Genomic DNA, 44545 nt, shown 5'->3' with positions numbered 1-44545 from the left:
AAAATTAGGGTCAAATTTTTTGAAAAATCCTATCAGAATGATCAAGATCCTTGCCAATGATGGCATCAGCCCAGACGGTCAAACACTACTTGAAGAAGCGGGTTATGAAGTAGACACTACCCGGATTCCACAGGCGGACCTACCTGGCGTTATCGGCCAGTACGATGTACTGATCGTACGCAGTGCAACCAAAGTCACCAAGGAAGTAATTGATGCGGGGACCAACCTCAAAATCGTTGCTCGTGGTGGCGTTGGCTTGGACAACATTGATACAGATTATGCCCGCTCCAAGGGCATCACCGTGTTCAACACTCCGGCAGCTTCCTCACAAGCGGTTGCGGAATTGGCGTTTGCACACATGTTCAGTCTGGCGCGTTTCCTGCATAGCTCCAACCGGGCCATGCCAGTATCGGGCGGCACTGAGTATGACAAACTCAAGAAAAAATTCTCCGAAGGCATTCAGTTGCGCGGCCGTACTCTGGGCATCATTGGCTTTGGCCGGATCGGACAGGAAGCAGCGCGCATCGGGATTGGACTGGGAATGAACGTACTGGCTGCCGACCTTATGATCGACGAAGCCCGCATCGACATCAAACCTTACAACAGTGAATACATCACCATGGCAGTTACTGTGCCTACTGTGGAAATGGAAGAACTGCTTGCTAAATCGGATTTCATTACCCTACACGTTCCTTTCAGTGGCGGCACCCCCATCATTGGCAAGGTTCAGTTCGACAAGATGAAAAAAGGGGTTTGTCTGATCAATACCTCTCGCGGCGGAACGGTAGACGAAGAAGCACTGCTGGAAGCATTGGCCAGCGGCAAGGTAGCAGGTGCTGGTTTGGATGTATTTGACTTCGAACCCACGCCACGGCCGGAAATTCTGACACATCCGAATATTTCGCTTACGCCACACATCGGTGCTTCTACACTGGAAGCTCAGGCCAACATTGGTCTGGAATTGGCCGATCGGATTTTGGCTTTCTTCGGCGACGATAAATAAGCTCACTCCAAGCGGAGCGAATTGAAAGGCCCCATTTGCTGAAAATCGCAAATGGGGCCTTTGTCTTTAATGCTTGTATTTTCAGGGAGAATTGAAACCAAAGTCAAGTAATGACCCGCAATCTGAAACTCCTCTCCGGAGATTCCAAACCTTCGGGGAGGTCGAGCAACCAACCACTATTCCACCTTCAACACTTTCCCCCATGCCTCTTCATTTCCATTGCGCAAACGAACCATGTAAAGCCCTTTGGGCCAATCGTGCGCCGTGATGGTTTCTTGCAGCACCGTATTGCCAGGGATGGCCAAAGTACGGTTGTGAACCATCTGCCCCTGGGCGTTCCATACTTCCAACTGTGCTTTGGGTGCGCTGTTTGGCAATTTGAGACTCACTACAAATTCATCTCCAAAAGGATTGGGAAAAATCTGTAGTTGAGTTGGCGGATTTATCACATTGGTCGAAGTGGAGATCAGATCGATGTTGACGCAATAATCTTCAATTTCCCCGTAATAGTTACTGCTGCCTGAAAAACAAGTACTGGGCTCGCTGTTGTAACGTAGGGCTACCCGCATCCGGGTAGGCCCCGAAGGTATATTCGTTGGGATATTGATCACCCCACTAAACACGGTATCTTTTTTGGCACCTGAACTGTATAGGGCCTCATTGTTCCCAAATACGCCATCTTGATTGAGGTCAATCCAGGCGACCACAAACTCATTGAACAGTTGCCCCTTGTACCCCATGCTTAGTTTGAAATTATAGCTTTGGCCCGAACGCAAATCCAAGCCTTTTAGCCCGGTAAAATCCCCATAACCATTCCGGGCGCTGCGGTTATTGAAGTTACCTACCTGAACGCCAGTGATCCACTCTTGTTCCGCCTGATCAATCAGGATGGTTTCCGCACAATAATCCTTATCCAGGCAAGCACCGCAGTTGCGGGTTTTGAAGGTGAAACTTTTGCTAAACAAAGAGGAGCTGCCATCCAGACACTCGGAACGAATCTGGAATTCATACTCGGTGCAAGCCTGTAAGTTCCGCAAATTGGCAGAGGTGAAAGGAGGACTCAAAGACGACCAGGCAGAAGCCCCAACCGGGCGATAACGGAAGGTATAAGAACTTGCTGCTGTAACCGGCTGCCAACGGATGATGACACTCGAAATGATACCCGTAGGGATTGTCACCTGGGAGGGGGGGGCACAACACCCATCGGTGCGGAAACTGAATAACTCATCAAACTCAAGGCTGGTATTGCGGCAATACGCCTTGAATTGATACTCGTATTCCGTGCAGGTTTTTAAATCGGTAAAATTGTATGGGGGAAGTGCACGTTCGATGGTGGTCCAGGCGGCACTACCCTTGGCCCGGAAACGCAGATCAACCCGCTGGATACTATCATTGCTTGTCCAGGTTAATTTTGCACTGTTGATGGTGATATTGCTTACCGCGACACTAACCAAGGAAGGGCAGGAACCACATTCTTTGGCCAAAGCCAACAGGCTATTGTACACCTGGAGGTGGCCGCCAGTACTGGTTGTGTTTTTTAAGTTAACGTGGGGTTTGACATTGTCCAGAATCAAACGCCGAATCCATAAAGTTGCCGCTTTGGGGTCTCGCCTGGCCAAAGAGGCCAAAGTAGGACAGGGTGCGGCATACAACAAACTTACTGCTCCTGCTACCTGAGGGGCTGCAAATGAAGTGCCAGAGGTGGTTGTAAAACCATTGTTTTTCGCAGTGGAAATGGCCTGGTCGCCAAAAGCAGCTAAATCGACTGTGGTTTTTCCGAAGCCATGGGTTGTAGCACCCGTACGGCTCATGCTGGTTACACTGATAATGTATGGGCTACCACAACTACCAGGCATATCCCCGACAGCATCTACATCTACAGGGTCATTTTCTGTTGCACAAATATTCATGATGCCCTGGTGGCCCAAGCTATCGAAAAACACACACCACACAGCGTAATCTTCTGGTTTAGCACGCGGAATCCCCCAGGATGCATTGGTTGCTACCACAAAGGCTCCTTTTTTTCCGCCGCTTTGATTGTAGAGCTTTCGCTGAATGAAGGGATAATTGTAGGCTTGAATGATGAGATCTTCTGTACTAGAATTGTATCCGCCAACAATCCCCATAATTTTTACTTTCCAGTTGATTCCAGACATGCCATAATTATTGTTGCCCACTGCTCCAATAAATCCTGCAACTTCGGTACCATGCGAAGCATCCTCGCTAATGTCATCATTCTTACGGCGCACGTTCCATCCACGGTAATCGTCGATGTAACCATTTTCATCATCATCAATGTTGTTGTTGGGGATTTCGGCATGGTTGACCCACAGATTGGCTTTTAAATCGCGGTGGGTTGTATCAATCCCGTCGTCAATGACGCAGACCACAATGGTGTCACCTCCCGGCGTGAGCCCTCCTTTGGTGATATCCCAAGCTTGAGGCATACCGAGGTCAAGGCCCAATAAACCACCATCCTGGCCGGTATTCGAAAGGTACCATTGTTTGGTGAATTCGGGGTCGTTGGGTGTTGCTGAACGTAGTTCGATGTAATGATTGAATTGGGCGGCAAGGATGGCTGGATCACGTCGAAGCCGATCCAGAAGCTCATTCTCATCCTGTGTATTGGGGTCGAAACGCAATTTCCAAATGTTCATAGGTTCAGACAGGGGGGCTTCATCCAGAACAAAACCCGACCCAGCAGCACGCAAACTAGCCTCCTGGTTTGCCCAGGCACTCGCTCGTACCGTAGCACGAATTTGAACCAGAATTTCACCAGAAACATGATCATTCTGATTTTGTGCAAAACCTGGGGTTGTAAACCACAAACAATTCAAGGCAAAACAGAAAAAGGCAAAGGTTTGTCTCATGGGTTGAGAATTTTTTACAAAAATATAAACCAGCAGTTAGAAGAACGGAAAATTCACAACATGTGTTGGGGAAAGTACACTTAGTAGGGGGCAAAAATAATTACCTTTACCACTTCACACTAAAACAAACATTAAACGGCAATGAACTACATCAAACCAATTCTGCAAGTATTGAGTGCAACGCTGATTGTGCTTTTTTTTAGCAATGCCACCAATGATGCTGCCCTCAAACGCGAGTACTACGAAATCAAGATTTATACGATCAACGGACCAGAGCAGGAAGCGAAAGTGGATCAGTTTTTGGAAAAAGCTTATCTGCCTGCCCTGCATCGTGCTGGAATTGCCAAAGTAGGGGTGTACAAACCCGTAAAAACGGATACAACCTTCGGAAAGCGCATTTTTGTCTTCATTCCACTCAAAAAATTGGATCAACTCAGCACCCTGGTGGCGGCACTGGACAAAGACGCTGCCTTTCAAAGCGCAGGCTCGGAATACCTGAATGCCCCCTGGGACAAACCCGCGTATGTGCGCATGGAATCCATCGTAATCCAGGCCTTCAAAGACATGCCTTTTCACCAGGTACCTAAACTAGGTGGAAAGACAAGTGATCGGGTGTACGAATTGCGGAGTTATGAAGGAGCAACTGAAAAGTTGTACCAAAAAAAGGTACACATGTTCAACGAAGGCCAGGAAATCAGCATTTTTACCCGCTTGGGTTTCAATGCGGTATTTTATGGTGAAGTGCTGGCTGGCCGCCGCATGCCCAATTTGATGTACATGACTTCTTTTGACAACATCGACAAGCGGAATGAACTGTGGAAAGCATTCGGGGCAGATCCATTTTGGAAAAAAATCTCGGCGCTGCCAGAATATCAGCACACCGTTTCGAAGTCGACTATTTATTTGTTGAATCCTACGGCGTATTCGGAAATTTGAAAAGAGAAAGAGCTGAGGTGAATCTTGGTGCCTAAGGTTTCTTAGGTGGTGAAAGAAAAAACCTGCGGAGCAGGATGCCCTTTCACCACCTAAGAAACCTCAGACACTTAAGGAATCACCTAAGGAATGTTCTACCAACCCGGCATAAAGTTCAACCCAAAACCTCCTTGTGCTCCTTTGATCAAAGGAATTGCGTAATAAGGCTCCAAAATCAAAGCTCCAAACAAGTTGACCCGCACCGAAGCGCCCACTGAAGACAAGGGGCGGATCAGGTTTTTGCCATTGGGCCCTTCAAAATTAAACTGCTCGAAACGGGTCCAGATGATTCCGCTGTCAAAGAAAAAGTTCAAATCAGCAGGAACAATATTGGAGGGGATCAAAGCCAATTGTTTGGGGCCCAGAAGGGGAATCCGTACTTCGGCATTGAATAAGCCCATTTTGGTACCTACCAGGTTGTCGAAGGTGACCAAACCATCACGTTCGAGGTTTTGGGCCACATTGCCCTGAAACCCACGCACCCACCAGGGAGAGCCCAGGAAGAGAGGAGGGAATACATCGGTATTTTCAGAATCGCGACCATAGCGACCAGTATGCATAGCTCGGGCAGCAAAAGTAAAAGGCTTTTTGCGCAGGTATCCCCGGAAGTCAATCGTAGGATTTAAAAACTGGATGTCGCCCAGGTACTGCCGGAAACCTACCCGGAAGCGGTAGCCTTGCAAAGGCGCTGTAAGCCCAAAATTAGACTTGTCTCCTACGATGGCTGCCCCCACCCCTGGCATCGTAAAGCCAGGAAGAGAACCTACTTTTTCTTGATCTTGACCAAGTGGTCGACCCCGGCCATCGAAAAAGAAAGGATCGTATTGGCTATACTCTTTGATTTGGCGCAGCGATTGGCTGATACGGGTAAAATCAAGTTCTGCTTCAGCGCGTAAGGTAGAGGAGAAAGGATATTGGACAAAACCCGTTGCCCCACTTTGGAAAATACGGTAAACACTGTATTGATCTACGACAACCGGACCAATATCTGAATTATCCAAATAAGTGGAATCATAGGCATAGTAAGGATACGGAATGTGCATGAGTGAGCCACCCCACTGGAATTTTCCTTTGCGGTTGATGTAGGTGACCATGCCACCGAAATCCTGAATTTGACCGTTTAGGGCAAGATTGGCTATGATTTGGTTGTTCCCCAATATGTCACTGAACAAAGCTTGTATACCACCGGCCAAGCCAGCATTGGTACCAAACAGGTTATTTCCTACCCCAATGCCACCTCCACCTGAAAGGAAGTCGAGTTTAAACTTTGATTTAAAGGGTACTTCTTGCAAAGGAGCGGTTTCACCAGCGATCACCTGATCGATGGCACTGATTTGTTGGTCAATTATACTTTTTACGGTACGGTTGAGTCGGGGCAGTTGTGCAGCTGCGTAGGTCACATCTTTGGGATCCACTTTTTTGTCCAAAAAGTCCTTTGAAGTAGCCCGATAAATGCTGTACCCTCTCTTGTTGTAAAGGGTATACAAAACCCGGTCGCGTTTGCGGTCTACTGATATCGCCGGAGAATAATGGGAAATGCCGGTAATACCCACCGCTAAATCGGTTAATTGCGTAACTTCTTTGCTATCGGGATCGTAGCGGTACAGGTTGCGGTATCCATCGCGGTTGGACAAAAAGACGATGTTGCCCGCAGTATCCAATTGTGGATTGAGGTTGTCCGCACCCGGAAATACATCATCGTAATGCGTAACAGCGCCACTGACAAGATCCATCGATGCCAGGTTAAAAGTCAGGCGGCCATAAGTCCGGCCATTTTCCCAGGCTTTTTGATCCGTAGAAAAATAAAGGGTTTGGCCATCTTCCGACCAGGTTGCCTGGATTTCGGAATACTTGTCGTCGGTCAATTGTTTCAGGGTGCGGGTACGGATATTGAAGGTATACAAATCGGTGTGGCCTTCTTTCAAGCCTGATACCACAATGGTTTTACCATCGGGAGACCAGCTTGGATTGGAGAAAGCAGGCAAATCCCCAAGATTGAACTCATCCACTGTTTTGCCCGTGAAAGGACTTTTGATCAGTAGGACGTTGCGGCCACGTTTGAATCCCACCAAGGCTACCCGCTTGCTATCTGGCGACCAGGCTCCCGAGGACTCTAGAAAGTCAAAGAAATCCACGTTGCCACCACGCGCCGTACTTGCCACGGTTTTCATGATTTGGCCATTTGTGGCATCCGCCAGGAAAATATCGGTAGAAAAGAGGTTGCGCTCGGAAGTAAACAGTACGTACTTTCCATCGGGGCTGATCGAAGGGGAAATGTTCATTTGTCCACCATCCTTGTCATCCAAAATGGGTTTGCCAAAAACGTTTTTTTCCTTGCCCTCAATCATGGGTTTGAACTGCGCGGTGATGGCGTCCTGCCAAAGTTTGCTGAAGTCCTTCTTGTTCATGCCCAAAACCCCGGTTATGGCATTGTCCACCCCAAAAATGGCCACCGATTTAAAAAATGGCTCGATGATGCGGTCACTTTTTAGTCCAGTCAAAAAGGACCAAAAAGCATGGCCGTAACGGTACGGAAAGTATTTAGGGTTGTTCAATTGATCGATGGTAGGGACATCATCATTGAGTACGGCATCGCGCATCCACAAGGCGGTGTGAGGATCCACACTCCCGGTCGACATGTATTCGGCCATTCCCTCCACCACCCACAGGGGCAGGTTGCCCAGGTTTTGGATACTGGTGGAATCGCCATTCAAAATGCGGTTGAACTGGAAAGCGTGCACCAATTCGTGACCCAACACCTGGTAAGTAGCTTGGTTGGTCAAGGCAATGGGCATGATGACCCGATTTTTAAAGGCCTCGGTTACCCCGCCTGTACCTACGCCCACACCACCACTAATGGTATTGGTTTGTTGAAAATCGGCGTGGTCGTTGTAAAAAATCAGAGGGTTGAGCGTAGAAAAAGTATCCGTCAACAAATTCTGATGGTAGCGGTACCAAAGCTCGGTAAAATCGGCCAGGTCTTTGCGTCGTTCGGCATTTTTGAGATAATAATAAATCTCGAAATTGGGCGTGCGGTACACGTCAAAATTGAAGGACTCATAGCTGGGCTTGTTGCGTCCAAAATACTCCTGGGCCTGCAAAGTGCTTGTTCCGGTAATGGCCAGCAAAAAAGCCGCAAGGGTCCAAAGCTTACTGCGGTGTCTCATTTGGTATGTTTTTCTTTGAAAGGATCTCATGTTGCTCTTTAGATTGTCGAAATTACAAAGTATTAACAATTTGACAGACCACTTTGTAACGCATTGGGCAAGTGGATTTTGGTTAAAAATCTCTTAAACCCAAATTCAAGGTAGTGTAGGTGACAAAAAAAGGTGCGAAATAAAGTCAAACTCTTCTTTTAACTTTATCCAAACTAGGATTGTTCGTTTTTCCTAAAACACCCAATTAACATGTACACCAAACGCAATTACAACTTTTGGATGACCTTCAATTGGTCTCGCCAGCCCTTTATCCTTGGGGCCATTTATGCATTACCAATAACAGCCTTGTCATACTCCGGGCACATCAGTCTATCCCTGCCCTGGCAGCCCATCAGTGTATTGGGGATTGCGGTGGCTTTTTACCTGGGTTTTAAAAACAACAGTTCCTACGATCGAACCTGGGAGGCCCGTAAAATCTGGGGCGGGATCGTCAACAGTAGCCGCACTTTTGGTGCCGCGGTCAACTCTTTTATTCAGGGTGAAGACAAGGAGGAAGTGCAAAAAATCCGTCGCCGTCTGGTTTATCGGCACATTGCCTGGCTCACTGCAATGCGTTACCAACTGCGCCTAAGTAGAGATTGGGAACACAAGGAAGACCGGGTAAAAGGGCTTTACTCCCCCACCGTTTGTGAGGAATATTTCAACAACCTGGATAAGGAGGTAATGAACCTGATCGATGAAGAGGAGTTTGAACGGTACAAAACCAAGACCAATATTGCCACCCAAATTATGGCTACCCAGGCCCGGGAGCTGCAATACCTGCACGACCTGGGGTATTTCGACGACTTCCGCCATATGGAATTTCACCGCCTGATCAGCACTTTTTACGACGATCAAGGACGGAGTGAACGCATCAAAAACTTTCCTTTTCCGCGGCAGTACGCTTCTGTCGCCTTGTGGAACACCCTGGTGTTTACAGCACTATTGCCCTTGGGCTTGCTCAGTGTTTTTGAGGAAATGGAGGGAGAATTGCGCATTTGGCTCACCGTTCCGTTCAATGCACTCATCACCTGGGTTTTTTTCTTGATGGAAAAAATTGGAGACTATTCCGAGAATCCATTTGAAGGGACCTACAACGATGTGCCGATTACATCCATTTCCAGGGCCATCGAGATTGATTTGCGCGAGATGCTGGGAGAAACTGAAGTGCCGAAGCCGATTGCAGCAGTGGATGGATTTTTGATGTAAAATGAGATAAAAACATAAAGCCGCAGAGTCGCCCCTACGGCTTTTTTATGGTAATAAATCAAGCATTGCCAAAGTAAGTCGAATTTAACTGGTGATTAAGCACGTTGGTGGATCAATTCCGTTTCGAATATTTCCTGAGGGTGCAGGGCGTCGAAAGAATAGCCTTCGGCTGCAAAATAGGCCAATACCCGGGGTAAAGCGTACTCCAGGCGCTCTTTCGACTTGATGCTGTCGTGGAAGACTACAATGGAGCCTGGGCCAGCATTTTGGACAACGTTTCTGAGCACCTGGTCAGGTGTGTTGTTGGCGTCAAAGTCACCACTCAGTACGTCCCACATCACGATCCGGTAATGCCGCAGCAAAAACTGGGTTTGTTTGGGCGTTATCCGACCATATGGCGGCCGAAACAGCACGGATTTGGATTGGCTGGCACCCTGGCGGATGTTGTGAAAATAAGAGATGTTTTCAGTGCTCCAACCATTCAGGTGGTTCATAGTGTGATTGCCTACCACATGACCGGAATCGACAACTTGTTTGAACACCTCCGGGTGCTTGTTGATGTTGTCACCTACACAGAAGAAAGTGGCCTTGGCATTGTATTGTTTCAATTGCTCCAATACCCAGGGGGTAACTTCAGGAATGGGGCCGTCATCGAAGGTGAGAAAAAGTTGTTTTTCCTCGGTGGGTATCCTCCATGTGAAATGGGGGAACAGATTTTGAATGAATTGGGGTGTCTTGATCAAATACATAAGCATAATTTTTTGGGTGTGTTGCATCAGTGCGCAGCAACACCATTGTTCACGGGATAAAAACAAGTCATTAACAGCAAGCAATAGCCATTGAAAAGGAATTCCACTGGTATTGCACCTAAGTAGTAGGGCAAATAATTGTTCATTTTTCTTAAGCCAAAGGATTAGATAAGGCACGTGAAATGGACCGTTTACTTATCTAATCCTCTGGCAAAATGAACACTTATTTTTTTTCGCCCCATTGAGCCACTTAAATTTTTACTTTTGTGGATCAAAATTGCGCAAGTGCTGTTTACACTATAACGCAAAAAATTAAAAATGGGCTGCTCTAAGGCACATTTTTTTTCAGAATTTTTTGAAAATAATTCTATCGATCTTTTTTCATGGAAAATATTCGTGTTCGATTTGCCCCAAGCCCTACTGGAGCCCTGCACATTGGCGGCATCCGTACGGCCTTATACAATTACCTTTTGGCCAAAAAATATGGTGGAACCTTTATCCTGCGCATTGAGGATACAGACCAAACCCGCTTTGTTCCTGGTGCAGAAGATTACATCATCGAAGCATTACACTGGGCCGGGATTGTTCCAGGCGAAGGCCAGAGTTTTGGCGGCGAATACGGACCCTATCGGCAATCCGACCGCAAAGCCATCTACCAGGAGTATGCCAAAAAGCTGGTTGAAAACGGGCAGGGCTATTACGCTTTTGACACTGCCGAAGAGTTGGATGCTGCCCGTCAGGCCGACGATACCTTTAAGTACGACTACAAAAGCCGCGTGCGGCTCAACAATAGCCTGAACCTGAGTGCGGCTGAAGTTCAACAAAGGCTGGATTCGGGGATACCTTACGTGATTCGTCTCAAGGTCCCTGAAGGCGAAACTGTCCATATTCAGGATATGGTTCGTGGTGAAGTGAATTTCCAAAGCAATGAGCTCGACGATAAAGTGATGCTCAAAGGCGACGGTATGCCCACTTACCACCTGGCCAATGTGGTGGACGATCGTTTGATGAAAATCACCCATGTTATTCGGGGGGAAGAGTGGCTGCCGAGTACTGCGCACCACGTCTTGCTGTATCGCGCCTTTGGTTGGGAGGCTGAAATGCCTCGTTTTGCTCACTTGCCCCTCATCCTCAAACCGGATGGCAAGGGCAAACTCAGCAAACGCGATGGAACGCGCCTGGGCATTCCGGTATTTCCTTTGTCCTGGAAAGGAGAAACGCCTGAAGATTCTTTTGTGGGTTTCCGCGAAGCTGGTTTTGACCCTAGGGCCATGGTCAATTTTATGGCCTTCATGGGCTGGAATCCCGGTACCGAGCAGGAGATTTTCAGCATGAACGAATTGGCAGAAGCTTTTTCGGTGGAAAAAATTGGAAAATCCGGCGCACGTTTTGACATAGAAAAAGCCAGGTGGTTCAACCAGCAATACATCATGGCCAGTAGTGAAGAGGAACTTGCAAAAACTGTTCGTCCAATCATCGAAGCTCAGGGACATCGGCCAACTGAGGCCTATTTGCGCAGTTTTGTTGGAATGATGAAGGAGCGGGTGGTCCTGTTTTCTGATTTCTGGACAAATGGCGCGTACTTCTTTGAAGATTTTGCCGTTTTTGATGAAGTCACCATTCGCAAAAAATGGAAAGCCAACGACAGCCGAGCAACTTTTATACCTTTACTGGAGCAGCTGGATGCACTGATTGACTATAATTCCAGCGCGGTACAGGCTTGTGTGGAAGGATTTACCAATTCGGCGGGCTTGAAATTTGGCGATGTTTTGCCTATTTTGCGGGTAGGCCTGACGGGCACGATGAAAGGCCCAGCTGTGTTTGACATGATGGCGTTGCTGGGCAAAGCTGAATGTCGGCGAAGAATGGAAAGAGCATTTGATTTGTTCGATCAAGTAAGTTGAGTTGAGGAGTGATGAATGATGAGTGATATAGCTTTTGCCTTTAACTCATCATTCATCACTCCTCAACTATATCAAAATATTTTGCTACTTTAGAGCAGCCTAAAGGGCATTGACCAAAAACCGATCACATCCCATGGACCAATTGTACATTGTCCAACAGTTCGCCATTTGTTCTACCCTGATCCGGAAGGAATCTTACACTTATTCCGATATTGTAGTCACTTTGCTTAAGATGCTAAATGTATCCGTAAAATACAAAACTCCTGTTTTGGTATGAAGCATTTGGTTTATTCCCTCGCAATACTGGCTACTTGCCTGTTTTTTGATACTGCTTTGCTTGGAAAAGCCAAGGAGCCTGGCCATTTTCTTCCTTTTACCCGCCTGGTGGAAGACACGACCATTGTGGCCTGTGAAGACGCAGATACCGCCTACAGCACCTGGTTCAATACTCTACAGCTGCAGGTAATCCTGCCTGCGCAGCAAAGTGGTCATACTGTAACCATCACACCTACCCCTCCAGAGGCTTTTGTTGTTAAAGGTCCTTGTGCTGATACCTTGAGCCTGACTTTTACGGTGACCGACCAGGGGGGGCAGATCGTTTCAAACGACACTTACGTATTTATAGTTAGTGACAATGAAGCGCCAAAAATAGTTTCTTCCATTGCGGATTCCCTGATTTTGGGCTGTAAAGACCCAATTCCAGATAGCTCTACCGTGAAAATTACCGACAACTGTGCCCTAGACAATGTGGTGTACGACCAAAGTGAGATAGGGAGTGCCAATTGTATTTACCGTCGCAAAATTGTACGCACCTGGCGCGCCTTCGATAAATGTGGCAATCGGAGTGATTATCGACAAGTAATCGTCGTAACCGATACCGAGGCACCTTCCTTTGGCCAGTTTCCCCGCGATACCACCGTTGCTTGTAATGTGGCCAAGATTCCAGAAATTTTAGGCATCCCCATCTTAAGAGACAATTGTGATCCCGATCCGATTCTGAGCTTTACGGATGAAATTGTCTATGGTGCTGACCCCAACTGTAAAGGAACCTACGAATTGCGGCGTCTTTGGAAAAGTGAAGATGCTTGTGGCAACAGTGCCGTTCAACGCCAGATCATCACCGTCATTGACAATGTCAATCCCAGTTTCACACCTCCCCGGGATACCATCATCGATTGCCGCTTTGGAGATGATCCCGCCTTCTCAGGTAAACCTAAAAATCTGAGCGACAACTGTAGTGTCCTTACAGAAGCCAATTTGAGTTTTAACGATGTGCTGCAAGGTGGAAGTTGCGACAATAACTACATCGTGTTCCGTACCTGGCGCTTGACGGATAGTTGTGGCAATTTCATCACTCACCAACAACGGATTGAGGTGATTGATCGTACAGCACCAGAGATTACCCGGGCACCCATCAACCTGATTTTGAATTGTGATGCTAATCTGGAAGCTCAAACGCGTTTCAATGCCTGGATCAACAACCTGGGCAACGCGCTGGCAGTAGACAATTGTACGACTCCTGCTTCTGCGTTGCGCTGGATCGTGCAAGACGCCCAAACTGGCGGAGCAGTGACTTTCCCTACATTACGTTGTTCGGAAGGCGATAGTGTTATTCTGGAGCGAAGGGTCCGTTTTATAGTAGAAGACGAATGCGGCAACCGGGATACGGCCCTTGCTGTTTTTCAAGTCATTGATGATCAAGCCCCAGAACTAAGCAATTGCCCCGGTAATGCCGAGATCAATGCAGACCAGGGGCAATGTACGGCCAATTATACCCTGCAAGCGCCAAGCGTAAGCGAAATCTGTACCTTTGCTGCGCCCAATAATGAGGACATCTTGTACAGCTATTGCATCAACAATGGCCCCATCAAAATCATTCCAGGCTTTGTTCCTGTTCAGGTAAGTTTGAACATCGGTGCCAATCGCATCACCTATTATGTACAAGACTGTGCCGGAAATAAGGACTCCTGTAGCTACACCATTACAGTACGCGATGTAGAGCGTCCGGAGATCGTTTGCACACCTGACGTAGAATTGGTTTTGGCTACCGGAGCTTGTACTGCTGCCTTGACTTTGCCACGTCCAAGTGCTACTGACAATTGTAGCCTGGCTGGTAGTTACAGCCGTACTTTACCTTTGGACAGCAGCAGTGCGTTTTTGAAGTACTCTTTTAATGCGGCCTTGAATAGTTACATCGCTGGTGGAAAAGTGCTGAATTTTACCAATGTAGCACCCAATGCGACTGGGAATGCGAGTATCGTGGTCAACTATAAGGGGGATTTTAATTCTCCCAATGCCATTTTGGAAGTTTTTGGTGAAAACGGCCGCTTTTTAGGCAATTCAAACCTCGGTGACGCCACCTGTGATCAGGCTGGTCAGCTGACCCTCAGCATTCCCCGCGATACGTTCAATCGTTGGGCTGCCGACGGAATCATTGGATTGCGGGTAGCACCCCGCCGCATCAGTGTTCCATCAGGGCAACCCGGAGAAGGGGTCAATCCTTGTAATCCTTCCGCGATTGTCAACGACGGAGATACCGATCGAAAAGGCTACATTTTTGCCAACCTGTCCTACCCAAGTGTCCTGCCCTTGTATTTTGCACAGGGCGCAACCCCGATTGCAGTAACCCGTATGCCCGTGCCACCAGATAGTGTGAGGGTACAATTTGCACTGGGCGAAACCCGGGTTTCCTACGTCATTCAGGATGCCAGCGGCAATGCCGATACCTGCACCTTTAAAGTGACGGTTAAGGACAACGAATTACCCATTGCCAAATGCCAGGCTACTACTTTGTTCGTTAATCCTTCCGGTTTGGAAACAGAACAGATCAACGCAACCGAGATCAATGCTGGAAGTTCGGACAACTGCGGCACCCCCAGCCTTAGCCTCAGCCCCAGTTCCTTTACCTGTGCCCAGGCTGGGACAGTACAAAATGTGACGCTGACGGTTACCGACCGCGCCGGGAACATTGCCCGTTGTTCCACCATTGTACGCATTGAAAATGAACGCCCAACTCCTGCCGCCAATTCGGGCTTGTGTGGCAACGACACCTTGTCCTTGTTTGCCAATCCACCCCTGGCCAATGGTGGCACCGTTTTTACTTTCCGCTGGACGGGCCCCAATGGGTTTACCTCGAACTTGCAAAACCCCATCATTCCCAGGGTGAGTTCACGCAATGCGGGCTCTTATTCGGTAGAAATCACCGGAATCACTGGCTGCAAATCGACCGGGGTCGTCGAGGTGTCCATTGAAGACCTGCCCGTGACCCCCACCCTGTTGTTGTCCAAAGAAAACTTTTGCGCTGAAGAAGACATCGTACTGAGTTCTTCCATTGCGCCCTCGGGCGCCAACGTGATATTCCGTTGGTACAAAGGGGAAGCCCCAAATGGCACCGTAATAGGTCAGACTATTGTACCCAGCTTTACCCTTCGGGCACCCCATGCCGAAAGCCAGGACAATTATTACCTGACCATCGAGTCGGGGGGGTGTGAATCCTTGCCCTCGGCACCTAAAGTGATCCGTATTTATCAAAAGCCACAAGCCATCCCCAAAAAAGCCAGTTTTTCGGTTTGTGAGGGAGAATCTATTGTTTTTGGCACCGAAGTAGCTGGCCCGGGCATCACCTATCAGTGGGCTGGCCCCAATGGTTATAACTCTACCAGTCAATCGCCCCCCGCCATCTCTGCCGCTACCATGGCAAATGCGGGAGTATACACTTTGGTGGTTTCTCGCTTTGGTTGTGCTTCAGACCAAACTTTTATCCCGGTGAGTGTATTGACGCGCCCCGCCCAGCCACAACTGACCTCCTCAGGGGCAGCTTGTGAAGGAGGAAAAATCACCCTGCGCACCAATGCGACGGCTTCTTTTTATACCTGGGTAAGTCCGGCTTTGGAAGAATTCCGTACCAGTGTCCCCAGTTTTGATCTCAACAATGTCACCAACGCCCAGGAGGGCTCCTGGCGTTTGTACCTGACCAATCAGGAATGTAGTTCGACCCTCTCGCAAGCACTGGAAGTGGTGGTCAATGACAAGCCCAAGCCCAAAGCTTCGGCCAACTCGTCCACCATTTGTGAAAGCAGCCGCCTGGAACTAAAGGTTACCCCTGCAACACCCAATGCCGCATTCCAATGGACCGGGCCTAATAATTTCAGTTCCGTAGGTAGTAGTGTGTCAATTGAAAACGTTCGCCAGGTCAACTCCGGTCGTTATGTCATAAAGGTCACCAGCGCCGAAGGCTGCATAGGAACGGATTCTGTAGCAGTTGAAGTCATCACCAGCATCCGGGTATTTAGCGTGACCAACAACGCCCCCAAGTGTTTGACTGGACCAACGGACATCATTTTATCCGCCAATTTTTTCCCCGCTGACGATGGCAATTTCCGTTACAGTTGGGCTGGGCCAAATGGGTTTACCGCCAATACCGCTCAGGCGACCATTCCCAATGCCACCCAGGCGAACAATGGCAATTATTCGGTGGTCATCACTACTGCGGGGGGCTGTACTTCTGAAGCAGTGAGCACTTTGATCAACATGAGCGACCCACCTCCGATTCCAAGTATACCCAAACTCTCCGAAACGACCATTCAACCCCTTTGTGTGGGTGGCTCAATTAGCCTCTGTACCAACGCCTACCAGGGAACTACTGTGACCTACAACTGGGTTACGCCCAATAAGGGAGTGTTCCTGACTACCACCCCCTGCTTCAATATTCCTCAATCGGTAGCCGATGATTCGGGCGTCTATTCCGTATTTGTAAGCATCGATGGGTGCAATTCGCGGGAATCAGGGGAAGTCATTTTACAAGTCACGCCCAAACCCGTCCTAACGGCCTCCACAAATGGGCCGGTATGCCAGGGGTTACCCATCGAATTGAAATCTACTTTTGTACCAGGAGCTCAATACAACTGGAGTGGCCCCAATTTCAGCTCTTCCCTCTCCAGTCCAACTATCGCTGAAGCCGATTCAGCACAGCATGCCGGGACTTACGCTGTTTTTGCAACGCTCAATGGGTGTAAGTCGGATATAGTGACAACCAGGGTAGAAGTGTTGGCGGGGGCTCGACGCCCAGCTTTGGTCGGCAATAGCCCTTTGTGCATCAGTGGGGCGGATACCAAATTGCGCTTGTCACTACGACCCGGTACGGCAACCGCTGGCGCAGTATACACCTGGAGTGGCCCCAATGGGGTTTTGGGCACCAGTTCTACCACCGACTTTGGCATCTTGGATCTGAGCAGCTTTGCCGAAGGCATCAACAATTTTACGGTGCAGGCAAAACTAGGGGTTTGTAACTCCAGAATCTCCGAGCCATTCCCTATTTCCTTTAGTAAAATCCCGGCGGGACAGGCCTTTGCAGGTGTGGACTTTTTAGGTTGTGAAAAATCGTCAATCACCCTCAATGCTCAGGCACCTGCAATTGGAACGGGCACTTGGAGCCTGGTAAATGGGGATACAACTGGTGTAGGCATCGTCGATCCAAGCCTGGCAAAAACCCTGGTCAATGGCCTCAAAGGTGGTCAAAACTACACCTTCCGTTGGTCCCTGTCCAGTGGAGCTTGCAACAATTATTCCAGCGATGACGTAGTCATTACGGTCAATAAACCAGATACTGCCTTTGCGGGAACAGATATACTGGCTTGTTTTTCCAGAGAGATCAAACTCAATGCACGGCCTTCCACAAGCGCTCCGGGAAGTTGGAGTCAATCAGAAGTTCAGGCCTTGCTTGGTGTGCTGATCCTCGACCCGGCCAACCCTCAAAGTGGAGTGACGGGTATGCAACCTGGCAACCTTTATGCCTTTACCTGGACACTCAAGGCGGGAGGTTGTGGGAACCTAAACGATGAGGTTTTGGTGCTGATTTCTGACCCTGGGCCTTACGCGGGAGGAGATCAATCTATTTGCAGCAATGAAGCCGTGATCCTGCTAGACGCGGATAAGCCTACGGACGGCAGCCGGGGCCGTTGGACCAGCCTGACCCAGGGCATCAATATTCCCAATCCTGAAGACCCTAAGGCGCAGGTCCGCAATTTGCGGATTGGCGACAATACCTTCGTGTGGGAAGTGGACAACGGCATTTGTGGCAAGGATTCCCGCGACACGGTGGTGATTACCTATAAACGCTCCCCTAAAGCCCTCAATGATGTGGTAAGTGGAAATTTTGGCGTGGACATTCCAATCAATGTGCTGGTCAACGATACGGTGCCCATCAACACCCAGGTAAGCATCATCCGTCAACCGTTTAATGGCACTTTGGCAGCTACCGGGAATGGCGTTTTCACTTATACGCCCCGCACCAATTTTGTGGGCGAGGACAAGTTTTTATACCAGATTTGTAGTGCGGGTTGTGATTGCTCACAAGCGGAGGTGACCATTGAAATTTCTTCAGACGCAGAATGCAAGATCCCTTCGGTGATCACACCCAACAACGACTTGATCAACGACGTCTTTACAATTCCCTGTTTATTGAACGATACCGAGTACCCTGAAAGCCAGGTCATCATCTTCAATCGCTGGGGCGATGAAGTATTCCGATCGGGTAAACCCTACAAAAACACCTGGTCTGGCACCTACAATGGTGAAGATTTACCAGCCGATACCTACTTCTACATCATTGATTTTGGCAAAGGACAAAAGCCTAAAAACGGATTTTTAGTCATCCAGCGATAAACAGCAGCTATGAGAAAAATCTACATCTTATTCATCTTTTTGGGATTGGGCTGCTGGGTGCAAGCTCAACAGGAGAATCAATTTACCCAATTTCAACACTACAAATTGGGTTTTAACCCCGCCTATGCTGGCAACGCCGAAGGCATCTCCATCGCCGCGCTAGTGCGGCAGCAATGGCTAGGCATCAAAGGGGCACCAATGGTGCAACTCCTGTCTTTGAACATGCCGGTACTCAACAATCGGGTGGGCATTGGGGCCAATTTTGCACTGGCTTCCATTGGGGTGACCAAGCAGTATACGGCGGAGCTTGCCTATGCCTACCGCATTCCTGCACCTCGGGGGCACTTGAACCTGGGTTTGATGACTTCGATTCGCAATTTTCAGATGAATTTTTCGGAGTTGGAGGGCTCCCAGCCGACCTCAATCGACGGGGCGATCCCAGCGGGTTTACAAAGCAAATACGTGCCCAACTTTGGGGCGGGCATTTATTACGATGCACAGAATTTTTACATCGGCGTGTCTTCTCCCCGCTTGTTGAATGTCAGCATCGATCTGGCTGATGGCAGTGGGACAATCTCGCGCGAAACGCCGCATTTTTTCCTGATGACTGGGGTGATGATTCCCTTGGGTGAAAAGATCAAATTGCAGCCACAAACCTTGCTCAAATACGTCAAAGGTGCACCTTTTGATGCGGATGCCAACCTCAGCCTGATTTTTAATGAACGCTACACCTTTGGCGCTTCCTACCGTTTGGGTGGCTCCAGTGCATCGGGAGTGGGTGAATCGATTTCGGGCCTTTTTAGTGTACAGATGGGTAAAAACTTGCTCATCGGCATGTCTTACGATGCCACTTTGTCGGAGTTGCGCCGCTACAACAATGGTAGTTTGGAGGTGGTGCTGCGGTACTTCATCAATGGGCGGAATTCGGGGGATGTGATTTATGAGAACCCGCGGTTTTTCTTTTAAAAAAATGAAAGCAGAACAAATCCAAACCCTCCACCCCATTCCAGGCAAAACCAACAAACGTATTGCCCTGGAAAAATATGAGGTGATCAAAACGCAAATTTTAGCTATTTTGAGTCAAAATGAGTTGACCCACACCGAGCTTATGGAGCAATTGTACGCCAATGTAAAGGATACCTTTGAAGGCGGGGTGCAATGGTATGGGGAGACGGTGAAACTGGATTTGGAGGCAAGAAAAATAATTGAACGAACCCAAACCAAACCAGAAAAATACCGCTGCGTCAACAAATCGGGAGAAACCGATTTGGAAACACCATAAAACAATCGAAAATGAAAAAACTGAGTTTGAATCTGCTGCTTGCTTTGGCAGTTTTGAATGGCTGTACAAATGATCCGATTGAAAAAGGAGAGGCCTGTTCGATAAGCATTTCGGGGCTTGAGTTTACCAAATCCCTCAATGATGGGAAGTCTCTGGCAAGCGTTGAAGGCGACAAACTAATGTTCACAAGCAAGGCCAAATCCGACTATTTTAATGAACCCGATGGCACGATGTCGTATAGTACTGCCCCCGTTTTACTGACAAAAATAGACAACAGCAAGCCCTTTACCTTTATGGCGAAGGTCACGCCCACGTTCACAGACACCTACGATGCCGGGGCCATGTATGTTTTTTTGAACAAAAACTGGTGGTTTAAATTCGCTTTCGAACAAGATGAACTCAAACGTACTCGCGCCGTAACGGTCCGCACCAGGGAAACATCTGACGACAACAACCACGATGTGATTGACAGCACCAGTACGTACATGAAAATCTCTTCCGACACCAAGACGATTGGCTTCTATTATTCGCTGGATAAAAAAGCCTGGCAGTTGGTGCGCTTGTTTCGCAACGACTACCCCCTCGAGACCTGGATAGGGGTGAGCACCCAATCGCCGATTGGCAAGGGGAACAGTACAATTTTTGAAGAATTTTCCCTGAGCCAAAAAAGCATCAAGGATTTTAGGATGGGGATATAGTTGGGTTTAGTTCATAATTTCGCGTCAAGTGGCTGAAAAAAATCACACCAAGCCTAGTCTTTGCTAATCATGATTCATAAATTTTCCACGATTGTCCTGGGTTTGTTTTTAGCAGTTCCTATTTACGCCCAGCTACCCAATTCAGACCTTGTTAAACGGGTTTTAATAGCTCCGGAAAGTGTTTTTAAGCTATTTCGGGAAGCCGAAATGAACCCCGTAAACCATGAATTAACAGCAGTTGAACGGGCAAAAGTTGAAAAAGCCTTTGCCATTTTGCCGCCCCTTTATCAAAAAATTCTGAAAGGGCATTTGCACAGCATCAGCTTTATGGACAACATGCCCAATACGGCCCTGACCTCGCCGGTAGAAAGCTCGGATTCCATACAACTATTCAACATTACTTTTCGAGCGGGCATCCTGAATGAAACGATCTCAGAATGGGCCACCCAGAAAGAATACACCTGTTATGACCGATCTGCCAATCCCGATTTAACAATCAGTATTGAGGCTGGTACATTGGATGCACTTCAATACGTTTTATTGCACGAGGCTACCCATGTGCTGGATGCGGTTTTAAACGTTACACCCCACCCCGAAGAAAGAGGAGCTTTGGTAGAACCTACTCCTTACACCAAGGGCATTTGGTATAAAATGAACGTACCCACCGAGCCCTTCATCGATTCCCTGCTGGAGAAAACCCGCTTCCGCAGTGGCAAAACGGTACCCATAGCACTGGCACCAGAGATTTATAAAGCTCTGCGCAAAACACCCTTTGCTTCACTATATGGAATGGCCAGCTGGTTTGAAGACCTTGCCGAACTTCTTACCATCTATCACCTGACGCAGAAAATGAACCAGCCATTCCGGGTTGTGGTGAAAAAGGATAATCTTGAACTAAGCAACTTTGAACCGATGAAGAATAAAAGGGTTAAAAAACGATTGAGGCAATTGGCGGTTTTCTACAAAAGCTAAGTGAAAAATAGTAGGCCATTAGCCGACCACGGTTGGACCTTACTTTAAAAACAAGACCAACATGCGTATTCCAACCATTCATGGATACATCGACAGAAGAATTTTAATCAACTTCAGCGCTGATCCAAGCGCAGTAGAGAAAATTGTTCCCTTTCCGTTTCGGCCAAAAATTTACAAAGGAAGGGCCATCGTTGGAATTTGTTTAATCAGGCTAAAACACATCAAACCCAAAGGATTTCCAGACTTCATTGGCGTTAACTCGGAGAATGGTGCGCACCGGATTGCAGTAGAGTGGGACGAAAACGGGGAGACGAAAACCGGCGTTTTTATCCCGCGCAGGGACACCTCGCTCAAACTAAACGCGTTGGTTGGTGGGCGAATCTTTCCGGGAAAGCACTACTATGCAAAATTCAATGTGGAAGAAAACGACGGAAATTTTCACATTGACTTCAAAAGCTCAGACGACACCATAACCTCAATCGATGCCACTGAAACAGTGGAATTTAGAGACACTTCCATTTTCGAAACATTAAATAATGCTTCCACTTTTTTTGAAAATGGCGACCTTGGCTACTCGCCGAACAAAAACAAATTTGACGGGCTCAGGTTAAAAGCATACAAATGGGAAGTAAGACCGCTTGATGTGCTGAACGTAAAATCCAGTTTTTTCGAAAACGAAGCAGTTTTCCCAAAAGGTTCGGTGACCTTTGACAATGCACTCCTGATGACTAACATTGAGCACGAGTGGAAAAGTGAAACGGACAAATGAACACTGTGCCTTCAATGCTGTGCAAGAACCTTCCAATACTCGTGGTTGATGGGAATACATGGATGATAAATTTGTGTCCAATCCTTTTAAAAATCTCGAACACACGTTAAAGTTGAAAATCTCGGCGTGTTGGAAAATTAGAACGCTTGCTTTATCTTTAGCAAGCGGACGCAAAGAGTGCGCAGATTTTCGACTTAGCAACAATATTATGAGACAACTAATAATCATACTAATCATTTCAGGACTTCTACAATCTTGTTCTGACAATTCGCCAAAAAACACAACAGCGGACACCTCGGTTATTGACAATAGTGACTCATTTTTGGATTTGTTTTCAGAAATAAACTATCATGACCTTCACATTTACACACCACCTTACGACATTTCAGATCACAGCGACAAGTTTGACGGCAAACAAATTGACCGCTCGTTTTACCCTTTCCTTGTCTTTGACAATCATATTAATCCGACAGAAATTGATACCTTTTATCACTATTTTGCCTGTTGTAAGTTCAAGTTGACAGACAACAAAACAGGTTTAATCATTCGCAGACCAAGCCAATATAGTGAAACAGCCATTGACTTATACACTTGGGACAACTTGGCGAAAAAAGTAACCAACATAATCAACCTTGCAGACGCTTTTGGAGATGAAGGATGGCATTTTGTTCAAGACGCTTGGATAGAAGATATTAATAAGGACAACCAACTTGACATTGTGATAAGAAAAAAAGAATTTGACCAAGACCTCGACGATCCAACAAAAATATCACGCTCAGACACTTCATTTGTTTTTTTAGGTAATGGAAAGATTTTTAAGCAAATAAACTATAACATTGACCGAAACAAGTATCAACTAAAACATTGGGTAGAAGAATAAATCTCAGTTTTTACCTTTAAAAATATTACTCGCTCCATATTTTCGGAACTTCGCAAAACCCCAGCGCGTTGCCAGTAATGCGCTCAACCAAACTCAAATGCCCAAAGACAAAAGACAAAAACGCGACTTGCATGCCCTCGATAAAGATGGAATGGTGCTCTGCAATTCCCGTGACAAAGAGGCGGCTCATCGGGCTGAAACCGAAGGGATTGCTACCGAAGATTGGACAGCAGTAACCTGCCGCAAATGCCTATTGCTGGTCTATAAACACTACAAGGCGCTGCAGGAGCAAAAAGAACACAGCTAAATCAGTCGAACAAATGAATTTCACAAAATTGGTTCTCAAATAATCATCCCACCAACATCATCTAGTGTAAGAATTAGCCCATCCCGACTTTGACAGGGTCAACTAAATAAAAAAATATACCCACCGCAGGCAAATTAAAAAAGTATCGTCTAACCCTGCATCAACCAAAATTATAAAAAATGACTTTAAAAAATCTCACAATCGCAGCGCTAATTTGTGGATTGGTTTCATGCAACAAAGACGATGAGACGACCACGGTTACGAGCACAGAAACGGTAATAAAGGTAGATGCGGCTAAATTCCTTTCAGGCGGGCTATCTGAGCCCATTTCCATTGTTTCGCGTACACTTTCAAACGGTACGACCGCCGATTGCTACAAAATAGTTACCAAAAGCACCCCGACAGACCATACGCAGGGTCCTTGGTGCCCAAGCAACATCTCTGATGATGCGAGTAAAGGTGGCATTTGGTTAGAGGGTGGCAATGTGTACGACGTCGATGGTGCATTTATTAAAAACTTGGCCATATTTTATAAGAACACCACCTGGCAAATGTACAATACAACTACTGGGGCAATCACCAAAACCTTAACCCAGGCGGATTGTCAGGCCGCGGCCAACCCAAATGTAGGCGTGCAGTATAAAAACTACTGTGTAGAATGTTTGCCTTCGTATGTGTCTTCGCTAACCAAAACCATTTACATTCCGGTTACGCCCGTAAAATTGAGCTCACCGGTTAGTTTTGGAGCTGGACCAGGTTCATCCGGGCCAACTACCAGAGGCATTGCCTTCAATGGAGTGGTTTTTGACGCACCAGCCCCTGTCAATGCAATCCTAGGAGCATACACCTTAGCTCCTTTTGACGATGCAGGTGGCCACATCAACATAGGTGCTGGCTACCATTACCATGCAGCAACTGGAAAATCAACCAAAATCACCCAAGCAGATGGCCATGCTGCAATGATTGGTTATGCATTGGATGGTTTTGGGATTTATGAAAGATTAAGTGCAAACGGAACTGAATATACAGATTTAGATGCCAGCCGTGGGCATTATGATGCCACAAGGGGCTATCATTATCACGTGGATAAAGCAGGGGCCAACAATTTTATCAATAGTTTGGCAGGGGCTTACGCAAACTAACTACTTAACAATTAATCCTTAAGTTTAAAATCTCACTTTTTGCAGTACAAATTTTGAAAAATTGAGGCGTACTGTAAAAAGTGATTTTTTTCGCCCATAAATCTCTTGATCATGAAATTTTTAAATGTGCTTATTTTGATATTCATTGCCAGTGTGCTTCATGCACATAGCCCTGATTTATCCAACTTGATGATTTATGAGCAAAATGGCAAGTGTTTTTTATTGATGAAAAGTTCGTTAACCGCATTTGAAGGCGAGGTGGATTTTCATTTCAAAAAAAATGCGTACAAAACCCCTGAAGAGTTTGAGCAACTGGTGATAAAACATTTCAAGAGAAATTGCTTTGTTGTCATCAACAGAGACACAATCAAGCTTTCGAACACTCAGGTGAAACTTGGGCACGAAACGACCCTATTTGCCGAATTAAAAAATCCACCCCAAAAAATTGAATCCTGCTACATCCGAAATACATTTTTTAAAGACATGCCCAGCAATCAGTGTGAATTAGTACTAACGACTAAAGATTTGCCGCAAAAACAATTTATATTTAACAAGGAAAACAAGCAAGAAGTAAACCTACGCGTAGAAAACAACCAATGGGTTGTTGAAAAAGCGGCTACTTCCATTTTTCAACAACCTAATCCACTTCTATGGGCGGGTATCTTTAGCACGATATGTATCGTTGCGATTGCTGTAATCAAAAAGGGAAACATTGTTTAAAATTGGATTTAATGAATCAAGAAATAGCCGTAAGAATCATTTTGGAAAGCCCTCCCCTAGGAGTTGACTTTGCCATTCAAAAAGGCAGTGGAAACAATTACGAAACAATCTTGAAACAAAGATCAGCCCAGGAGGACTTGTGCTTTGAATTTAAAATTGCAGTAAAAGAAAACAAAGCCGGCTTGCCCGACTTCGCAGGTCCTTATGTTCAAGGGCCAGCGAACGAACGTTTCATTTATGTTGACATTGGTACGGCCGCGGGGCAATTCGATTCAGTCTGGACGCGTCGCTTGAAAGTCCCGTTGAGAGACATTTCAGCGGAAACAATCCAGCAGATGCTGGCTGATTCCTCTCTCGTTCTGGAAACGAAAGTACCGGGAACGGGCAAAGACGGGGGGCCAAATTGTGCAACGGTAAAACCTTTCCCTGGCTGGTATTTGAGTCCAAACCCATAAAACCCATTACAATTCATCCCTAATTCCCCCACTTTCACAACTCTGTAACAAGTCCTCTGCCAAAATCGCCGTACGTTGTGGGTAAAATCATCCACACCATGAAAACCACTATTCTATCCATTGTTCTGTCGCTCATCTGCGCAACTGTTTTTGCCCAAACCACTTATTCTCCCGAAACCCTTGCTAAGATCAAGGAGGTGGAGAACAACATCACGGGGCCTGTAGTCATGAATGATGCCCCGCCCAGCACCATTACCGAACGGATGGCCAAAAACAAGGTCAAAGGTTTGAGCATCGCCGTCATCCAGGATTACAAAATCGCCTGGGCAAAGGGCTACGGCTGGGCCGACGAAGCCGAGAAACGCCCAATGACCACCCAAACCCTGTTTGAACCGGGTTCCATTAGTAAAACATTAAATGCTCTGGGGATTTTAAAACTGGCCCAAGAGAAAAAACTCGACCTCTATACCGACATCAATACCTATTTAAAGTCCTGGAAATTCCCCTACGATTCCTTGTCAAAAGGTAAAAAAATCACCCTGGCCAATCTGCTGAGCCATACCGGAGGATTATCCACCCATGGTTTCCCAGGGCACAACATCAATGGAGATGTACCTACGGTAATCGAGGTCCTGGACGGCAAATCTCCTGCAGTGACCCCGGCGGTGCGCAGTTTATTTGAACCCGATTTGAAGTACCAATATTCCGGCGGCGGCACCACCATCGCTCAAATGATCCTCACCGACCTGACCCAGCAGGACTACGCTACCTGGATGTACGAAAACGTGCTGAAACCCATCGGCATGGTCAATAGCACCTATGCCCAGCCACCCGCAAAAAACAAGCGCAATTTGTGTGCCACTGCCTACCTCAGCGATGGTTCACCACTTTTGGGCAAATTCCACGTTTACCCCGAGCAGGCTGCGGCAGGTTTGTGGATGACGCCCAGCGACCTTTGTAATTACATCATCGACATGCAGTTGGCCTACCAGGGCAAACCCTCCAAAGTATTGAGTCCTGAAATGGTGAAACTGCACCTGACCCCTTACCACAACGAATCAGCGGCCATGGGTACTTTTATCATGGACTTGAACGGAGCCAAATATTTTGAACATGGCGCAGGCAATGATGGTTTTCGCGGGCAATTTTACGGCAGCCTGGAAGGGGGCTATGGCGTAGCCATCTTTGTGAACAGCGACAATGGAGGCATCATGTACGATGTGATTCAAAGTGTGGCGAAAGCTTACAATTGGAAGAACTTTTACCGCGAACCACAAAGGAAAACAACCGAAAAAAGCATTGTGGTTTCCGACCAGGTCATCAAAACCTATGAGGGCATTTATGTATACGATGATACCTGGGCAGCAATAGGCAAGAGAGACAATGAATACCATTTTTACGCAAACCGGATGCCTGTCAAAATGCATTTCACCAGCCCCACTCGTTTTTTCAATGAAGAATTCTCGGCGGTGAAGGAGATGATAAAAGATGATAAAGGAAACGTTGTAGGCTATTTGCGTACAGTGGATGGCAAAGCATTTCCCAAGGCGACCAGAATTGGCAGTTTGGACACCCTTAAGTTGAAAAACGAACTGTTTGGCGAGATTGGCTGGTATTTTTTCGAGAATAAAAACTACCCGCAAGCACTGGCCTATTTCAAGCGGGGCGCACAGGTTTACCCCGAAGACCTCAATATGCTGATGAATGCAGCGCACATGTATTTGTTAACGCAGGACTACCAAAGCGCGCTAGCCATTCACAAAGCCCACTTGAAGGACATGGTCAGGCCTGGGTACAGCTGGGTGAATTTGTTGCAGGAAGACTTTGCTTACCTCAAGGAGCACCGCCAGGATGTGAAGCTGTTTGAAAAACTTTTTACTGAACTAAAGATTCAAAAACCGAAGGGGTACTAGCCCCAAAGTACGCTGGCCGCTATTGGCAAAAATGTCTAACTTTGCCACAATACCTATAACACAAATTGATGAAAGCGGCCAGTGTAAAAGACTTAAAAAAGGAACTCCAACAGCGATCCCCTTCCGAGTTGGTCGCTTTGTGTTTGCGCCTGAGCAAGTTCAAAAAGGAGAACAAAGAATTGCTCAGCTACTTGCTTTTTGAAGTCGACGATGAAGACGCCTTCATCCGTCGAATCGAAGCGGAGACGTTGGAGCAGTTTTCAGCCATCAATACCAAATCCCAGCTCTTCATCAAAAAAGGCGTAAGCAAAATCCTGCGCGGGCTAAAAATGACGATTCGTTATTCCGGCAGGAAGGAAACGGAAGTAGAACTCTTGCTGTTCTTCTGCGCCCAAATGAAAGCAATACGCCCATCCATCAAACGGATTCCCGTACTCCAGAACCTTTATGATCGGCAACTTGACCGGGTTCGCAAGGTGATTCCACTCTTGCACGAAGACCTGCAGCACGATTATACTGTGGAGTTGGAACAGCTGTAAATTTTTATTTGTACCACAAAAATGCCAACACACAAAACCAACAATCCCCAATGCCTACCAACAACGTCACTATTACGGGCCTAAGCAGCAACCAAGTACTGGAAGCGAGAAAAAAATTTGGGTCCAATCAATTGAACTACAAAAAAGAAAATGGCTTTTGGGATGCTTTAAAAAGTTTGGTCAAAGAGCCCATGCTCGTTTTGTTGTTGGTAGCCGCTTCCATTTATTTCATCAGCGGCGATACAGGCGATGGCCTTTTTATGGCATTTGCCATTGTACTAGTCGCGGCGATCTCCTTGTACCAGGATTCCCGGAGCCGCAATGCACTGGAGAAACTAAAAAACTTCACCCAAGCCAAATGTAAAGTCATTCGCAACAGCATTACCGAGGAAATCAACAGTGAAGATCTGGTACTCGGCGATAGCCTGATTGTTGAAGAAGGAACCTCCATTGCCGCCGACGGCATCATCGTTCAGTCCAACGATTTTTCGGTGAATGAATCCATCCTCACTGGCGAGTCACTTTCCGTCAGCAAAGACAAAGACAGCGAAGACCATTTTGTGTACAAAGGCACTACCGTAGTCAGTGGCCTGGCCATTGTCACCATCACCGCCATTGGCAACGAAACCAAGCTGGGTAAAATTGGGAAAAGCCTTGAAAGCATTGCGGAAGAAAAGACCCCCTTGGAGTTGCAAATCAACAATTTTGTGCAAAAAATGGTGCTGGCTGGAGCCCTGGTTTTTGTACTGGTGTGGGCAATCAATTATTTTCAGTCCCAGCAATTGTTGGATAGTTTATTAAAATCGCTCACCCTGGCCATGAGTATCTTGCCCGAAGAAATTCCGGTGGCCTTTACCACCTTTATGGCCCTGGGGGCCTGGCGTTTGATGAAGTTGGGCATTGTGGTCAAACAGATGAAAACCGTAGAAACCCTGGGAAGCGCCACCGTGATTTGTACCGACAAAACAGGCACCATCACCGAAAACAAAATGAGCCTGGCCAAACTGTTCCTGCTTGGCTCAGAAAACATCAGGGATGCTGAAAATGTCGTTGATCATGCCGAAAAAGCACTGCTCAGGCTAGCCATGTGGGCCAGTGAACCCATCCCTTTCGATCCTATGGAGATTGCATTGCACGATGCGTACGCCAAAACCCACCACCAGGATGAGAGGCCGGACTACAAGATGATTCATGAGTATCCATTGGATGGCAAGCCTCCCATGATGACCCACTTGTTTGAAGACATAACTGGCCAGCGCATCATTGCCACCAAAGGCGCCCCGGAAGCCTTGATGAAGGTGTGCAACTTATCTGCCGAAGAGAAAAACCAAATTGAAAATGCCATCGATATACTGGCTGTAGATGGCTACCGTCTGTTGGCGGTGGCGGAAGCAGATTTTGCAGGCAATGATTTTCCTGCCACTCAGCAGGAATTCCAATTCAACTTCAAGGGCATGGTGGCTTTCTATGATCCACCCAAAAAGAACATCAAAGCTGTACTCCAACACTTTTACAAAGCCGGTATTGCCGTCAAAATTGTTACAGGTGACAATGCGGCTACGACCACGGCCATTGCCAAACAAATTGGGTTTGAGGGCTATGAAAAAAGCATTACGGGAGAGGAGTTGATGCAATTGTCGGAGGAAGCCTTGAAAGCCAGGGTGCTCGATACCCAGGTTTTTACCCGGATGTTCCCTGAAGCGAAGCTAAAAATCATCGAAGCACTGAAAGCCCAGCAGGAAATTGTAGCCATGACTGGCGATGGCGTAAACGATGGCCCGGCTCTGAAAGCGGCTCACATTGGCATTGCGATGGGCAAAAAGGGGACCGAAATCGCCAAACAAGCTGCTTCATTGATTTTGGTGAACGATGATTTTTCCAAAATGGTGGACGCGGTGGCCATGGGGCGCAAGATTTACGTCAATTTAAAAAAGGCCATTCAGTACATCATTTCCATCCACATTCCCATCATCCTGACAGTGTTTGTTCCGCTGGTGTTGGGCTGGATTTACCCCAATATTTTTTCGCCCGTACACATCATTTTCCTGGAATTGATCATGGGCCCCACCTGCTCCATCATTTATGAAAACGAGCCCATGGAGGCCAATACCATGAAGCAAAAACCCCGGCCCTTTAGCACTACTTTTTTCAATTGGAAAGAGTTGACCACCAGCATCATCCAAGGCTTGTTGATCACGGCAGGGACATTGTTCGCATACCAATATGCCGTTTACCAAGGCTTCCCGGAATCAACCACTAGGAGTATGGTCTTCACTGTGCTGGTCGCCGCCAATGTTTTTTTGACCTTAGTTAATCGTTCTTTTTATTATTCCATACTGACTACCCTGAAGTACAAAAACAACCTGGTGCTACTCATCATCGGCATTACCGTTGCCGTCACAGCGTTGCTGTTGTACGTACCACCATTTGCCCGCTTCTTTTTGTTTACACCCCTGGATTTGGTGCAAGTCGCTACTTGTATTGGCATTGGATTTGTGTCGGTGATTTGGTATGAATTGATCAAATGGCTCAATCTGTCCCGTTTTTGACCTGAGCCAGCTGCATTAGGCCATTACTTTTGGAGGATAACATTTTATCCCGGCCTTATGTCAAGAAAAATACCAACCGCAGCAGGCTTCCTGCTTTGCTCCACCATCACCTTGCTGGCCCAAAACAGCTTATCTACCACTTCACCCATCGACATCGACCATTACAAAATTGAGCTTCAATTTGACTGGACAAAAAAACAGGCCAACGCTGAAGTGATCATCTCCATGGCTTTTACTCAGGCGGCCCGTTCCATCCAACTGGCTGCGCATGATTTGTTGATCTATACGGTACGCATCGGGGCAAAAAAGGAGCTCGCTTTTACCCTGGATACCCTTACCCATCGCCTGAATGTGTCTTTGGATAAAAACTACCAGCCCGGCGAAAAACTGGATCTCAGCATAACCTACCAAACCCTGCACCACAACGAACCCGACCCCAATACCATCGGGGGGAGTTTTGGTAAAGGCATTCGATTTTTTCAACCTACGGCCTCAAACCCCATCAAGCGAAAACAGCTTTGGGTGCAGAGCGAGCTGCAAAACACCGCCTACTGGTTGCCTTGTAGCCCCAACCCGACCGACCTCAGCACCACCGAATTCATTGCTACGCTGGATCCGGGGCTTACCTTTGTCGCCAATGGTATCTTGTTGGAGAAAAAAGACAACCAGGACGGCAGGGTCACCTTTCACTACGAAGCAAGCCGCGCCTATCCGATCTACCTCGCCGCATTTGTGGCAGGGGATTACGTCGATTTGGTTCAAACCACCCGGGGCATTCCCCTGCACACCTTTTGTTACCCTGATGAGCAGGAAGCCGCCCGGGCTACCACGGTGCGTTTGCCCGATATGTTGCAGTTTTTGGAGGACAAAACTGGCTTCGCTTATCCCTATCTACAGTATGCCCAAGTGATGGTGCAGGACTACCCATTCCCGAGTTTGATTGGGCAAAACAGCTTCAGCATCATTTCCGACAACATGATCGATGATTATGGAACGCATCAGGATTATTTATACCTCTGGGATGGCGTGGAGTTCAATGCCCTGGCGAGCCAGTGGTTTGGGAACCTCATCATGCCCAAAACAGTGGAAGACATCTGGCTGGCCAAAGGTTTTGCGCAATACTTTGAAGGGCTGTATGCCATAGCGGAAAATGGAATAGAAGAATACCTCTTATGGGGCTACCCCTGGGAAAGTGGGAGTGTATTTGGCGATTGGGCCAATGGAAACCGCCACCCCATCGTACCCACTAGAGTGGAGGACCCCGAAAGTTTTGCAGCCGACAGCTACGCCAAATACCGGGGTGCTCTGGTGTTGCGCATGTTGCGCAAAGAATTGGGCGACGAAGCCTTTTTTAAAGCAATCCAATCTTTTGTCAAAGAGTATGCTTTCAAGCTGGCTAGCACCCAGGATTTTCAAAACGCGGTAAAAAAAGCCAGCGGAAAAGATCTGCAATGGTTTTTTGAGCAATGGATTTACCAAACCGGGCATCCGGTTTTTGAACTGAGCAGTTCTTTTGATGCCAAAACCAAGCAATATCACTTGCACGTCAAACAAATTCAACAAAAAGACTCCACGGCCACCTACGCACAAGTAAACTTTTTTCAGGGCAAAATGGAGATTGAAATAGACGGCAAAAAGCAAGTGATTTACTTGAAGCCACAACGCGACAACCATTTTACTTTTCGCCTGCCCAGCCCGCCCAAAATGCTCAATTTTGATGTAGAACAAACCTGGATCAAAGAAATTCAATGGTCCAAAACCAGGGAAGAATGGCTGCAATTGTTCCTGCACAGCAAAGACATGTCTGCCCGCAACACTGCCATGACTGAATTGGCCGAAATTGCTAAAGCAGAAGGCACCACCGCATCAGACCGGAACAGCATCATTCAGGCCTTTCAACAAGTGACCCAAAGCCTGGCCTATTGGCGCTTTCGGTTCAACGTTATCGGGCAACTGAGATCCATCCAAACCCCACCCTACGATCAAACCACTACTCAATTATGGACTTCCCTGGTTAAAAAGGGAAAATCCTGGGTGAAAGCGGCTGCGCTGAGCAGTTTGGGCATGACCAACGATCCACAACACGCCGATTTGTATGTCTCCTGCCTGGCAGATACCAGCGACCGCGTAGTAAATGCCGCTGCTGTCGCCTTGGGAAAAACAAAAACCCTGCAAGCTTTTGAAGCATTGGTAAAACTGAAAGATCGGCCATCCTGGAAAAACCAAAGTTTGATGCACTGCCTGGCTGGTTTGGCGCAGTTGGGCGATGCCCGGGCGGAGGCGATTGCCGTGGCCGCACTGGTCGACAATCAGTCTCCACGCTGGTTTTTGGGCAATGGCTGGGATTACCCCTTTGTAGCTGCTCAAACCTTGGCAACTTTGGGCAAAACCGAAAAAGCTTATCCGATCCTGTTGGAACGCTTCAACCTGGCAATGCAAGAAAAAAACAGCGATGACATTTTCCATCAGGTGCTGCTGATTGCCACCTTGGGGAATCCACAAGGACTGGAAATTTTTGCACCGCTGAAAAGCAGATACCAAAATGATCCAAATGCCATGAACGCCATTCTTGCTTTTGAGGAACAGCTAAACGCGGCGGCTGGCAAAAAAAATTAAACAAGCGCTCAAGTAAGTACAAGCCTTCAAATGTTATATTGGCGATTGTTTTCGTTTTGCATGTAAGAATTTGGAAGTAAATTACAACAAGACCTTACGATGACCAAACAATTGTCTTCAGACCAAGGGGAAACCCTGTTCAATACCTTAAAGGCCCGCTTTGAAAAAAATCCAAATCGCCACCAGGGGCTCGACTGGGCAGCGGTACAGGCCAAACTGGAAGCCAACCCGGCCAAACTGCGCTCCCTCTTTGAAATGGAAGAAACGGGCGGCGAGCCGGATGTAGTGGGCCAGGATGCCAAAACTGGTGAATACCTCTTTTATGATTTTGTAGCCGAAAGCCCTAAAGGCCGCCGCAGTGTTTGTTACGACCACGAAGCCCTGGAATCCAGAAAGGAACACAAACCGGATGATAGCGCGGTAGGAATGGCCGCCGACATGGGCATTGAACTGCTCAACGAAGAACAATACCGGACCTTGCAGCAATTGGGAAAATTCGATACCAAAACCTCGAGCTGGATCCTCACTCCGCCGGATATCCGAAAATTGGGTGGTGCTGTTTTTTGTGATTTCCGCTATGGCCATGTTTTTGTGTACCACAATGGCGCGGAGTCTTATTATGCGGCGAGGGGATTTCGGGGGTGTTTGAGGGTGTGAGGGGAGGATTGACTGCTCATTGCCGAATTTTTACTCGGAGGACATGAATTGCCTCCAGCTTTAGCTGGTGGATAGGAGTCAGTCCTTTATTTTGGGCTTTAGCCACAGCCTTAAATTCAGGCTAGGGCTAAAGCCCAAAACAGTAGAAATTACTCTCCACGAGCTAAAGCACGTGGCAATTCATGTCCTTCGCTTCTGAAATACAAATGAATGATAATGCTGAAAATGAAGAAAAATAAACGACTTAAACTGGTAGCAATACTCCTGCTTTTTGTTTTTATTGTCTTATTCTATATCAAAGTCCGTGAAACTTTTAGATCAAGAACAGGAGAAGAAATTTATGAAGCCTTATTTGGCAAGCAAAAAACCAACTGCGTTTCAATTTTGAATTACCAGGATCAAATTATTCCCAAAATTGATTATGCCATTTGGTTGCAATTCGAAACTTGTCCGGAAGAATTAAAACGGATTTTATCTAAACATGAATTTTCGGCAGGTAAAGTATCGACAGATAAATGGAATGGAAAAGTACCTTACGGTGAAACAATAAAATGGTTCAATCCAAAGACATTAGGTGACACCATTATGGTTTATGAATATTCGACTGATGACAGTAGAAGCATTCAAACGATTTGGGCAAACTTGGACAGCACAAAAGTTTTTGTGAGGGATATTTTTGATTAAATGAACAAAGCAATCATTCACAAACCCATTCAAATTTACAAGCTCTAATCTACTATGCTAAACAAGATGAAATTACCCACCCTAATCCTTCTAATTGGACTCATAAGCTGGGGACAGGCAAACGCACAATTGATTTTGACCGAACAAGAAAACCTTGACTGGGTCAATAAATTAAAGGGCGAAAAAAAATTAACCAACCAATTAAACATGCTTCGCGCAAGGCTTCTGGCCGACACAAATGTTTTTGTTAGGAATACTATGGACAGGATAATCCTCAACAAAAACAAACCAATAGGGTTTTGCAAACCTAGGTTGATGGTTGATGGACATTTAATCGAGCCGAACAATGACACTGATGCCCAAACTATAAAAAACCTGACCAAGGAATTAACCATCGATCAAATAAAGCATTTGGAGGTAGCTGATGAAAAAACAGCCAATGCCCTCTTTGGCCCCAGTGGCCGCTGTGGAATTCTCCTTTTAACCCCAACCAATAAAAAGGCCAAAAAAGCCCTTCTTCGCTACAAGATTTAATACTCCTGGGAACTTCTCCAAGGGAACCATCGTTGCTGATCGTGCCAGTGAACACCCTAAATTACACCAAACCTACCAACATGACAAACCAAGTAAACGACAATTGGTACGAAGATTTCTTCCAGGGAATCAACTGTGAACTTTGGGAAAATGCCATTCCACCTGAAGTTACCAAACAAGAGGTCGATTTTTTATTGAGCGAATTAAACCTTACAAAAGGGCAGCACATCCTGGACGTCCCCTGCGGCTTTGGCCGACATGCCATCGAATTTTCAAATCAAGGCCTGAACGTTACCGCTATTGACATCTCCGAAACCTTCATGAGCGGGCTCAACTCAAAAATCCAGGCAGAAAAATTGAACATCACTGCCATTACGGGTGACATCCTGCATACTGAGATTGTAGGGGAATTCTCAGGCGCAGTCTGTTTGGGCAACAGTTTTGGCTACTTCAACATGGACAAAATGAAGGTGTTTGTAGGAAAAGTGGCTTCCGCCCTTGAACCCGGCGCAAAATTCATCATTAACTCCGGCATGATTGCCGAAAGTATTCTGCCCCACCTCATGAAACCTGAAGAAGACAATGTCTACACCGCTGGGAACATCCGCATGGAAATCACCAACACCTATCACGTTGAAGACAGTTTTCTGGTGAGCGATTTGCTTTTTACCAAGGAAGGCGAAACCAAAAAAGATGTTTTTAAACACTACGTTTTCACCCTAGCAGAAGTAAAAGGGCTATTAAAATCGGTGGGACTGAGCATTGTTTCAATCTATAGTTCAGTCACAAAGGAGGCGTATAAACTTGGAGACCCGCAGGTTTATATTGTGGCTGAAAAGGATTAGATGAACGCCTTTCATCTCCAAAAGCTCCCCAAGCACACCCTACCACAGATTTTTGTCTTTTTTACAATTATTCTCACCCCACATAGCCCCAAATTCTCCTAAATTTACCTCTCTTACATCAGCTATCTATGTTCCAAACACAATTTGACTATGGCATTCAGAAAAACATTTAGAAAAAAAATCCCCCTTTTGGGCGTACTCACTCTGCTGGTTATCTCCTGCATGAAACTGCCGGATACCATCAGCGTACAAGAAACAGCAGCAAAAGCCCAACAAAAGGCCCTGGAGTTGAAGGATAAAACCACCATCAAATTAGCAGATGGGGTTCAGCTCAGCCTGTGGGCCACCGACTCCCTGGCCCCTGACCCGGTGGCCATGGACGTTGACCATCTCGGGCGCGTGTACCTGACCCGCACCAATCGCCAAAAAAACTCAGAGTTCGATATCCGGGGCCATCGCGACTGGATGACCGAGTCGATCGGCTTGCAAAGCGTCGAAGACCGGCGGGCCTTTTTGCACAAAACCTTCGCTCCCGAACGCAGCAAAGAAAATGAATGGCTCAAAGACCTGAACAACGATGGCTCCCACGACTGGAAGGACCTCGCCGTTGAGCGCGACGAAATCTGGCGCCTCGAAGACAGCGATGGTGATGGCATGGCCGATAAATCCACCCGTATCCTCAGCGATTTTCACGATGAAGTGACCGACGTAGCGGGGGGTATCATGGTATCAAGAGACAATGTTTATGTAGCCATTGCTCCAGATTTATGGAAAATACAATACAAAAACGGCGTATTGGGCAAAAAAACCTCCCTCGCCACGGGTTATGCCGTACACATCGGGTTTAGCGGACACGGCATGTCGGGTGTAACCGAAGGCCCGGATGGGCGCATCTATTGGAACATTGGCGACATTGGCTCCAATGTCACCACCGTGGATGGCAAAAAATGGCCGAACCCCAACTCCGGCACCATTGCCCGTTGCAACCCTGATGGCAGCGATTTTGAAATTTTTGCTACTGGTTTGCGCAACACCCATGAGTTTGCTTTTGACGAATACGGAAACCTCATCTCCTCCGACAACGATGGCGACCACCCCGGCGAAAGTGAACGCCTGGTACACGTCGTGGAAGGTTCGGATGCTGGCTGGCGCTCCAACTGGCAATATGGCAAATACACCGACCCAAAAAATAACCGCTACAACGTATGGATGGAGGAAAAACTGTACAAGCCGCGCTGGGAAGGCCAGGCTGCCTACATCATCCCTCCGATCATGAACTACCACAACGGCCCTACGGGAATGGTATACAATCCAGGCACCGCTTTGGGTTCGGCCTGGAAGAACAAATTTTTCCTGGTAGAATTTGTTGGGACCCCCACCCGCTCCCCCATCTGGGCTTTTGATTTGAAGCCCAAAGGCGCCACTTTCGAGTTGAAAAGTGAAACCAATCTGGTCAGTGGAATCTTACCGACAGGTATCGAATTTGGCCCCGATGGCGCCTTGTATATTGCTGACTGGGTGAATGGCTGGGGCACCAAAAACTTTGGTCGGGTTTGGAAGCTCGACGTCACTGCAGATAAAAATGACCTGGCGAATGAGCGTCGGGAGACCAAACGACTGATGGAACTGGACTACAGCGCCCAAGCAAGTACAAAATTGTTGGAATTGCTGGGATACAGCGACATGCGCATCCGCCAAAGAGCTCAATTTGAGTTGGTGCGTAGGGGCAGTAAGGGGTTGCCTTCTTTGCAGCAGGCCATTGCCCAACGGGAAAATCAACTGGCCCGTGTGCACGGCATTTGGGGCGTCGGGCAATTGGCTCGGGCGGACCAAAAACAAGGTGCACAATTGTTGCCACTTTTGAAAGACGCCGATTCAGAAATCATTGTACAGGCCATTAAAATGTTGGGTGATGCCAAAATTGCTGCAGCCGGCCCTGAATTGCTTCCACTCCTGAAGCATGAAAACCCTCGGGTGCGTTTTTACAGTGCCGAAGCCCTGGGGCAATTGGCCTATGCTCCAGCCGTTGAGCCTTTGATTGCTCAGTTGAAAGACAACAACGATGAAGACCTCTACATTCGCCACGCTGCGGTATTGGCTTTATCGCGTATTGGCCAGGCAGAGCCGATGGTCGCACTGGCCAACAACCCAAGTAAGGCCCTGCGTACTGCCGCCGTCCTGGTCTTGAGAAAACTCAAGAGTGAAAAAGTGGCCATGTTCCTGAATGACGCCGACGAATATATTGTAACCGAAGCGGCTCGGGCCATCAACGACGATTTGTCGATCCCTGCGGCATTGCCTGCCCTGGCAGCAACTTTGAAGGAAAAACGGTTTACCGCTGAGCCACTCTTGCGCCGTGCCATCAATGCGGCCCTGCGGGTAGGAACTGCCACTGAACTGGACCTCCTGATTGCTTTTGCCAATCGCAGCGACATTACCGACATCATCAAGGCGGAAGCGCTGGCAACCATTGGTTCCTGGGGCAATCCTTCCCTGACCGACCGGGTGGACGGCCGTTACCGAGGCAAACTGGAGCGGGATGCGAACATGGCTCGTACCAAGATCAAACCTTTTGTCAACAGCTTCCTGGAGCAAACTAACCCTGAAACCCTGATTGCGGTAGCCGGTATGTTGGCCAACCTGGAGTTGAACGATGCCAATGACGCCCTGGCCAAAATTTACTACAACAACAGCAATGTCAAAGTACGGGCTGCCGTATTGCCTGCCTTGAACCTCTTGAAATACAAAGAGATCGATTCGGCCATCAAGGCGGGTATGGAGGATAAAGAGGAGAGCCTGCGCACCGTGGCTCTGGGCTTGTTGAACAACAGCAATGTCAGCAAAGCCAGTTTGCCTGCTATCGTACAGGCCGTATTTGGCAAGGGGAGCACCCGCGAACAGCAACAATTGTTGGTCGTAATGGGCAAACTGGATTTGGCAAAAACCGAAACCATACTAGGCGATCTGGTCCAACAAATGGAAGACAAAAAACTGTCGCCCAATTTGAGATTGGAACTTAAAGAAGCCATCGATGCCTCCGGTTCCGCCAGCCTCAAAGCCAAAATGGCTGCCTTAAAACCTGGTGTCACCCTGATGGATGAGTTTGCCGAGGTATTGTACGGCGGCAACTGGGCCCAAGGGCGCAACATCTTCAACAACAACGCCACCGCGCAATGTACGCGTTGCCACGCGGTACGTGGGGTAGGGGGTACCGCCGGGCCATCGCTCACCGAAATTGGCAGCACCCTGACGCGTGAACAATTGCTACAGGCATTGATCGAGCCAAGTGCTCGCCTTGCTCCCGGGTTTGGTACCGTAACCCTGAAGTTGAAAGATGGTCAGGAAATATTTGGAACCTTACTCAAGGAAACGGAAGAAGCGGTTACGTTGAATGTGACCAATGCCGAACCATTGGTAATTCCGGTTTCTCGCATCGCTACCCGCGACAATACCCCCTCGAGTATGCCTGCCATGGGTGCTTCGTTATCCAAGCGAGAGATACGAGACTTGGTAGAGTATTTGGGGACGCTGAAAAAGTAAGGCAAGGAGGTTTACGATCAGGAAACTGATAACATACCGGAGCATTTTGACTTAAGATTTTTTGAGCAACCTGTTCCGAGTAAAGGACACGGGCTTTGATTTTAGAATTGAACTGCTGCAGCAAATTAAACCACGGTTGGGGCTAAGTTGCTGCGGCAGTCCACTTCTAAAATCATAAGTCTTGTATGCTAAACCCGTAATTTGTGAAAGAAACATATAAAATCCGAACCTGCTAAAGCCCAATCGCATCAATTGTCAGATAATAAAGCTTTATTCTTTGAACTCCACCTCTATTCCCATCATATCCACTCCAGCTAATCGCATTTTTTGTTTGCCATGCACCTGATACCCTTTCCCTGGTAAATATTCTAATTCCTGCCAGGTGCTGGCCATGATACTTTTCAAACGATTCTCAATGGCAATTTGTGCCACCTCGTTTTGATCAAAAGAAATGGTAATTTTTCGGGTTTTGAGCTGATCATCCAGGGCTTTATAGGTAATCGAACGGATTTCATTCCCTTCTTTAAGTGTATCCGCACTGTATTTTTCCCGCCAGGATAATTTGTTGATGTCGGAGTGTACAAATACGGCTAATTCTTTTTCGTAGTCCAGTTTTTGAGTGGATAACACATCCTCTTTTTCGTTGTACTTGACTGTTTTGTGGGCTTTCGTTTGGGCGTTGTTGAGTTGTTTGATTTCAGTATTAAAGAACCCGGCCAGATCGAAAAAATAGGGATCTTCTTTACTGTCAGGCTTCTTTGTTGCTTCGGCGTTGTTGCAGCTCCAGATCAGGGCCAAGGCGAAAAAGAAAAGGATGTATTTTGGCATGAGTCAATTTTTTCACATAAACACTATTGGCAAACCCCGGGTTGTGTTTGGGGAAGCTTCTTTTAACCACAAGGGCACAAAGACCCTAAGTATAAAATCCCTTTTCCGTGTCTTTGTGCCTTCGTGGCTAGAAAAATTAACGATCAATCAATACCTCACCCGTCATCTCCGTCGGAGCAGGAACGCCCATCAGGTTGAGAATGGTCGGAGCGATATCACCCAATTTGCCCGCTTTTATTGTAGCGCCAGCCGCTTGAGCACTGGCGTAAATGATCGGCACGGGGTTTTTGGTATGCGCCGTATTGGGCGTCCCGTCTTCATTGATCATGTAGTCGGAATTTCCATGATCGGCGATGATGATACAATCGTAGTCATAGTCCAGAGCCGTATTGACCAACTTGTTCATGCAGGAATCAACCGTTTCTACGGCTTTAATTGCTGCAGAAAAAATGCCTGTGTGGCCCACCATATCCGCATTGGCGTAGTTGAGGCAAATAAAATCGGGCTGATTTTGCACGATATCCGTTACAATCGCATCCGTGATGCCTACTGCACTCATTTCGGGTTGGAGGTCATACGTGGCAACCTTGGGCGAAGGCACCAAGAGTCGGCGCTCTCCTGCAAAGGGCTCTTCCCGGCCACCATTGAAGAAAAAGGTTACGTGAGGATATTTTTCGGTCTCCGCAATCCGCACCTGGGTTTTGCCAGCTTTTGACAAAACTTCACCCAAGGTATTGACCAGGTTGTCATTTTGAAAAATCACCTCGACGTTCTGGTACGTTTCATCATAATTCGTCATGGTGACGTAGTGCAAGTTCATTTTGTGCATGCCAAAATCGGGGAAATCGCTTTGGGTCAAAACCTGCGAAATTTCCCTTGGACGGTCGGTCCGGAAATTGAAACAAAGCAGTGCATCACCATCCTGTATTGTCGCCAAAGCCTGTCCTTCGTCATTGGTGCAGAGGATTGGCTTGATGAATTCGTCGGTTTCATTGGTGGAGTAACGGGCTCCAAAGGTTTTGATCACATCCGTTGTTGCTTCTCCTACGCCATTAACCATCAGGTCGTAAGCCAATTTGACCCGCTCCCAACGCTTGTCGCGGTCCATGGCAAAATACCGCCCAACTACCGAAGCCAATTTCGTGGCTTTATTGGCCGTGTAGTCAACGATTTCTTGTAAAAAGCCCAGCCCACTCTTGGGATCACAATCACGCCCATCGGTAAAGGCATGGATGAATGCCTGTTTCAGGCCCTGTTCTTCCACAATATCGATGATGGCCTTCAAGTGGTTGATGTGTGAATGCACCCCACCATCAGATACCAGCCCCATGATGTGGAAAGGTTTGTCATTTTCTTTGGCGTATTGAATGGCTTTCAGTAAGGTAGGGTTTTGATGGAGTTCACGCTCGCGAATGGCTTTGTTGATGCGAGCCAATTCCTGATATACGACCCGGCCTGCGCCGATATTGAGGTGCCCCACTTCCGAGTTGCCCATTTGCCCATCGGGCAGGCCCACCAGTTCGCTGTGGGTCACGAGGGTGGCATGGGGGTATTGTTGGTATAAAGCGTCTACAAAAGGAGTATTGGCTTGTGCAATCGCATCCGCGGAGGGTACTTGTCCCAAGCCCCATCCATCCATGATGACCAGAAGAACTTTTTTTGTGCTCATGTTTGGTTTATCGTCTAGTTGAATACCTGTAAAAAGGATTTCGCGCCGAAATTAACACAAGCTATTGAGACTTAGTAGTGGGGCAAAAAAATGAACACTTATTTTTTTATCGCCCCTTAGCGCGCAGAAAGCCTTTTTCTCTTGTAAAAACAATGCGAAGGGCAAAAAAGACGTTCTATATTAGACTGTTCAAAAAAAAATTGTTACTATCACCCGACGATTGCGTCAAAAAGGAGAAAACAAGCAGAAGTGCAAGCTTTTAAGATTTGTAACCAAACGTGGAACAAATCAAAAGGCTCAAAACACTTCTAGCTGCAACCAAATGTGAAGGAGGTAAATCATGATGATGAAACTCTACTTTTTCAAGGTCGATCGTTCTCTTTAAAACTAACCGGTCGGCCTCAACCCATAAAAGGACGACTATGAAAAGCATGTTCATATTGCTGGTAACCCTGATGATCTGGGATCAGCAGCTCGCACTCGACAATATTACCAAAGCCATCAGCACAGGTAACGTGACTGCTTTGGAACCTTACCTGGACAAATCGGTAGAAATTGCCATTTTGGAGCAGGAGAATGTGTACGGCAAAACCGAAGCCATACAAATTTTGAAAAACTTCTTTGGCAAAAACAAACCACAAACCTTCAGCCAGATGCACACGGGCCAATCCAAAGGCAAAGAAGCCCAGTACAGCATTGGTAACCTGACCACCACTGCGGGTACTTTCCGCGTATACATCTATGCAAGGGTGGAAGCGGATAAGTATTATGTACAGGAGCTGAGGTTTGATAAAGAATAAATAGATAGAGATGAAAGATGAGAGATGAAAGAGGCTACCGCAGCATTTTTGACGATGACCTTGTCTAAGTCCCTACGGTAGCCTCTCTCATCTTTCATCTCTATCTAAACTCCCAATTGTACCCATCCAATTGCTGCAACGCCACAATCAATAAGTCAGTACAATGTTGAATATCTCCCTTATTCGCCATTTCAATCGTTTGATGGATGTGCCGCAAGGGAATTGAAATCGCTCCCGCAATTGCTCCTTTTTTACCATAACGTTGTACTCCAGCTGTATCGGTGCCTCCTGCTGGCAGGATTTCAGGTTGCCAGGGGATCTGATGTTGATCGGCTATTTCTTTCAGGTAACGCACCATGCGGTAATCCGAAATTACACTACCATCCAGAATTTTGATGCCGGCACCTTTGCCCAATTTGGTCACCGCTTCCTGTGCCTGAGCGCCTGGAGTATCAAAAGCAATGGTCACATCCAACCCAAATCCAAAGTCGGGATTGATGCCATGCGCGGCGGAAATGGCCCCACGTAGCCCTACTTCTTCCTGTACAGTAAACACGCCATAAACATCGTAAGGAACTTCTTTGCCTTTCAATGCGCGCAGGGTTTCGAGCAAGATGAAGACAGAAACCCGATTGTCCAGCGATTTGCTGTTGACACAATCGCCCATCTCAATCAACTCCCGCTCGCGGGTAACCGGGTCTCCAATCGAAACGATTTTCAGCACTTCCTCTTTGCGCATGCCCAAATCAATGAAGTAATCGGTAATAGGCACCACCTTACTCCGCTCTTCGGGCTTCATTAGGTGGATGGGTTTGGAGCCCATTACGCCAATGACGTCTTTTTTGCCGTGCACAATTACCCGCTGAGAAGTCAAAGTTTTGGGGTCAAAGCCACCAAGGGGATGGAAAAAAAGAAAACCTTCGTCGTCAATATGATTAACGATGAAGCCAATTTCGTCAAGGTGGGCGGCAATCATGGCACGTTTGCGCTCCTTCCCTCTTTTGACAGCAATGACGTTACCCATGTTGTCGATGCTTACCTCGTCGGCCAAATCCTGGAGTTCTTTCAGTACCAATTGGCGGATGCGGTGTTCAAAACCCGGGGCACCGGGGGTTTCACAAATGCGTTTAAGCAATTGAACGTTAATCATAGTCATGTTTGTGTTAACCTCTCAATACAACATGAAGGTATTGAAATCAAGTTTTCTATCAAGTGAATACGTTTCAGATGGGACTATTTTAATTCCGGGAAGAGAAAAGTGTGTATAGTAAGGATTAGTACTTATTTAGGAACGAGAAAAAACGCTTTGAGCGCGTAAATTTAACCAAATTTGCGCGAGTTATCCACTTCACAGGATCTATAAGAACGATAAAAAATCGATTAAGTTGAAAATAGCCATCAATTCCCGCGTTCTACAGACTGGTAATCTGGAAGGAGTCGGCTGGTATATTTACGAACTGGTTAAACGCTGGGCGCAAAATCATCCTGAAGATCAGTTCATTTTGATTTATGACCGCCCGCAGACAGAATTGCTAATCAGCGGAAAAAACGTAAAATCGGTAGTGATTGGACCTAAGGC

32 protein-coding genes and 1 pseudogene are annotated in these 44545 nt (G+C 47.2%); 27 read left to right on the top strand and 6 right to left on the bottom strand.

The window, feature by feature from the left end; all coding sequences use genetic code 11:
* Positions 1 to 37 precede the first annotated feature (37 nt).
* Positions 38 to 1003 (top strand): D-2-hydroxyacid dehydrogenase, encoded by a 966-nt coding sequence (locus SFV55_RS13985; protein ID WP_320030134.1) that lies wholly within the window; start codon positions 38 to 40, stop codon positions 1001 to 1003.
* Between the two features lie 176 nt (positions 1004 to 1179).
* Here the strand turns inward: SFV55_RS13985 and SFV55_RS13980 are convergent, their stop codons facing one another.
* The gene (locus SFV55_RS13980) at positions 1180 to 3873 is read right to left on the bottom strand and encodes a S8 family serine peptidase (protein WP_320030133.1); all 2694 of its coding nucleotides are present in this window, start codon (positions 3871 to 3873) and stop codon (positions 1180 to 1182) included.
* A gap of 141 nt (positions 3874 to 4014) precedes the next feature.
* Here SFV55_RS13980 and SFV55_RS13975 point away from each other — a divergent pair, with 141 nt between their 5' ends.
* Complete coding sequence (locus SFV55_RS13975; protein ID WP_320030132.1) at positions 4015 to 4809, top strand: NIPSNAP family protein; 795 nt, start codon at positions 4015 to 4017, stop codon at positions 4807 to 4809.
* A 131-nt stretch (positions 4810 to 4940) separates the two neighbouring features.
* Here SFV55_RS13975 and SFV55_RS13970 read toward each other — a convergent pair whose 3' ends face one another.
* The gene (locus tag SFV55_RS13970; protein WP_320030131.1) at positions 4941 to 8012 is read right to left on the bottom strand and encodes a hypothetical protein; all 3072 of its coding nucleotides are present in this window, start codon (positions 8010 to 8012) and stop codon (positions 4941 to 4943) included.
* 240 nt (positions 8013 to 8252) lie between these two features.
* Here SFV55_RS13970 and SFV55_RS13965 point away from each other — a divergent pair, with 240 nt between their 5' ends.
* Positions 8253 to 9251 (top strand): bestrophin family protein, encoded by a 999-nt coding sequence (locus tag SFV55_RS13965; protein ID WP_320030130.1) that lies wholly within the window; start codon positions 8253 to 8255, stop codon positions 9249 to 9251.
* Positions 9252 to 9346: 95 nt separating this feature from the next.
* Here the strand turns inward: SFV55_RS13965 and SFV55_RS13960 are convergent, their stop codons facing one another.
* Positions 9347 to 10000: a polysaccharide deacetylase family protein gene (locus SFV55_RS13960; protein ID WP_320030129.1), complete on the bottom strand. Its 654-nt coding sequence runs from the start codon at positions 9998 to 10000 to the stop codon at positions 9347 to 9349.
* A gap of 383 nt (positions 10001 to 10383) precedes the next feature.
* Between SFV55_RS13960 and gltX the strand changes: the two genes are divergently transcribed.
* The 22 genes from gltX (at position 10384) to SFV55_RS13850 (ending at position 39669) form a co-directional block, all read left to right on the top strand.
* A complete protein-coding gene (gltX, locus tag SFV55_RS13955; protein ID WP_320030128.1) occupies positions 10384 to 11904 on the top strand; it encodes a glutamate--tRNA ligase in 1521 nt (506 codons plus the stop codon).
* 133 nt (positions 11905 to 12037) lie between these two features.
* The gene (locus SFV55_RS13950; protein ID WP_320030127.1) at positions 12038 to 12181 is read left to right on the top strand and encodes a hypothetical protein; all 144 of its coding nucleotides are present in this window, start codon (positions 12038 to 12040) and stop codon (positions 12179 to 12181) included.
* Positions 12178 to 18567, top strand: coding sequence for a gliding motility-associated C-terminal domain-containing protein (locus tag SFV55_RS13945; RefSeq protein WP_320030126.1), 6390 nt, complete (start codon positions 12178 to 12180; stop codon positions 18565 to 18567). The genes SFV55_RS13950 and SFV55_RS13945 overlap by 4 nt, the downstream gene beginning before the upstream one ends.
* Positions 18568 to 18576: 9 nt before the next feature.
* Complete coding sequence (locus SFV55_RS13940) at positions 18577 to 19533, top strand: type IX secretion system membrane protein PorP/SprF (RefSeq protein ID WP_320030125.1); 957 nt, start codon at positions 18577 to 18579, stop codon at positions 19531 to 19533.
* A gap of 4 nt (positions 19534 to 19537) precedes the next feature.
* Entirely contained in the window at positions 19538 to 19849 is a 312-nt protein-coding gene (locus SFV55_RS13935) for a DUF6958 family protein (protein ID WP_320030124.1), read from the top strand.
* Between the two features lie 11 nt (positions 19850 to 19860).
* Positions 19861 to 20547 carry a DUF1349 domain-containing protein gene (locus tag SFV55_RS13930; protein WP_320030123.1) on the top strand — a complete coding sequence of 229 codons (687 nt, stop codon included), beginning with the start codon at positions 19861 to 19863 and terminating at the stop codon, positions 20545 to 20547.
* 69 nt (positions 20548 to 20616) lie between these two features.
* A complete protein-coding gene (locus SFV55_RS13925; RefSeq protein WP_320030122.1) occupies positions 20617 to 21519 on the top strand; it encodes a hypothetical protein in 903 nt (300 codons plus the stop codon).
* 61 nt (positions 21520 to 21580) lie between these two features.
* The gene (locus tag SFV55_RS13920) at positions 21581 to 22288 is read left to right on the top strand and encodes a DUF2071 domain-containing protein (protein ID WP_320030121.1); all 708 of its coding nucleotides are present in this window, start codon (positions 21581 to 21583) and stop codon (positions 22286 to 22288) included.
* Between the two features lie 58 nt (positions 22289 to 22346).
* Positions 22347 to 23168, top strand: a complete 822-nt coding sequence (locus SFV55_RS13915; RefSeq protein ID WP_320030120.1) for a hypothetical protein — start codon at positions 22347 to 22349, stop codon at positions 23166 to 23168.
* A gap of 97 nt (positions 23169 to 23265) precedes the next feature.
* Entirely contained in the window at positions 23266 to 23475 is a 210-nt protein-coding gene (locus tag SFV55_RS13910) for a hypothetical protein (RefSeq protein WP_320030119.1), read from the top strand.
* 179 nt (positions 23476 to 23654) lie between these two features.
* Positions 23655 to 24617, top strand: coding sequence for a YHYH protein (locus SFV55_RS13905; RefSeq protein ID WP_320030118.1), 963 nt, complete (start codon positions 23655 to 23657; stop codon positions 24615 to 24617).
* Positions 24618 to 24728: 111 nt separating this feature from the next.
* Positions 24729 to 25337: a hypothetical protein gene (locus SFV55_RS13900; RefSeq protein ID WP_320030117.1), complete on the top strand. Its 609-nt coding sequence runs from the start codon at positions 24729 to 24731 to the stop codon at positions 25335 to 25337.
* Positions 25338 to 25348: 11 nt separating this feature from the next.
* Positions 25349 to 25792 (top strand): DUF5990 family protein, encoded by a 444-nt coding sequence (locus tag SFV55_RS13895; protein ID WP_320030116.1) that lies wholly within the window; start codon positions 25349 to 25351, stop codon positions 25790 to 25792.
* A gap of 98 nt (positions 25793 to 25890) precedes the next feature.
* A complete protein-coding gene (locus SFV55_RS13890) occupies positions 25891 to 27705 on the top strand; it encodes a serine hydrolase domain-containing protein (RefSeq protein ID WP_320030115.1) in 1815 nt (604 codons plus the stop codon).
* A gap of 68 nt (positions 27706 to 27773) precedes the next feature.
* Positions 27774 to 28244, top strand: coding sequence for a hypothetical protein (locus SFV55_RS13885; RefSeq protein WP_320030114.1), 471 nt, complete (start codon positions 27774 to 27776; stop codon positions 28242 to 28244).
* 50 nt (positions 28245 to 28294) lie between these two features.
* Complete coding sequence (locus tag SFV55_RS13880; RefSeq protein ID WP_320030113.1) at positions 28295 to 30793, top strand: cation-translocating P-type ATPase; 2499 nt, start codon at positions 28295 to 28297, stop codon at positions 30791 to 30793.
* 57 nt (positions 30794 to 30850) lie between these two features.
* A complete protein-coding gene (locus SFV55_RS13875; protein ID WP_320030112.1) occupies positions 30851 to 33409 on the top strand; it encodes a M1 family metallopeptidase in 2559 nt (852 codons plus the stop codon).
* A gap of 99 nt (positions 33410 to 33508) precedes the next feature.
* Positions 33509 to 34066, top strand: coding sequence for a DUF4256 domain-containing protein (locus SFV55_RS13870; RefSeq protein WP_320030111.1), 558 nt, complete (start codon positions 33509 to 33511; stop codon positions 34064 to 34066).
* Between the two features lie 216 nt (positions 34067 to 34282).
* The gene (locus SFV55_RS13865; RefSeq protein WP_320030110.1) at positions 34283 to 34750 is read left to right on the top strand and encodes a hypothetical protein; all 468 of its coding nucleotides are present in this window, start codon (positions 34283 to 34285) and stop codon (positions 34748 to 34750) included.
* A 66-nt stretch (positions 34751 to 34816) separates the two neighbouring features.
* Positions 34817 to 35284, top strand: coding sequence for a hypothetical protein (locus SFV55_RS13860; protein ID WP_320030109.1), 468 nt, complete (start codon positions 34817 to 34819; stop codon positions 35282 to 35284).
* An 80-nt stretch (positions 35285 to 35364) separates the two neighbouring features.
* A complete protein-coding gene (locus SFV55_RS13855) occupies positions 35365 to 36129 on the top strand; it encodes a class I SAM-dependent methyltransferase (protein WP_320030108.1) in 765 nt (254 codons plus the stop codon).
* A gap of 150 nt (positions 36130 to 36279) precedes the next feature.
* Positions 36280 to 39669 carry a HEAT repeat domain-containing protein gene (locus SFV55_RS13850; protein ID WP_320030107.1) on the top strand — a complete coding sequence of 1130 codons (3390 nt, stop codon included), beginning with the start codon at positions 36280 to 36282 and terminating at the stop codon, positions 39667 to 39669.
* 270 nt (positions 39670 to 39939) lie between these two features.
* Here the strand turns inward: SFV55_RS13850 and SFV55_RS13845 are convergent, their stop codons facing one another.
* Together SFV55_RS13845 and gpmI are read right to left on the bottom strand one after the other, a co-directional pair.
* The gene (locus tag SFV55_RS13845) at positions 39940 to 40497 is read right to left on the bottom strand and encodes a hypothetical protein (protein WP_320030106.1); all 558 of its coding nucleotides are present in this window, start codon (positions 40495 to 40497) and stop codon (positions 39940 to 39942) included.
* A gap of 136 nt (positions 40498 to 40633) precedes the next feature.
* Positions 40634 to 42166 (bottom strand): 2,3-bisphosphoglycerate-independent phosphoglycerate mutase, encoded by a 1533-nt coding sequence (gene gpmI / locus SFV55_RS13840; protein WP_320030105.1) that lies wholly within the window; start codon positions 42164 to 42166, stop codon positions 40634 to 40636.
* A 422-nt stretch (positions 42167 to 42588) separates the two neighbouring features.
* On the opposite strand from gpmI, the gene SFV55_RS13835 reads away from it, so the two are divergent.
* Positions 42589 to 42966 carry a DUF4783 domain-containing protein gene (locus tag SFV55_RS13835; protein WP_320030104.1) on the top strand — a complete coding sequence of 126 codons (378 nt, stop codon included), beginning with the start codon at positions 42589 to 42591 and terminating at the stop codon, positions 42964 to 42966.
* 100 nt (positions 42967 to 43066) lie between these two features.
* Here SFV55_RS13835 and SFV55_RS13830 read toward each other — a convergent pair whose 3' ends face one another.
* Positions 43067 to 44116, bottom strand: coding sequence for a M42 family metallopeptidase (locus SFV55_RS13830; RefSeq protein ID WP_413776706.1), 1050 nt, complete (start codon positions 44114 to 44116; stop codon positions 43067 to 43069).
* Between the two features lie 235 nt (positions 44117 to 44351).
* On the opposite strand from SFV55_RS13830, the pseudogene SFV55_RS13825 reads away from it, so the two are divergent.
* A pseudogene (locus SFV55_RS13825) lies at positions 44352 to 44545 on the top strand (glycosyltransferase family 1 protein); the annotation flags it as partial.

This window comes from Haliscomenobacter sp. (assembly GCF_033763495.1).
Classification (GTDB): domain Bacteria; phylum Bacteroidota; class Bacteroidia; order Chitinophagales; family Saprospiraceae; genus Haliscomenobacter.
This window is presented reverse-complemented; position numbering and strand designations above follow the sequence as displayed.

Excerpts from the sequence above, each read along its gene's own strand:
- SFV55_RS13985 (WP_320030134.1), top strand. The coding sequence starts at position 38 with ATGATCAAGATCCTTGCCAATGATGGCATCAGCCCAGACGGTCAAACA.
- SFV55_RS13980 (WP_320030133.1), bottom strand. The coding sequence starts at position 3,873 with ATGAGACAAACCTTTGCCTTTTTCTGTTTTGCCTTGAATTGTTTGTGG.
- SFV55_RS13975 (WP_320030132.1), top strand. The coding sequence starts at position 4,015 with ATGAACTACATCAAACCAATTCTGCAAGTATTGAGTGCAACGCTGATT.
- SFV55_RS13970 (WP_320030131.1), bottom strand. The coding sequence starts at position 8,012 with ATGAGACACCGCAGTAAGCTTTGGACCCTTGCGGCTTTTTTGCTGGCC.
- SFV55_RS13965 (WP_320030130.1), top strand. The coding sequence starts at position 8,253 with ATGTACACCAAACGCAATTACAACTTTTGGATGACCTTCAATTGGTCT.
- SFV55_RS13960 (WP_320030129.1), bottom strand. The coding sequence starts at position 10,000 with ATGTATTTGATCAAGACACCCCAATTCATTCAAAATCTGTTCCCCCAT.
- gltX (WP_320030128.1), top strand. The coding sequence starts at position 10,384 with ATGGAAAATATTCGTGTTCGATTTGCCCCAAGCCCTACTGGAGCCCTG.
- SFV55_RS13950 (WP_320030127.1), top strand. The coding sequence starts at position 12,038 with ATGGACCAATTGTACATTGTCCAACAGTTCGCCATTTGTTCTACCCTG.
- SFV55_RS13945 (WP_320030126.1), top strand. The coding sequence starts at position 12,178 with ATGAAGCATTTGGTTTATTCCCTCGCAATACTGGCTACTTGCCTGTTT.
- SFV55_RS13940 (WP_320030125.1), top strand. The coding sequence starts at position 18,577 with ATGAGAAAAATCTACATCTTATTCATCTTTTTGGGATTGGGCTGCTGG.
- SFV55_RS13935 (WP_320030124.1), top strand. The coding sequence starts at position 19,538 with ATGAAAGCAGAACAAATCCAAACCCTCCACCCCATTCCAGGCAAAACC.
- SFV55_RS13930 (WP_320030123.1), top strand. The coding sequence starts at position 19,861 with ATGAAAAAACTGAGTTTGAATCTGCTGCTTGCTTTGGCAGTTTTGAAT.
- SFV55_RS13925 (WP_320030122.1), top strand. The coding sequence starts at position 20,617 with ATGATTCATAAATTTTCCACGATTGTCCTGGGTTTGTTTTTAGCAGTT.
- SFV55_RS13920 (WP_320030121.1), top strand. The coding sequence starts at position 21,581 with ATGCGTATTCCAACCATTCATGGATACATCGACAGAAGAATTTTAATC.
- SFV55_RS13915 (WP_320030120.1), top strand. The coding sequence starts at position 22,347 with ATGGATGATAAATTTGTGTCCAATCCTTTTAAAAATCTCGAACACACG.
- SFV55_RS13910 (WP_320030119.1), top strand. The coding sequence starts at position 23,266 with ATGCCCAAAGACAAAAGACAAAAACGCGACTTGCATGCCCTCGATAAA.
- SFV55_RS13905 (WP_320030118.1), top strand. The coding sequence starts at position 23,655 with ATGACTTTAAAAAATCTCACAATCGCAGCGCTAATTTGTGGATTGGTT.
- SFV55_RS13900 (WP_320030117.1), top strand. The coding sequence starts at position 24,729 with ATGAAATTTTTAAATGTGCTTATTTTGATATTCATTGCCAGTGTGCTT.
- SFV55_RS13895 (WP_320030116.1), top strand. The coding sequence starts at position 25,349 with ATGAATCAAGAAATAGCCGTAAGAATCATTTTGGAAAGCCCTCCCCTA.
- SFV55_RS13890 (WP_320030115.1), top strand. The coding sequence starts at position 25,891 with ATGAAAACCACTATTCTATCCATTGTTCTGTCGCTCATCTGCGCAACT.
- SFV55_RS13885 (WP_320030114.1), top strand. The coding sequence starts at position 27,774 with ATGAAAGCGGCCAGTGTAAAAGACTTAAAAAAGGAACTCCAACAGCGA.
- SFV55_RS13880 (WP_320030113.1), top strand. The coding sequence starts at position 28,295 with ATGCCTACCAACAACGTCACTATTACGGGCCTAAGCAGCAACCAAGTA.
- SFV55_RS13875 (WP_320030112.1), top strand. The coding sequence starts at position 30,851 with ATGTCAAGAAAAATACCAACCGCAGCAGGCTTCCTGCTTTGCTCCACC.
- SFV55_RS13870 (WP_320030111.1), top strand. The coding sequence starts at position 33,509 with ATGACCAAACAATTGTCTTCAGACCAAGGGGAAACCCTGTTCAATACC.
- SFV55_RS13865 (WP_320030110.1), top strand. The coding sequence starts at position 34,283 with ATGCTGAAAATGAAGAAAAATAAACGACTTAAACTGGTAGCAATACTC.
- SFV55_RS13860 (WP_320030109.1), top strand. The coding sequence starts at position 34,817 with ATGAAATTACCCACCCTAATCCTTCTAATTGGACTCATAAGCTGGGGA.
- SFV55_RS13855 (WP_320030108.1), top strand. The coding sequence starts at position 35,365 with ATGACAAACCAAGTAAACGACAATTGGTACGAAGATTTCTTCCAGGGA.
- SFV55_RS13850 (WP_320030107.1), top strand. The coding sequence starts at position 36,280 with ATGGCATTCAGAAAAACATTTAGAAAAAAAATCCCCCTTTTGGGCGTA.
- SFV55_RS13845 (WP_320030106.1), bottom strand. The coding sequence starts at position 40,497 with ATGCCAAAATACATCCTTTTCTTTTTCGCCTTGGCCCTGATCTGGAGC.
- gpmI (WP_320030105.1), bottom strand. The coding sequence starts at position 42,166 with ATGAGCACAAAAAAAGTTCTTCTGGTCATCATGGATGGATGGGGCTTG.
- SFV55_RS13835 (WP_320030104.1), top strand. The coding sequence starts at position 42,589 with ATGAAAAGCATGTTCATATTGCTGGTAACCCTGATGATCTGGGATCAG.
- SFV55_RS13830 (WP_413776706.1), bottom strand. The coding sequence starts at position 44,116 with ATGATTAACGTTCAATTGCTTAAACGCATTTGTGAAACCCCCGGTGCC.